The sequence below is a fragment of the Crenothrix polyspora genome (assembly GCF_900163755.1).
GTDB classification, from domain to species: Bacteria; Pseudomonadota; Gammaproteobacteria; order Methylococcales; family Methylomonadaceae; genus Crenothrix; species Crenothrix polyspora.
Genome location: NZ_FUKI01000120.1, coordinates 1 through 57,671 on the forward strand (window position 1 = coordinate 1; position 57,671 = coordinate 57,671).

Below are 57,671 nucleotides of genomic sequence, written 5' to 3' on the forward strand. Positions count from 1 at the left end.
AAAAGCGGCGAGACTGGCCGTACCGCCCTTGCCGTCACTGACGCTGATTACAATCGCGGAGGTAGTACCTACGTCGCTGGCCGTTGGTGTCCCCGTTAAAGCACCGGTGCCGGTACTGAAGCTTGCCCAAGCGGGTTTATTGCCTATGCTGAACGTCAAGCTGTCGCCATCAGGATCGCTGGCCACAGGCGCAAAATTGTATGCAGCACCGGCATTGACGCTGGTTGCTGAACTGCCGGTGATGGTGGGTGGCTGATTAGTTATTTTTGCCACAACTGATAAATTGAACGCTGGCAGGCTCTTATTACCGCCATACCCGTCATTGACGCTAATCACAATGCCGTTTGTCGTCCCTATGTTTGCCGTTCTCGGTGTTCCACTTAATACCCCTGTTAATACATTAAATACCGCCCATGCTGGCTTATTAGCAATGCTGAACTTTAGTTTGTCCTTATCAGGGTCGGCTGCAATGGGCGTAAATTTGTAAGCAACACCTGCTTGTGCGATAGCCTGGGGTGTGCCACTGATAGTTGGGGGCTGATTAAGCCGAAGCACTTGCAACTTAAATGTCAATCGTGCACTACGCCCCTTATTGTCCTTCACGGTGATGGTAATGATTCTGGCTGGAGCCACATGGGCTCTAGCTGGCGTTCCCGTTAAGATACCCGTTTGGGGATCAAAAGTGAGCCAAGCCGGTTTATTACTGATACTAAAAGTTAATGGGTCATTGTCAGGATCGCTAGCCGTAGGCGTGAAAATGTAGGCTGTGCCTTCAACTGCTTGAGTCGATGGTGGTCCGCTAATCACAGGTGGGCGATTAATCGCCGCGTAACTATTGACTTGATAAAATCCTAAAAAAATCGATAAGGCCGCTGCAAGTTTGTGCCTTACAATGGGCAGGTCATCATTATTTTTCATGAGGGCATTTCCTAGAGATAATGGGGTTGGCTTGGATATTGTAAAATGTTACTGATGTGGACATTGGCATAGCCCGTTATACCAGCTATTCCAAAGCAGGTATAACACAATGATTTTTATGTAAAAGAAATTATAACCATGTGTGTTAAAGCCTGTTGCTTTAAATTATAAATTAATTCCATAGTGTAAATCAATTTGACAGTGCTAAAAATGGCGGGAGTAGTTGCCTTTATCCTAAAAAAATCAGTTGGACATGCAGAAAACCGTTCGTACCCTATAGGGACACTGCTATTAAGTTAAGCAAAAAAGCACCCTCTCCTGCTGGAGAGGGGGTGAGGAAGATAAAATCAAGCATTTAAATTTCCCCTCATCCCAACCTTCTTATTTATGCCCTGTGGGTACCCTGGGCAGGGCAAGCGCATATAATTTTTACGCTGCACATAAATTTTTTCTCTAAAAAAGTCATCTAATCCCGCCAAAAAGCGTTTTCTTTTGATGCCTAACGCCAGTTTTTCATGACACCCTGACCCAAGCTTCCCAATACCAGACGACCAGATTGCGCACCATACGCAATGCTAGAGATATTGTTATAGCTTAAACCCTTATTTAACTGTTCCCATTTACCGTTCAGATTAAAGCGCAATACGCCCATTGATTGCGGACTGTAACCTCCAGAGGTATAAGCCATTGATGAGGTTGCCACCCATTCATTTTTAACAAAGGGCGACACAGCCACTGAGCGCATATAAGGATTTGCGTATAATTGTTGCCAATTATTACCTTCGGTTGCCGCCCAGAGGCCGCCTTTGCCCCCTGCGCTGCGTGTGTCAACCACTGCCATATAAGCACGGCTAGGTGTAAAAGGGTCTGCCACAATACGGCTAATAAAATAGCGCTCCAGATAAGCGTTGAAGGTGTCTGTCAGACTTTCAGGTTTTATCATGTGCGTGCTTTCTGTCCAATCCCAGCTATCACCACCATCTTTAGAGACAAAGAGCCCCGCACTGCCAGCGGCGTAAACCAGTTTGCTGTTAAAATAATCAACCGCTGTTGTGGTGCAATAATTGAGATTGGCGGTTTTGTCTCGGCAGCTTAAGACCTTGAGCCAATTTACGCCGTCATCAACACTGCGATAGACCTCTCCGTTAGCGGTTAAAAATACAGTGCGCTGTGTAACAGGGCTATTAGGGTCAACCGTGATGCCATAAATGAGTTTTTGATCTTCTACTGCAATGCCGTTGTTGGCATCTTGCCAAGAATCAAACTTGCCAGAATTGGTGCTGCGTAATAACGTCATGTGTTGATTAATATCATCCCCCATCGCTGCCCACACTTTACCTACATTGGCCTGGTCAATCGCAAAACTCGTTGCATTACCACCTGCGCCACGCCAACCGCCACCTGCTGCCAAAGCAGTCTCAAAGGGGGCGCGGTACATATTAAGGTTAAGTCGGCCATGATAAGGCCGTGGCAGAATCAATGGACTGGCGCTAGCCAGGCGTACTGGTTTAGTAGCTGATGCTGGCATGGCTTTGAAATCTCGCATTGAAGGAGTGGCCGCTATTGGCGGACTGGTAACCAGTTGCGTAGGGTTGCAGCTTTCCCAGCTCACTCCATTGTCAAGGCTACGCCAGCACCCCATATCAGCATAGCCGCCAAAAATGACGTTTTTGACGTTTTTGCCGGTTTTCCAGCGGCTTGCTGCGACATCCAGCGTGTTTATATTTTCAATACCACGAGACCGCCAGCCGCCGGTAGCACTGGCTTTGGTGAAATATTGTTTGAAGCTTATACCACCGTCTGTGGTGTTAAATAACCATTGTGCATTAACAAACAGCATGCGGTTGGCATTGCGTGGATCTATGGCCATAGTACGCAAACTTTCGCCAGTGTAGTAGAAGTTGCTCAGCAAATCAGTATTTTGTAAACTGGAAAAATGCCAATAATCGGGTATTTCCCAACCTGATTTACGCCCCCCTAGTGCGGTGTTATTATTAATAAAACGCCAGGTGAAATCACTGCCCTTTTTAGTGGCTGCCCAAATACCCCAACGGGCTGTTTCCCAAACCGACAAAGCGTTACTGACCAGTCGTAAGCTATTGGTATTTTTAGCATCGAGCCACACGCTGTAACCGACATTATTGCCAAAATAATCAAACTCCTGTGCTTGTCCAGTGGTAGACCACGTTGTACCTGCATCGGCTGAATAATACACGCCTGTGGTTGTTGATAAGTACATGTCATTTGGATTACTGGGAGAGAGGGCAAAATCAAAGGCATCGCCCAGTGTTGTACCAATAGCAGACCAGGTTTGGCCACTGTCTGTACTTTTATATACCGCACGTAGCGCCAATGACACAAAGCGATCCGGCGAAGAAACCGCATACAGTTCGTTAGAGCGTTTGGGGTGGATAACCAGCTTTTGTATGCGTGCGTTGGAAAGGCCTGTGGCTGCTTGTGATGTCCAGGAAAGCCCGCTGTTAGTGCTTAAATAAATAGTGGGGCTGGCGCTATTGTAAGCCGTATGACCCGCCGCATAATACGTTGCCGGTGTGCCAGGAGAAAACTGGATGCTGGTAATGTAGCGATCCGCTTGCGTTAGGGTGAATTTTCTACCTTGATTAGCGCTTCGGTAAATACCGTCATCACTGCCTAGCAAGATAATCTGAGGGTTAGTTTTATGGAAACCTATTGAAGAAATATGCGTCGATAATAAACCTTGTGGTGCGCCAATTGCCAACCAGCTGATGCCATTGGTCGTACTGAGATAAGCGCCACTGAGATCGCTGGCGGCAATAATTGTGCCAGTAGGGCCAATGCCGACGGCTTCAAACCACCCTCCTGCACCGGGCGTGATAGATTGCCAGGGTTGAGATGCCAGGGAAGTCGCCGCATGAGCATGGGCTAAAAAAACACTGCTGCTTAAAAAAAAAGGCAGTGCCATTACTTTAAAACTAAAAGTAGACTGTTTCATAGATGGGCTTGTAAATGTAATTTTATGAGTGTGATTTCTGAGTCCATTAACACACGGTGAATGCTGTATTTTTTCTGTTATTTAAGTTTAGTAATTGTAAGAAAAAAATACAACGATTACCATAATAATACAATAATACTATTTTAGTAATTGAAATTTAATAATTATTTAATTCATCGCAGATGAAGAAAGCTCTGAGTATTATTTACACTCAGACAGGGTGGTTTGCTGTGCGTCTCCCTACGTTAAGCTTGAGGAAACCTGATTGGACTTGTCTCTTCGGGACGATTTTTGAAATCTAGCCATAATTTTTAGGTGATTTTCAAAAAATAACAGGGAAACCTGAGGTTTGTCTATGTCTTGCGTTTTTTGAGTTTAAATTGTTCGCTACTTTTGTAAGAAATTGTAGAATAGTTTCGCGAAGAAAATCACCACAATCAAAATGACCAATGTTAAATATTTTGGATATTTTGCAAACAGTTGTGTATTGTTTGGCTTTGATTGCGTATTGGACACGGTGGTTTACTGCGCGAAACCGCCTGGCATATTTAGACCTGTCCGGCTCAATCGATTAAGAGAGTAATCACGGAATAATGGCCTATAGGTGAAAACAGATAACATCCCTGCAAGCGATATTATCTGCATAATACTAGACAGAATGCGTATTGCTGTACCTTATCAAGGCAATTTTGTCACTTCCGAGAGCTTGTTAAAGTCAACCCCAACACTAACAATAAGACTGGTTACTTCTTCAATATCCATCTTGGATTGTTTAACTTTTGACTTATCAACAATCACAGTAAAGCCAGACGTTGGATTGGGTGAGGTAGGAATAAACAAAACATATTTGTTTTCATAACGATTGGTCACATAAGCCATCATCCACATATTGTCCTTGGGGTATTCAACATAGACAATTTCTTTAGCAATGGTTTGGTCATGTGAAGAAAACATACCAATCACTTTTTTAAGCACGCGATAAATGGTATTTAAAAACGGGATACGCTCAATAATTTTGTCAAAAAGAGTAATGATCCACGGCTTGCCTTTTTCGACAATCGTACGCCCGATGGACACTAAGATGGTAAAACTAAGAATAAAAAACAACATTGTGTAAAGATAGCTATCTGCATAGCCATACACCGAGCTGAACAAATCAGATACCAATTCTTTGATAAAAATAATAATTTTAAGAATGATAACAATCGGGATAACGGCAAAAATACCAATCAAAAAATAATTCATCAGCGTTTTAGTGAATGCGTTCATCTCTTCCTCATATTTTTATTAGTTTTATTGTGCGCCACAAGACGTAGTGGGAATAATACGCCTACTTTACAGCCTCTTAATCTTTATGCATAGCGAGTAGTTACAGCGTTTTCACAGTTCAATAGTTACAGCGTAACCGTTCGCACTGAGCTTGTCGAAGTGTGCCGTTCATGCTTCGACAAGCTCAGCACGAACGGTGGCTGTAACTGTCCTAAGTTGAAAACGCTGTATGTCTTAAATATAAAAAATAATCAATCGTTTACCTGGCTAAGTGATTGCATTATTTTATCAAAATTAGTCTCATCATAATCAGCACTCATCGGCAGACTCATCACATGTTGGGCAAGTTGTTTGGCAATAGGTGTGCAATCCGCGCAACATAAATCCTGATAAGCGGGTTGTTGATTTAACGGTACAGGGTAATGCACCGCTGTTGGAATACCGTTTTGCTTGAGTACATCCTCAACTTTTGCGCGATCATCAACCACTATTGTGTATTGTGCAAACACACTACTGCGATCTTGTCGTTGCTGTATTCGTGTTATGCCAGCAGCATCCATTAAGTGGTTATAGTGTTTACCCACAGCTAATCGCTGCGTTACTTCCCAATCAAAACGCTCCAGTTTAGCTAATATAATAGCGCATTGCAGGGTATCCATACGTCCGCCGACACCGATACGGGTATGATAATAACGTCGACTTTGACCGTGTACACGAATTTCACGGCTAGCTTTTGCAAGGGCATCATCGTTAGTGAATATTGCACCGCCATCGCCATAACACCCCAGTGGTTTACTGGGGAAAAATGATGTACAGCCGATTGTGGAAAGATTACAGCTCTTATTGCCCTTGTATTCGGCACCAAAACTTTGCGCGGCATCTTCAATCACAGGCAGATTGTATTTTGCCGCAATCGCATTAATGTCGTCCATGTCGGCAACTTGTCCGTACAAACTCACCGGCATAATCGCTTTGGTGCGTGGCGTAATTTTGGCTTCAATCAGGCTGGCATTAATGTTACAGGTGTCGGGCTCAATATCTACAAACACTGGTTTTGCGCCCAACAAAACAATTACTTCCGCCGTCGCCACAAAAGTAAATGGCGTAGTGATGATTTCATCGCCAGGCTGAATACCCAAGGCCATTAAGCTAATCAGCAGCGCTTCTGTGCCACTTGCTACCGTAATGCAATGTTTTGCACCCGTATACGTCGCTAGCTTTTCTTCCAACTGAATGACTTCAGGCCCCATGATGTATTGGCCGTGATGCAGCACCTGATGAATATTATGTTCCAATTGTGGACGAATTGCGTCTTGTTGGGTTTTTAAATCAATAAAGTCTACCGGCTTGACGTGCATGCTCTGCGCCAGATACGCTATCGGCGATAGAATACGTGAATCATTCATTGCTAACAGGCTGTCATCACGGGTTAATAATGCTATTTCATTCACTTTGAAACGATTTAACGCTCTGATCAGTTGCTCATTTTCTGGATTTTGCGTATTGAAAACATCGCCTTCGCTGGCTAATGCCGCTAGCCAATGTTTATTAGCTGAAAACGCCTGTAATTCTAATAAGGCAATTTGCATGGCGGCTCTGGCAGAAACACCAGGACGCACACGCGTAATTTCGCTGCTCAGATTATAGGTAAGCGCCTGCACTGATCCCGCGTATAACCACACGCGCCCACCGGCCATTGCACAGCGCTCTATCGCTTGTTGCGCTTGTTGTTGCCATTCCATTTTAGGCGCACACATATCAACAACGATATTTACATCCAAAAGTAAATCCATGCTTATTAATCCTCTTGTAATGTAAAAGCAGTAATGTGTTGACGTTGTTTTGAACTCAATTCGGGTAAGTCTTCCTCTGCTAAAGACAGTACTTGATTTTCAATATCTTTCATTTGCTTTAGCCACGTATCGCCCGGATGTGCCTCAAGTAATAAATCGAGCTGTGATTGTTGATAGACAGCACTGGATTTATTGGATATTGAAAATTCATCCGCTATCTCCAGCCGTCCATTATGATGCGCCGCGTCAATTTGCATGCCGTTATTCTCCAGAGGTAACATGACCCGTTTTTAAAATATACACTTTGCCCGTGTGTGGACACGTTGCCGTTGCAGCGCCGGTCAGCGGCAAATCCAGCTTTTCACCGTACTCACTCATCCAGCCAATTTGCTTTGCAGGTACGCCAACCATTAACGCATAGTCAGGTACATCTTTATTAATGACTGCGCCCGCGCCAATAAAAGCATACTCGCCAATAGTAACGCCGCACACAATCGTGCAATTAGCCCCTAATGTTGTACCGCGCTTTACCAACGTATTGCGATATTCGTCTTTACGCGATACCGCTGAGCGTGGATTATACACATTGGTAAATACCATACTAGGCCCACAAAACACATCGTCTTCTAAGGTAACATTATCATAGATTGATACGTTGTTTTGTACCTTAACATTATTGCCGATCAGTACCTTATTGCCGACAAATACATTTTGTCCAAACGAGCAATTGCGACCAATTTTTGCGCCGCTACAAATGTGCGCCCAATGCCAAACTCTGGAGCCGTCACCCAGTTGAGCGCCTTCATCAACAATAGCGGTATCATGCTTTGTGTATGCCATATTTAATATTCCAGCGGCAAATTAACAGTTTTGCCATCTCGTGCCGATAGATATGCCGCAATTAAAACTTCAAGTGATTTTAAGCCTTCGCGGCCATCAGTATCCGGCTCTGCATCACCACGTAACACATCAATTACATTTTTGTAATACAACGGATGTCCAAAGCCATATACCGAAGTTGTTTCGTAATTGGCCTCTTTAATATTTTTATCGTAATCTTGCTCATCTGCAAAATGCCAATCTTGAATATCATTGACGGCAACGCCGCCGACTCTTACAGTGCCTTTGTCACCCAGTATAGTGATTGAACCTTCATAGTTTTTAGGATAGGCTAGCATGGTAACGCTCATTGATCCCAACGCGCCATTGCGCCAACGAATATTCAATACCCCCGTATCTTCAACTTCAATATCGCGTTTCAAGGTTGACATCATGGCTTGTACACTGGCAACAGGGCCAATCAGCCATTCAATTAAATCAACATAATGGCTGGCTTGATTCATAAACGCACCGCCATCAAGCTCCCATGTACCACGCCATTTTGCCTGATCGTAATAATCTTGTGGTCTGGACCAAAATACATTGATATGCACCATGTTAATACGGCCAAAACGCTTTTCTTTTACTGCGCGTTTTAATAACTGAAGCGTTGCGTTGCTTCTGTTTTGTTTAACCACAAATAAGCGCACGCCAGCAGTATCACATGCTCGCACCATCGCTAAGCCGTCATTCCAACGCGTTGCCATAGGCTTTTCGGTAATAACATGCACACCTGCGTGCGCCACGGTAATGGCCTGTTGTGAATGCGTGCCACTGGGCGTACACAACGACACCACATCCAGTTGTTCATTCTCCAGCATTTCCTCTAATCGAGAATAGCCTTTAACGGCATAACGTGCTGTATGCTCTTTCAGTATGTGCAGATTAGTGTCGCATACCGCAACTAATTCAAAATCATCGGCATGCGCTTCAACTGAACCAAAATGATTTTTTGAAACTCTGCCGCAGCCGACAATAGCTATCCGTATTTTTCTTTGCTTTACTGTTGAGAACATGGTGACCCTCTCCTAATGTCTATTTTTAACATTCCAATGTAGCATTCTATCGCAAGTCGTTACGCTAACAGGCTAACGACCTTGCTGTTAAATGAACCGTGACGCAATATAGTGCGTCATCAGTGGCTTAAAAAAACTGACAGAAGCCGCTAAAATCAGTATAAGTTTAACAAAAAACGCGCCGCTGCGCTTGTGAGACCGCTATTGAATAGGTTTATTTACTTAAAGATAAAACAAAATGTAAGGGGACTGGCTAAGATTGTTTTGCTGTCTGGTTTTACGAGTAAGCGTATCTTGGGGCGTTATAGTTTTTCTCTAAACATAAAATACACCGCTCCACATAAGCAAAAACCGGCCCATAAATAATCTAGTTTTAATGGTTCACGTAAATAGTAAATCGAAAAAGGCACAAAAATACTCAGGGTAATTACTTCTTGAATAATTTTCAGTTGCCCAACGCTGAGCGCAGTATAGCCAATACGATTAGCCGGAACTTGTAATAAGTATTCAAATAAGGCAATGCCCCAACTGATTAACGCTGCGATAATCCAAGGCTTATGGCTTAGTTCTTTTAAGTGCGCGTACCAGGCAAAGGTCATAAACACGTTACTGCACAATAGTAAACTAATGCTGGTTAAAACAGGATAATTCATGAAGTTTTGGGTTGTTGTGTGTACGCCAAACAAACAGTGGATTAATGAGTAACGCGATATTCATGCGTTGCGGGTGATTTTTTGTGGTAATTGCTTATTTTTAGGCAATAAAAAACCCGTTAAGTTAGATAACTTAACGGGTTTTAGTATTTATTCATTGGTACCGAGAGCCGGAATCGAACCGGCACGATGTCACCATCACCGGATTTTGAATCCGGCGCGTCTACCAGTTCCGCCATCCCGGCAAATGAATTACAGGCATTATAAAGGGAGTTATTTAATAACACCAGCTTTTTTAAAAAAATTGTATGCTGAGCGCTGCAAAATAGCGTAAATAGATTTTTATCTTTATGATGGTCGGCCTATTTTATTCACTTGCAGAGCACTAAACGGCTACTGCAACGCATTATTTTGACGATTTATTTTTAATGATACCATGAAAAAAAGTGATTTTTCCTACGACTTACCCGATGCTTTAATTGCACAAACACCGCTGATAGACAGAACCGCAAGTCGGTTATTGGTGATGAACAAAAAAACCGGACACTGTGAAGACACGCAATTTAATACATTTATTGACTTACTCAAGACGGATGATTTACTGGTTTTTAACAATACCAAGGTTATTCCTGCCCGACTGTTTGGTAAAAAACCAACGGGTGGACACGTTGAAATATTAATTGAGCGGGTGACCGGCAGCCACCAAGCGCTTGCACATATAAGAGCGAGTAAATCACCTAAAGTGGGTACCTGTATTGATTTGGCAGAAGGCCATAGCTGCAATGTATTGGCGCGGCACGATGATTTATTTGAGCTACAATTTTTTGGGCTACCTTTATTGACACTATTAGAAAAAATAGGCCATATACCTTTGCCACCCTATATTAAACGCGCTGATGATGCGGTTGATTTAATTCGTTATCAAACCGTTTTTGCGCAAGAAGCGGGTGCGGTTGCAGCGCCTACCGCAGGCTTGCATTTTGATGTGGCTTTGCTGGATAAAATAAAGCAAAAAGCGATACAAACAGCCTATGTTACCTTGCATGTCGGCAGCGGTACGTTTCAGCCAGTGAGAGTGGATAATTTAGCAGAGCACATTATGCACAAAGAGTATTTTGCGGTAACGCAGGCAACAGTTGACGCTGTTTTGCAAACAAGAGCACGCGGTGGACGGGTGATTGCTATTGGTACAACGGCTGTGCGTGCTTTAGAGTCAGCCAGTAAGTCGGGTACGTTGAGCGCTGGATTTGGCGATACCGATTTGTTTATTACACCGGGCTATCAATTTAAAGCAGTTGATGCTTTATTAACCAATTTTCATTTATCAGAATCAACCTTATTGATGCTGGTATCGGCATTTGCCGATTATGAGCCAGTTATGTGTGCTTATCGCCATGCGATTGCGGCATCGTATCGGTTTTTTAGTTACGGAGATGCTATGTTTATAGCAGACTAACCATTAAACAACAGTGCTGCATGGCTTAAAATCCATGCGGCACTGTGTAGCGGTTAATTAGGTGGATTTAGTTAAAATAGCTTTGTGAGTTATAGCCGCGTGGCAGTGGCTATTAGAGCGGCTAAGGTCTTTTGTTCTTCTTTGGAGGGTTTATAGGATTACATAAGCTTACGAGTTAAGCAATATGTATAACTACCTATTTAATAAGTTAAAAAAAATTGTTATGCTGTATTTTATGAATGGGTTAATCAACAAGATTACGTTAAATTTTGCTAAATAAGCTCAACTTGAACGTTAAGAATAAAAAATCAACATAATCAGTAGTTTTTATACAAATTAAGGAATGATGAATGAAGTCCAATCAATTAATAACATCAGCAGTCATTTTATGGGCAAGCTTAACCGTATCCTCGGTAAGTTATGCTCAGCCATCGGTGTTGACATCTGATCAAGATGGTTTGTTTGCTGTCGATAAGCAAGCTAATATTTGGGGAACCAATCAAGTAGAGGGTAAGTACGCACAGCAAGTGGTGAAATTTTCTGGTAAGCGTACGCAGTTTTCTCGCAAGGCGTATACGGGGTCGCTTATTAGAGCTCTTAAACCCAAAAACAGTAATGTTGTTCATAATACAGAGGGTACTGTTGAGCAAGTATGGCCATTACCCGATGGCACGGTTTTGTTTATGGCGGGTGTTAAGGGTAAAAACTATTTATACAAATTAAACCCTAAAACCAATACGGTTGGTAATAATAATTTAGGTAATTACAATAATAAACAGGCTGTTATGAATGTTGGTGAGAGTTACGACAGCCGCTTGAAAAAAAATGTGCATTATGAGGATATTCGTGGATTGCATCAACGATCTTTGCTGGTAGCAAAAGTGGCCGGTAAAACGGTGCTGTTTTTCGGCGATTATAATGTTAATCGTAATCGGGTTAAAGGCGGTGCGGGTGATGCAGTGGGCTTGTGGCAATCTACTGACATGGGCAATACCTGGCGTAGTGTTGTCAAATGGAACACTAATGGCCTTCATGCGGTAGATCATATCCATGGACTTAGACAAAATCCATATAACGGCTGGATATATATATTATTCGGTGACGATAAAGATGAGCCGGGCATTGTGGCTTGGAATGGTGTGTCCAGAGCTATCCCTAATAATACGCCTTTAGCTAATATTGGTCTTAAAAATAGATATTCAGGCTGGAGAGCGCTTTCGGGTACGCAAAATGTACGTGCTGGTGATATTGTATTCACTAAGGATAAATGTGTTTGGCTACCTGATCGTGACTTTATTAAGCCCGGTTCAACATTGTTCGGTCAACGGGCTAATCATGATTTAACGGGCTTGCAGTCAACTAATCCTTTTTATTTTGGTAATGGTGTTTCCCCGATTCTTGCAGAAATAGATGCCAAAGGTACTATTTATTGGGCATCATTCAGATCACAATTTAATCCTTTAGCGCCAACCAACGAGACAGAAAAGAAACTATATTTATGGACCTCAACCGATTCAGGATTTACCTGGTCGCTGCCTGTTAAAATAGACGTTTATAACAATTGGACATCTGTGCCACAAAATTTATTTATTTCTTCTTGGGGTGAGCTTGTGTTGGGTGGTCGGGGTGTTATTTTTGATGATGCAGCTAAGGGCGATGCCAGCGGCTCTTCGGTTTATTTGCGGCGATAATACGTAGCCTATTAAATGTCGCTGAGTAAAATAACCGTGTGTTTTTAACCCAGAGTACGGAATTTTCTGAGCATATTTTTTGCCTTGATGAACTAAGCATAAGGTTTTTTAACAAAATAAGTGGGTGTTTTTTTAGCCCTTGTTTTTTTAGTGGCCAAGGCATTAAAAAAAATGGTATCGTTACTGGGTTTGGCATAAATTACAGACCCATTACATACTAGGAGACAATATACAATGTCAGTAGAAAACGTATTAAATATGATAAAAGAAAACGACATCAAGTATGTCGATTTCCGTTTTTGCGATACCCGTGGTAAAGAACAGCACGTTACCTTTCCTGCACACAGCATTGATGAAGGTACTTTTGAAGACGGCAATATGTTTGATGGCTCTTCTATTGCCGGTTGGAAACATATTAACGAATCAGACATGATTCTTATGCCTGATCCAAGCACAGCGGTTATCGATCCTTTTTACGATGATAACACTTTGATTTTGCGTTGCGATATTATTGAACCTAAAAACATGCAAGGTTACGAACGTGATCCACGTTCATTGGCTAAACGTGCTGAAGCGTATTTACAATCTACTGGTCTTGCTGACGCAGCGTATTTTGGTCCTGAAAACGAATTCTTCATTTTTGATGATATTCGTTGGGGTGTTGAAATGAGCGGCTCTTTCTTCAAAATTGATTCTGAAGAAGCGGGCTGGAATTCAGAAAAATCTTATGCTGACGGCAATACTGGCCATCGTCCTGGGGTTAAAGGTGGCTATTTCCCTGTGCCGCCCGTTGATTCATTCCAAGACATGCGTTCTTCTATGTGTTCTACCTTAGAAGAAATGGGCATGATTACCGAAGTGCATCATCATGAAGTTGCAACAGCGGGTCAATGTGAAATCGGCGTTAAATTTAATACCTTGGTTAAAAAAGCTGACGAAGTATTAGGTCTTAAATATGTTGTTGCTAATATTGCCCACGCTTATGGCAAAACAGCAACCTTTATGCCTAAACCTATGGTGGGCGATAACGGCAGCGGTATGCACGTTCATCAATCATTATTTAAAGACGGCAAAAACCTGTTTACCGGTGATTTGTACGGTGGTTTGTCAGAAACTGCGTTGTATTACATTGGCGGTATCATCAAGCACGCGAAAGCCCTTAATGCTTTCACCAACGCGTCAACTAACAGTTACAAACGTTTGGTACCAGGTTTTGAAGCGCCCGTTATGTTGGCTTATTCAGCGCGTAACCGTTCTGCGTCTATTCGTATTCCTTTTGTTAAAAATCCAAAAGGCCGTCGTATTGAAGTACGCTTCCCTGACTCCACTGCAAACCCTTATTTAGCTTTTGCCGCGATGATGATGGCTGGCTTAGATGGTATTCAAAATAAAATCCATCCTGGCGATGCGATGGACAAAGATTTGTATGATTTACCTGCTGAAGAAGCTAAAGCCATTCCACAAGTATGTCATTCATTTGACCAAGCCTTGGATGCGCTGGATAACGACCGTGAGTTCTTAACGCGCGGTGGTGTATTCACTGATGACGTAATCGACGGTTACATTGAGCTGAAAATGCAAGAAGTCACTCGTTTACGCATGAGTACACATCCGGTTGAGTATGACATGTATTACAGCTTGTAAATTTTCGGGCTGTTTCGTATAGTCCCACGCAGTATCAGAACCCCGCAAGTTACCTGACTTAGCGGGGTTTTTTATGTTAAAACGTTCCTAATCAAAACCACAGAAACCAAGGCTAACGGTTACATGCCAGAACCGCCGCCGTATAACCACGGGTACTAGCTAACCACACAAGCCACTGTAACAGGTGGCTTTTTTATTTAAACGTATCTACAATAACCGCATGGCTAAAAAATATACGTGGCATGAAATAAAGCGCGAGGCAAACATAAACAAGCATAAACTCGATTTTATTGATGCTTGTTTGGTACTTGAAAGCCCGTTTCGGATGGATATGAGTACCGAGCGTAACGGGGAAAACAGACAGCAATCATTTGCTTATGTATTTGATGTACTTATGGTGTTAACAGTAGTCTATTTACCTTTAGAAACCCCCCACATCATCAGTTTTAGACCTGCTAAACGAAGCGAACGAGAGGCTTACCATGACTGGCTTGAAAATGACTACGATAACAACGGATGAAATGCACGCAGCGCGTGACTGTGGCGAATCTAAAACAGATTGGGCGGTGTTGCGACAAAACCAGCGTGATGGCATTGAACCCAGTGACGATGAAGATTCACCAGACGCGGCTTTATTAATGCGAGAGATTATTACTAAACGGCGTGGTGGCCGTTCTGTTGGCAGTGGCAATAAAGAACAAGTGGCTATCAGATTTGATAAAGACATTCTGGAATACTTTCGATCTACCGGCACAGGCTGGCAAACGCGCATCAATGATGTTCTAAAAGAATGGGTTAAAGATCACGCGGCTTAGCTATATCGATAGCATCGACATATCAAAATTATATGTCGATATTTTTGCATTTTGGCGAGTGTGAATTTAAAAAACCGTTCGTGGTGAGCTTGTCGAACCATGAACCACAAGTCCTTCGACAAGCTCAGGACGAACGGGGTATTTTATAGTACTCGACAAAGTAAAAATGACTAAGTACTACCTGTTCCTTAAAAATTTTTGAACATCCAGCAATTACACCTCAACTGCCGCTACTCACACTGTCAAAAAATATTACACTGCTATTTTTTTGGTTGTTTTGTCAAAAATTTGCATATTTTTTATTTAGAAACAATTGTGCTTAAGTAAAAAATACAGCTTTGTAAGCTTTTATCAAAATGCGTAAGCCACAGCTGATTTTAGCAGCCAATATCAATTTATTTATTTTCTTAAGGCTTTGGTTTTTTTCTATTTTATGTCAGTAAAAATTACAATAACTTTTAATTAGGCTGAAATACCTGGCTTTATAGTATTGAATACATTGTAAAAAATAACTACATTTAATCGGCTTATTTCTTGCTTATTTTTCTGGCAGTGTGCGTTGTATTTGTAAGTGAGTGAGTGTAGTCGCATTACCTAAGCCGTAGTTACGTTACTTTTTAATTTTTTATGGAAACCAAGCCCATGTCTAATCGTATTGTATTTATTGATCCCCGTGTTTCTGATTATCAATCTTTGATTGCTGATTTACCTGCTGGTACTGAAGTTGTTGTGTTGGATGCCAATCGTGATGGTGTAGAACAAATAGCGCAGGCTTTGCAAGGTAAGTCCAATTTGGATGCGATAGATATTGTGTCTCATGGTGCGTCGGGGGCGGTTTATTTAGGGTCTAGCATTTTAGATAGTTACAGTATTGCGGGTTATGCAAATCAATTGGCGGATGTGGGTAGTCATTTGGGTGCAGACGGCGATATTTTATTGTATGGCTGTAATGTGGCGGCGGGTGATGTGGGGCAGGCGTTTATCAACCAATTGGCGCAAGCAACGGGCGCGGATGTAACAGCATCAACCAATTTAACGGGCCACAGCGCGTTGGGTGGCGATTGGCTGTTGGAATCCAGCACGGGGGCGATTGACGCGCAAAGTATACAGGCGGCTGGCTTTGTTGGGGTTTTGGCCACAACCCCAACAGATGGCGATGATACGATAACAGGAACAGTTAACAACGAGACTATTTATGCGTTAGCGGGTAACGATAACGTTGATGGTGGAGCAGGAGATGATTTTATTTATGGTGATGCAGGTGCAGATACCCTGAAAGGCAACTTTGGTAACGATACTCTATATGGCGGTATTGGTAACGATACTCTGGATGGCGGTGCTGGTAACGATACTCTAGATGGCGGTGTTGACGATGATATTCTGAAGGACTATGAGGGAGGCAGTAACACATTGTCGGGTGGCGCTGGCAATGACAACATAAGCGTAAATGGGGACGGTGGTGGCACTAATAACACACTTAACGGTAATGAAGATAATGACACTATATATGCTCAATTCTGGAGCAATAATAACACAGTTGCACTCAATGGTGGCACAGGTAATGATTTAATTAGTCTTGCTTTTCATGGTAATAGCAATAATGCGGAAATAGACGCTGGTGCAGGTGATGATGTTATCGTTGTTACACCATCTATCGCAGGTTCAATTAAAATCACTACTGGATCAGGCACTGATCAGATTGGTCTTGAAAGTGCATTCAGAGCTTCGCCTATCATTATTACTGATTTTTCTGTTACAAATACCGGCAATGGTATCGATAAAATTAATTTAGGTAATACAGCAAATACCAATACCAATACCGGAATACTCACTGCATTAGAGAACTGGGATGGCCAAGATCCTTTTGCAGGTGGTTTTTTACGCTTAGTACAAAATGGCGTTGATACCTTACTGCAAGGGGATATAGACGGTAAAGGCACATATAACACTTGGGAAACTTTAGTAACACTTCAAAACACAACAGCATCTGATTTTACCGCAGCTAATTTTAGCCCAAGCTATACACCTATTACAGTGGTAATAAACCATGCGGCTACAGATATCACATTATCTGCGAACAGTGTTATTGAAAATACAGCAGTTGGCACAGGTATTTTAGTTGGAACCATCAACATTACCGACCTTGATGCCAGTGGCAATAGCAACGTATTAACGCTGACCGGAACCGATGCTAGCTTGTTTGAAATTCGTAATGGCGTCGAATTGTTTTACACGGGTAGTAGCCCAGATTTTGAAGATCGCGACAGCTACAATATTACAGCGACATCAACCGATGGTACATTAACTTATAGCCAAAATTTAACAGTAAATGTAACGGATGTTGCTGATGATGCACCTAATACATGGATAGGCACAGAAGGTAATGATAATAAAGTGGGAACAACAGACAATGACACGCTGTATGGGCGTAGCGGTAATGATGTTTTAGATGGCGGCGCAGGTGTAGACAAGCTTATTGGTGGGTTTGGTAACGATACCTTAAAAGGTAATTTTGGTGACGACAAATTATATGGGGGAGCTGGCAACGATAACCTGCAAGGTGGGACAGGTATTGATGAATTGCATGGTGGTGATGAAAATCCCAACAATGATATTTACGCCAAAGAGTTGGAGTGGTTTCATAATGCGGGTGACAGATTAGATGGCGGTTTTGGCGATGACACACTTTATGGCGATAAAGGCCAGGATTATTTACGCGGCGGTGCGGGAAAAGACGTTTTATACGGTGGTGAGGATGGCGATTATTTAAATGGCGATGCAGGTGATGACGCGCTATTTGGTGATGCAGGTGATGACTTCATAACCGACAACGATGGCAGTAATGCTTTTTATGGTGGCGATGGTAATGACGTTATCGGTGGAACGGGTGATCAAAATGGTGGAGAAGGTAATGACTCATTATCAGGGATTGGCAATGGCTTTACCTTAGATGGTGGTGACGGCGACGATATTTTGTTCTCTGACGCGACTAATTCAACGCTAATAGGCGGTGCGGGTAACGACCGTATTAATCTGTATCTACAAGATACACTAGATGCTACTACGAATGATATTATCGCCACACTGACCACAGCTGACGCCGGTGTGGGTGATGATGTCATTAATATTAATATTAGCCGCAACTATTCTCAAGGAATCTCACAAGCCAAAATCACTACCGGCGCGGGTGCAGATACTATTGAGTTATCTAATATGACCGATAGCGCCAATAAACTAGGCATTATTACGGTGAGTGACTTTACAGTGGGTTCGGTTGTTGACCACGATAAAATCAATTTAGATGTGACTGATACGGGTGTGTTATCGGCTTTAGTGGGGTGGGATGGCAGTGCCAATCCATTTGATGCGGGTTTTTTACGATTGGTACAAAACGGTGCCGATACCCAGCTACAATGGGATAAAGATGGCAGCGCGAGTAGTAATAATTGGACAACCTTAATTACGTTTGAAGGCAAGGTCGCCAGCAGTTTTAACGCAGATAATTTTTTACCTGCGTATGCACCACGCGTTGTGACTAATACTGCACCGACAGCGGTCAGCTTAACGAATGCCATCATCGCAATTAATGAAAACAGCGATACCAGTGTGCCTGTTAAAGTCGCAGATATTCAGCTAACTGACGATGGTGCTGGTACAAATACCATAACACTCAGTGGTGCCGATGCCGCTAAATTTGAAGCGATAAGTGACGCACTGTATTTAAAAGCTGGTGTCACGCTGGATTACGAAACTCAAACTGCCTACAACGTAAATGTTTCAGTCACCGATAAAGCGGTGCTGGGTAGCACACCTGTAACGACTGCTTACGCATTAGCGGTTAACAATGTTAGCGACCCGGCTAATCATGTTATTAACGGCACATCGGGCGCTAATACGACTCTAAACGGTACGGCTGGCGATGAAACAATTAATGGCTTAGGTAATAACGATATTATTAATGCAGGTGCTGGCGATGATATTGTTGATGGAGGAACAGGTAACGATACCGTGCATGGTGGTTTAGGCAATGACAGCTTGATTGATTGGTCAGGTATCAATACATTGTATGGTGATGAAGGGAATGACAATATCTCCGGTATAGGTAATTTATATGGTGGAACGGGCAGTGACACGGTAAGCCCAGGTGCATCAACCACCATAACGCTGGGTGAAGGCGGCACTGATTTAAGTGTGGATGTGCTAAGTTTATTTACTTACCTTGGCAATGCCTTTGGTACTACGCAATCAGCCCAAGCATCTGGTATTATCGTCACTGACTTTAAACCAGGTATCGGTGGCGATAAAGTAGAACTTAATAACCAGTTTGATGATTTATCACTTTATTTATACGGCTGGGATGGCGTAAAAAATCCTTTTGATGACGGCTATTTCCGCTTAATGCAAAATGGTGCCGATACCGAATTACAACTCAATTGGGACGGAGCGGCGGGGGGCTTTGGTTGGCAAACGCTGGCTATTTTGAAAAACACCACGGCAACGCACTTTACGGGAGCCAATTTTAGCGCTGGTTACACACCTGTGGTAGCAAGCAATCATGAGCCTGTTGCCACTCCGTTAAGTAATCAGGCTTTACTGGCAAATACTTCTTTAAACTACACACTGCCAAGTAATGCCTTTGTTGACCCAGAGGGCGATGCACTCATTTACACGGCAACTCTCAGCGATGGTACTGCTTTACCCAGTTGGCTAAGTTTTGACAAGGCTACCCATACATTCAGCGGTATACCGGCTAATAGCAACGCGGGCACGCTCAACTTGTCAATAACTGCCAGTGATACCCACGGCGCTTCTACCAGCTCGCCGTTGAGTATTAAGGTGTCAGGCGTGGTTAATGGGGTGGTGCAAGATGGTTATGTGGCAGGTGCTGATTTGTATGTGGATACTAACAACAACGGTAAAGCCGACCCCTCTGAAAAAACAGGGACAAAAACTGACGCAAATGGTAATTTCGCTTTTTCCAGCGATTTACATGGCACTATAATTGCCGTAGGTGGTACGAATACAGACACTAACTTACCTAATAATTTGGTGATAAAAGGGGCTGAAGGTTCAAGCGTTATCAATCCTATTACGACCTTGGTACAAAGTTATATTGAACAACATGTCGGTGGTACTGTTCAAGCTGCCGAAACGGCGGTAAAAGCGGCACTGGGGATTAACGCAGGCATTGATTTAATGCACTTTGATCCTTTAGCACCGAAAAACGCGGCTAATCCACAGGCGATTGAGTTGCAAAAAATAGTGGCTCAAGTGGTGGTGCTGGCTGATTTATCTACTAACAGCAGCACCAGCATTAATAATTTAGCCAACGTCATTGCTACATCGCAAATACCGATTGACTTAACAAAAATTGATGTCGTTACTCAGATTTTAGGTACTACTAAGCCAAATGATACGGTTATTAATCAAATTGTTAATACAAATACAGCCATAACGCATGTTACTTCTATTAATCAAATCAGCCAAACTCAGGAAGATGCCCTGAATAATGTCAATGATGCGCCGCTAGCATCAAATAATAAACTGAGTACACCTGAAAATACAGCGATTGAAAGCAAGCTTAACGCAATCGATGTTGATAGCAATATACTTACTTATACGATTGTACAAAACCCTACACACGGCGTAGTAAGTTTAAATACCAGCGGCAATTTTATTTATACGCCTGCTAAAGATTATGTCGGTGCCGATGTGTTTAGTTTTAAGGCTAATGATGGGCAGTTGGATTCTAATACTGGAACCATTAACTTAACTATAGACAACACGAATAGCGCCCCCGTTTTTACAGCCACTGCAAATACATTAACGGTGGTCAGCAACTCAGCCATTAACACAGTTGCAACTAATAAAGGTGTCACCTTTACCGAAGCGGCATTAACACATTATTTTACAGATACTGACAGTGCCAGCTTAGGTATTAAGCCGTTATTGTTAGATACTAGCCTTAAAGCAACCAGCAATAACAGCCTACCAGCTGATACTAATGCCACCGGGCTTATCACCTTGGTGGATGATAAAGTGTTGGGAGGTAAATTCCAAATGTCGGCAACAGATGGTGTGGCCGTATCTAGCAACGTCAATGTAACTTATGTGGATAAAGTATCCAGCTTACTCACCGCTGCAACAGTAGGTGATTCCATTATTGTTAACGCGAAAACTACTGCCGTCAAATTAATGGGGGGTAACGGCAACGATTACTTAATTGGCAACAACGGCAACGATACATTAGTAGGAGGCGCAGGTAACGACGTATTAATTGGAGGTGCGGGCAAAGACACTTTCATTTTCAATACCGCCTTGTCTACAACCAATGTCGATACGTTGACTGACTTTACGTCAGGTATTGATAAAATTCAATTATCGCATACCATTTTTAAAGGCTTCGCCATCAATAAAGGCGTGGGAGCTATTGATGTTGGCCTAAATAGTGGAAATAATAAGTTTATTTACGAAGCCGCTACACATACGCTGTATTACGATGCCGATGGTGGGGCACATAACAATGCTGTAACAATCGCTATTTTGGGTGGCTCATCCGTACCTGTCACCACCGATTTTAAAATAATTTAACCATTGCTTAGCAATGAACGTAAATTCGTAAAATAGATCAATCATATGGTGGTTTTGCGCCAGCAAATCACCATACTGAAACTATTTCCAACTCGATAAATTACTGAGAAAATACCGCCAACCACACGAGTATAAACTCACCGCAACGCCTTAATTTCCACTTCAGTTAGCCCTGTTTTGTGGGCAATCGTGGCATCATCTAACACATCCAACAAATTACGCGCAATTTCCAAAGCTTTTTCTGTTGCACCTTCAACTCGGCCTTCAGTCCGACCTTTCAGTAACCCATCGTGCAATGCTTTTTCAATAGAGCCGCGCTGCAAGCGAATAAAATCATGGCGTTTTTCCTGAGCCTCCAGTTCTGCCTTAGTTAATCCGGCTTCATTAGCAATATCAAAAGCTTCGTTAATGCTGGCTTCCACCATTAACGCATCGGGAATATAATCAAGCTTGCCCGCATTTTTGACAAAATAAATCCATTTATCATGAATGTTGTTCAAATCGTCAAGGCTTAACGTGAACTTGGGCAATTCGATAAAAATAAGTTCAATGTCATCGCTGTAATGGGTCAGTGTTTGGGTTTCCAATAATTTATAACGACTTAAGGTTTCCCTTTGTTCAGGGAACATAATGAAATCGACAAAGGTTAAGGCAATCACGGGGTTTAGCAAGCTGTATTGCTCGCCTTTATCGAGTTGAGCAGCGTAGGTTTTGGCGGCGTTGTACAGCACCCGCTTCTCAAAACCTTCCACGTTCAACACTTGCATTTCAATGATAACGGTGCTGCCGTTCGCTAAAACAGCTTTAACATCAACAAAGGTATCTTTCATGCCTTTAATAGCTGGGGCTTGATAGGGATCGATGATGGTCAAATCGGTAATCGCGTATTCGCCGGTGTAGTCCAAAATGGCATTCAGGAAGTTAATTAACAGCGGTTTGCTGCGTTCGCTACCGAATACTTTTTTAAAAGCGAAATCGGTTTTAACATCTAAAAAACGCATGGTGAGAAATCTCTTGAATTGGAAATGGAATAACTATAGCTGACTGTAATGGTGTTGATGATTTTCAATCTATGATTTGTTATGGGAGCGAATAATTTCCTTCGCTCCCACAAAAACATCTTATTTCTTCTTAAGCGTTGCCGTGATTTTTTTAGCCGCCGTCATCGTTACCTTGCATGTCACGGCTACTCCACTACACCCACCACTCCAGCTTCAAAAAGTGGGTCAACTGGCTTTAAAGTAAAGGTGGTAGTAACGGATTTGGCTGCATCCATTGTTACGGTACAACTACCAATACCGGAACAACCACCGCCACTCCAACCAGCAAAAATGGAGTTAACATCCGGTGCAGCGGCAAGGTTTATTTGGCTACCTTGTACATAATTTTCCGAACAATCTGCGCCGCAGCTAATACCCGATGGAGCACTGGTGATAACACCATTGCCGTTACCGGATTTTTCTGTTGTTAATGTAGTAGCAGCCGCAAAATTTGCCATAACTTTTTTCGCCTTACTCATTGATATAGTACAGGTATCGATTCCTGTACAATCACCGTCCCAATCGACAAGGTGAAAAGCCATTATTTGCTATCATCACACAGAGGACGAAAAGTCGAAGATTAGAAGTGATATTTTTCATTAAGAACCCTGTGATTTTATTTATTGAACAGATGTTCTGTCGTATGTTGCAAAAACCTACGAGGTTTTTAAAACCTCGTAGGTTTTTCGATTTATCCGACAGAATAAATGTGACTGAGTACTCGGTGTAGCTCAGTTATAGATGATATATGTTAACAGTAGCCGTGCATCCAGCAAGAGACTTTTGAATTATATTCAAGTACAAATTGTGTGTGCTTATTTGCCTGGCTTTAACGCGTTAGTGCATTCAATAAATGTGTCTTCCATTTCGCAGGTTCAATGCAGTCACCCGGCCTATTGATTGCCCGAATGTAAATGCCAAACCCTATTTGTTGGTTACATTCACCACCGGATGCAAAATCCCAATACGACCAACTAAATCCACGTTTTTCAGCCTCTTGGCGCATAGTTTTTGCCCAGTTTGCCCGCGCCTTGCCAGCACTCGCGCCGACTCCTTCGCTTTTTTCGTAAGTACCGAATTCACCAATATGAACAGGTCTGTTGTTAAGCTTGGCCCACGCAGTTACATAATCAAAGGCAGTCTGTATCTGAGCTAATTCTGTAGCCACCAACGGCAACCTACCCAATGGACCAGTGAGAGCCATATCTTGTAAGTTCACACCGGTTACGGGTTGATCGGAATAATTCGCAATTCTTAGGAGGCGCAAAACATCTGAGCCGGCGCAATCTTTAAAGTTTACGGTATAAGTTCGCAAACCTTTTAGGGTTGTGATCGTATAATAATCTTCGGTAGGCGTTGTATCGGGATCGTTGCAAAGTACACCAAGACGCAGCCCCGCTTTATTGGTTTTAAAGCTTAATGCGTTAAATCCCACCAAGTTAATGTAGGGGGAAAAATACAATCCGCCCCACGCGGTAAAATTGAGTGCCAGGGTATTACTCGGTTTTAATGACCATTTTGTTTGTTCATGCCAGACACCAAATGTCATACCGGGTACCAGTCGAAGCGTAGTACCTGTCCAGGTAACACCTGTCGGCAAAGGTGGATTTACCCACGACGCGCCTTGGTGGGTAAACGAAAAGGGGTCATAAAAATGGAAAGTGGCGATCAAATTCGGATCATTTTTCGGAAGCTGTAAATTCGGTAATGTCCATGCGCTATTAGCACTCACCCCACCTACAATAATGGGACGATTAGGATTAGTCTGCCGAATAACCTGCAACGTTTTATTTAACAGGGCATTCCAAAGGATTGGATCCTGCCCGAGCACACTAGTTGGCTCATTGAGTAGTTCAAAATATACGCTATTGGGCTGATTTTTGTAATGTTCAGCAATTTGTTGCCAGATCGACAGAAACCGTTCTTCTTCTGCGACAGGATCTTTATGTATGGGATCATCTGGGTTGTGATTGTCAATAATGATTGCCAAGCCATTTTTCAAAGCTTGTTGTACTGCCCAATCTACCCGTGCGAACAGTTCAGAACTGATGGTGTAGGGGGCAACGGTAAGAGTGCTGTACCGCATACTGGGTGGCTTGTTCATAGACCAACTGATCGGTAGGCGCACATGTTGAAAACCGGCTTTTTTAATGGTCGCAAAATAGTCCGCTTTTAACGGATACCCCCAGGTATAACTATTTGCATCATCGCCGACTAGGCCACCTTCTATACCGCCTTCAAAGGCTTCCATAGTGCCACCAAAATTAAGCCCACGCCCTAACTTGTTTTTAGGTGCAACGATTGCTGCTGCGGTGTTAAAGCCGTTATTTGTGTTTATTGTGGGATTGGCCAATAGTATTGGGCTGACAGTTAAAGCACAGCATAAACTGAGGTATAGTGCGGGTAGTTGTAATGCGCTACGCTTTGTATATTTGATGTTGGTAAAAAAATTAGTGATGGGATATTTCATCAGTTCTCTCCAATAATTTAAGACGCATGGTTTATTGTGGGAGTAAAAATGCTTTCACTCCCACAAATTAAATGTTGCTGTCCTTTTTTTGGCTACTGTCATCGTAACTTTACATGCTGCTTTGCCAGTACAACCAACACTCCAACCCGTAAAAGTAGCTGTGGTATTGGGTGTGGCTGTCAATGTCACTATTGTTTTATTGAGATAAGACTCGGTACAATCTGCATTACAGTCAATGCCTACCTGACTGTTAACTACTGTACCTGTACTCGTTCCTGCTTTAACAACGGTCAAAAGATACGACGGTATTTTTTTGAAGGTTGCCAATGATTGGAATTTTTATAAATATTCCCCAAAAATAATGAAATTGTTCGTGTAGATATCCCTATCTGAAAGTCAAATGGGAAAAGCGAATAGTTGTAACTTTCCCAGATAATAAAAGCTTGTGAAATAACGGTGCAGCGCGTAAAAAAGCTGCGGGAACAATTCTACGCCAATTTATTTACAATTCTACAAAATTGTAAAATAAACCTTACAATATTAAGCAGAGGAAATCCGTTATTTTTACAGCGTATTTAAATTATTTGATGAATAATAAGTGTGTAAAAATAATACATATCTGTAGATACAATAACGTTACTTAACTGAAAGCTGGTGGTTTTTTATTGATCAAATAATACGCTTTTAAGTAACGCAAACTCACCGCAACGCCTTAATCTCCGCTTCAGTGAGCCCTGTTTTACGGGCAATCGTGGCATCATCTAACACATCCAACAAATTACGCGCAATTTCCAAAGCTTTTTCTGTTGCGCCTTCTGCTCTACCCGCTACCAATCCTTCAGTTCGACCTTTCAGTAACCCATCGTGCAATGCTTTTTCAATAGAGCCGCGCTGCAAACGAATAAAATCATGGCGTTTTTCCTGTGCCTCCAGTTCTGCCTTCGTTAATCCGGCTTCATTAGCAATACCAAAAGCTTCGTTAATACTGGCTTCCACCATTAACGCATCGGGAATATAATCAAGCTTGCCCGCATTTTTGACAAAATAAATCCATTTATCATGAATATTGTTCAAATCGTCAAGGCTTAACGTGAACTTGGGCAATTCGATAAAAATAAGTTCAATGTCATCGCTGTAATGGGTCAGTGTTTGGGTTTCCAATAATTTATAACGACTTAAGGTTTCCCTTTGTTCAGGGAACATAATGAAATCGACAAAGGTTAAGGCAATCACGGGGTTTAGCAAGCTGTATTGCTCGCCTTTATCGAGTTGAGCCGCGTAGGTTTTGGCGGCGTTGTACAACACCCGTTTCTCAAAACCTTCTACGTTTAGCACCTGCATTTCAATAATAACGGTGCTGCCGTTCGCTAAAATAGCTTTAACATCAACAAAAGTATCTTTCATGCCTTTAATAGCTGGGGCTTGATAGGGATCGATGATGGTCAAATCGGTAATCGCGTATTCGCCGGTGTAGTCTAAAATGGCATTCAGGAAGTTAATTAACAGCGGTTTACTGCGTTCGCTACCGAATACTTTTTTAAAAGCGAAATCGGTTTTAACATCTAAAAAACGCATGGTGAGAAATCCCTTGAATTGGAAATATTTTTATTGTAACGCGATAAAAGACACTAAATATAAGATGCCTTTGACGTAAGCATATTTATTTAAAAAATCTCCCCCCTTAGCTAGCGGGAACTGAGCGCATGCTGTTTTTTATCCAGAACTCGAATTAATATCCGGTTTTTTAACCGGTGTTACACGTAAAAATACAGCTGAAATCAGATTTTTAATGTCGTCTAAATAGGTATAGGCTACCGGAATAACCAGCAAGCTGAGCAGTGTTGACGTTACCAAGCCGCCAATAACTGCAACTGCCATCGGGCTACGAAAAGACGTATCTGCCGAGCCAAGACCTATTGCAACCGGCATCATACCCGCGCCCATAGCCAAAGTGGTCATCACAATAGGACGGGCGCGTTTGTGACAGGCATCCAGTAGCGCCTCAACGCGGTTCATACCGTGGTCACGTCTGGCCACAATCGCGTATTCAATCAATAAAATAGAGTTTTTAGTGGCGATCCCCATTAGCATAATCAGCCCAATTAACGATGGCATAGAAAAGCTTTTCTGTGCTAAAAGCAGCGCAACAAAGCCGCCACCAAACGATAACGGTAAGGCTGTCAAAATGGTGATGGGTTGTAGAAAATCTTTAAATAACAACACTAACACAATAAAAATACACAGCACACCGATGAGCATCGCCAGGCCAAAGCTAGCGAACAATTCGCCCATCATTTCGGCATCGCCAATATTAATTTGTTTTACGCCCGCAGGCAGTGTTTGCATACTGGGTAAGTTTTGTACGGCTTGGGTAACATCGCCCAGTGGCAGACTTGCCAGTTCAATTTCAAAATTGATGTTACGAGAGCGGTCGTAACGGTCAATAATGGCGGGGCCGCTGGATAAGCTCAGATCAGCGACTTGATTAATCATCACAGGACCAATACCCGTTTTACTCGACGGCACGGCAAGTCGATCTAATACGGCAAGATCACTGCGCCCTGCGGAGGTAAGCCTGACCATAATGGGTACTTGGCGCTGGGAGAGATTGAATTTAGGCAAGGAGATATCGTAATCGCCGACCGTGGCGATACGCAGGGTTTCTGCAATGGCGGCGGAGGTAACCCCTAAGTCGGCGGCACGGGCAAAATCCGGTTTGACGGCAATTTCAGGTCTTACCAATGCGGCACTGGAGGCGATATTACCTAGCCCGCTGATGGTGCGTAAATCTTTTTCAACCGCACGGGCGGCGCTGTATAAGGTTTGTGGTTCATCGCCACTGAGAACCAAAACATACTTTTCTCCCGAACCGCCCAGGCCGACTTTGGTACGTACTCCGGGTAGATTCTGCAAGGCGACGCGAATGTCTTGCTCAATCACTTGCTTGCGTACCGGCCTGTCTTGGCGATTGGCTAAGATGACGGTTAAGCTGGCTTTACGTACCTCGCTACCAGCATGGGTAGCGGCCATCGGGTCAGTGCCCACCGAGCCGCTGCCAATGGTGGTATAAATGCTTTTTACGTAGGCAACGCGGGCGACTAATTGGCGTGCAGTTTCTGCTGAGGCGCGGGTTTGTGCCAGCGTAGCCCCAGGGGCTAATTCTATATAAACTTGGGTTTGTGGGTTGTCATCAGGTGGAATAAAGCCTTTGGGCAACAGCGGAATTAAAAACAGCGAGCCGATAAAAAAAGCCACTGCGCCGGTAATAGTTATTACCCTATGCTTAAGACACCAGGCTGCCAAGTGTAAGTAGTTGCGCATGATTCGGCCATCCGGTGGTTCTGGGTGATGGGTATTTTTCAGCAGATATGCGGACATCATTGGGGTGAGCATACGTGCTACTAGCAGTGATGCCAAAATGGCTAGCGCGGCTGTCCAGCCGAATTGCTTGAAGAAGCGTCCGGCAATGCCGCTCATAAAGGCGGTGGGTAAAAATACCGCCACCAAAGAAAATGTGGTGGCAACTACCGCCAGGCCGATTTCATCCGCCGCTTCCATAGCCGCTTGAAAAGAGTTTTTACCCATGCGTTGGTGGCGAACGATATTTTCCACCTCAACGATGGCATCATCGACCAAAATGCCGATAACCAGTGACAAAGCCAACAAAGTGACGACATTGAGTGAGAAGCCCAGATAATCCATACCAATAAATGCGGGTATCACTGATAAAGGCAAGGCCACCGCAGATACAAAAGTCGCCCGCCAGTCTCGTAAAAATAACCAGACCACCAAAACCGCCAGTAAGCCGCCTTCGTATAATAAAGACATAGAACCTTGAAATTCTTCTTCTACAGGGATGACGAAATTGAACGCTTCGGTGAACTCCACATCAGGGTGGCTGAGACGAAATTCGGCTAATACTTTTTTAACACCCGCGCCAACTTCCACTTCGCTTGCGCCTTTGCTACGGGTAATTTCAAATCCGACTACCGGCTTGCCGTTTAATAAAGCCAGCGCACGCGGTTCAGCGACGGTATCGCTGACGGTCGCGAGTTGATCGAGGCGGATACGCCGGCCATCATTCAAGGATAATTGCAGTGCGCTCAGTTCTTGTACTGAGGCCACATTAGCCAAGGTGCGTACCGGTTGCTCGCCGTTACCTAAATCGGTACGCCCGCCTGAGCTTTCTTGTTGTACTTGGCGCAATTGATGGGAAATATCGGTAGCGGTAGCCCCTAACGCTTGCAGCTTAATAGGATCAAGGGCAATGCTCACTTCGCGGTTAACCCCGCCGACACGCTTTATATCACCGATCCCGCGCACCGATAATAGGCGTTTAGCAATAGTATCATCAACCAGCCAAGACAGCGCTTCATCATCGCGTCCAGAAGAAGCAATCGCATACGCCAGTATCGGTGTACTGGCAATATCCAGTTTACTGATAATGGGGTCACGGACATCGGCGGGTAAATCGGCACGTACTTTAGAGACCGCAGAGCGGACATCATCCATTGCTTCTTGTACCGGTTTTTCTAAGCGAAATTCGGCGGTAACATTGACGCTGCCGTCTTGCACGCGGGTTGTAAGGTGTTTTAAGCCTTGTAGTGTCGCCAATGAATTTTCTATTTTGCGGGCGACATCGGTTTCTAATTGCGACGGTGATGCGCCTGGCAGACTGGCGGATACGGTAATGGTCGGTAAGTCTAAATCAGGGAAGTTTTGAATTTTCATGGCTTTAAAGGCCATCATACCGCTGAAGCTCAGTATAACGAACAGCATTAAAGCCGGAATAGGGTTGCGGATACACCACGCTGAAACGTTCATGGCTGCACCACGCGCACGCTATCACCGTCGGCCAGAAATGCCGCACCGCTGGCCACCAGTTCATCTTCTGGTTGAATGCCCGAGATGATCTCCAGATAATCGCCCATGCGTCGACCAAGCTGTACTTTAAGCTGAGTCACTTGCGCTTGATCGGTGCTGTGTTTGCTGATTTTGAACACATAACTAAAGCCTTCACGCAGCGATAAGCTTTGTTGCGGTAAGGTTAGTGCTGGCTCACTACCCAGATGAAACTCGCCTTGGGCAAACATGCCAGCACGTAAACCGTGGGCAGCAGCGTTGGGTAAGTCAACATAGATCAGGCCGTTACGGCTTTGTGCATCCAACGTAGGCGCTAAAGATCGCACCGTGCCATTCACTGTTGCGACATTAGGAATAACGACCGAAACAGTGAGTCCCGGTTTTAAGCGTACCATTTCTGCTGCGGTTACTTCGGCTCGCCATTCCAGGCGATTTTGCCGCAGTAAGCGAAATAGTTCTTGTCCCGGTGTGGCTACCGCTCCAAGCGTGGCGCTACGTGAGGAAATAATGCCGTCATCGCTGGCGATAACACGGGTGTGGCGGTGTCGTAACAATTGGCTGTTTAAACGGGCTTTCGCGGCATCGGTTTTGGCTTTCGCGGTTTTTTCGCCGGTCAGGTATTGGTCGATTTGTTGTCTGCTCAATGCCCCGGATGAAGCGACTTGTTGGGCACGACCAGCATTCATACGGGCTTCGGTAAAATTAGCTTCGGCTTCGGCCAGCGTGGCTTTGTCTTGTGCAATATCGGTCAACACGCTGTCGTCTGCAAAAACCGCCAATACTTGGCCTTTACGCACGCTATCGCCCACTTGCACGCGCACTTCTTTTAAGCGTAGATCGCTGACTTCCGCGCCAACAATGGCTTCTTGCCAGGCCGCAATAGAACCATTGGCAGGCAATATTAAGGGTATATCACGCAGCACAGGTTGAATAGCTGTGACATTCAGAGCGGGTCTGCTAACCGGGTTAATTGCCTTGGGAGCGGGCGTTTCGGTGCTGTGTACTAAAGCGACGCTGCCGCCGATGAGGAAGGCTGCACCGGCTAATACGCTGGCTGACTTTATGTTGCTCATGGATGGTGTCTCGATAAAGTGCTGGGTTGTTTTGATAGTTTCTGCGTGTTATTGGTCTGGCTTTTGTCGGCGCTTAATTGGTCTTGCCAACTGCCTCCCACTGAACGGTACAGCGCAATCCAGGCGCTGATTTTTTCGTATTCTAGGGCTTGTGTCGCTGATTCTGAGTTAACCAGATTGCGGCGTGCGTTTTCAACATCCAGCAGATTACCCAAGCCTGTTTGATAGAGTTTTTCGGTAGCTGAAAAATGGCTTTGGTAATCATTGCTGACAGAATGGGCGAGGGGTAAACGCTCTTCAACACTGGTTAAACGTAGCATGGCTTCTTCGACTTCTTTAACCGCTGTTCGCACGGCGGCACGATATTGTGCCACCGCCGCGTCATATTGGGCTTTGGCGACGTGTACGTTAGCCGCTCTTTTACCATTATCAAACAGTGGTAAACTCAGTGTTGGGCCAATAGACCAGGTATTTGCCAACGCAAAAGCCGAGCCATTAATGTTTTGTAAGAGGGGGGTAATATTGCCAGTGAGATTTAATTTAGGGTAACGGTTAGCTTGTTCAACACCAATTTTAGCGCTGGCTTCGGCCATGTCTCGTTCCGCAGCGGCAATATCAGGTCGTTGCCGAATAACCGTGGCCGGTACTGCATTGACTTGAAACAGCGGCGGTGTCGGTAATTTCGCCGTGCGTTCGGCGGTATCGGTTAATAAACCGCGAACGTGGTTTTCTGGTAAACCGGTTAAGGCCACCAAACCTTTAATGGAGCGCTCGCACTGGGTTTTTTGTTGTAATACGCGTGTATTGGCCTCGTTAGTACTGGCATTAGCCAGTGCGATATCTGCTGGGCTTTTAAAGCCTGCGTTACTGGCAAGGCCTAATAATTCTGCTGATGCTTGCCGAGAATCGCTGTCAGCCTGTGCGAGTTGCACTTGTATTTCGCAATAGCGATACAGTAAATAGGCATTGGCCAATTCTACGGCGACCGCTACGCGAGCACCGTGCCAGCTGGCATGACGGGATTGTAATTGACTGCGATCGGCTTGCTGTTGTCTGGCTAAGCCACCAAATAAATCAATTTCCCAATTGGACTGGAGTTGAAACTGGTGTTGGGTACGTAAAAAAGGCGCTTCGCCAAAAGAAAACGACGAGCGCGAACTGCCCATGCTGGCATCTAAGTTGGGTAAAACTGATCCGGTTGAACCAATTAGATTAGAGCGTGCTTGTTCGATACGTACTTTGGCAGCTGAGATTGAGGCATTTTCTTGTTGAGCCGCGCTGAGTAAGCGATTAAGCACGGGGTCATTGAAACCTTGCCACCATTTTGTCAGTATCAAGACACTGCCTTGGTGGGCAATAAAGCTGTCATTATCTGTAGACCAGTGGCTAGGTGTCGGTGGGGCAGGGCTGTGATAATTGGGGCCTACGGTGGTTAACCAACCCCCTTTTAATCCACAAGCAGACAGCAGTAGACTTAAAGCGGCCAGACTTAGTTGACAAGGTTTAGTTTTTTTCATGGTTGGATTCTGACAGTCGGCGATTAGCATCCGCTTCGATCATGGCAGCGGCATACCCTGCCAAGCGCTCAGCTAAGGTATCAATGGCTTTGGGGCTATTTAACAATTGCGGGCAAATAGCGGAGACTACTTCATGGCCAACATAATAATGTACCGCCATACCAATAATCGCAAAAGCGAGTCGGTGTGCGTCAATATCAACACGCGTGAGCACTAAATGCTGGGTTAATAACGCAACTATAGCTTCGTGTTGCGGTTTAATTTCGGCATCAATTTCTTGTTGCCATGCGCCGGTTGGCTCAATCATTTCCCGAAAATGCAGCTTCATAACCAAACGGAATTCTTCGCCGCGTTTGAGAGGATCGAGAAAATCTCTGAAAAATAGCTTTAAGGCATCGGGTAAGGCTAAGGTGGTATAGGCGGTAGTATTGCGACGGCACGGTGCATCACACATAGGTTCGGTAAATGCCGCGCGGTAAAGTCCCGCTTTATCACCGAAATAATAGCGAATGGCTGAAATATTAGCCTCTGCCATTTCACAGATTTCTCGTGTAGATGCACCTTCGAAACCTTTTTCAGCAAAGATATGTAATGCGGCAAGTACCAATCTGCTGCGCGCGCTGGTGTTTTTTGCTGCGTTATCCTGGATTTTAGGCATACTTCTCTGTTTAAGGGCTATGAAATACGGTGATGAAATAAAATCAAACGATTGATGTATATTGACATAATAATCAATCAATCGATTGATTGTCAAACTCAAAGTATGAATGTAAGGAATGTGCATGAAATAAGTTGAACAACTTAAACTCCATTTCTGTTCGTGCTGAGCTTGTCGAAGTGTGCCGTTCATGCTTCGACAAGCTCAGCACGAACGGTGGCTGTAACTGTCCTAAGTTGAAAACGCTGTAAGTTGGCTATGGATGAGCTATGTTGTTTTGTATGCGTTCACTTTCCCCTTTGAAAAAGGGGGATTGAACGGTTACTGAAAAAGTATCCAAAATGAAACGTCATTTGTACAGCAAAGGTATGAAAAGTTGACTGAGGTATCGTAATAGCTAATGCTAACTGAAAACTATTGGTGTAATGTGTACGCAGTCGTGGCTGTATGAGATTCCCTGTGCTTTTTATCACAGCCGAATGTCCGTGGACATTAGAATACATAACCGATGCACCCGATTAACAATCATAATAACGGCTGTGTAGCTAGCTTTTGCCTTTTGTTTTAAACAATACCATCGTGTATCATGCTATTTATCTTTAGGTAGCAGCGTCCCACAGTTGATATGAAAAATACATACGTCCAACAGTTATGAGAATTCTTAATATCTATTTTAAAAATATCAACTCACTGGAAGGCGAAAGTCGCATTAACTTTGAGCAACCGCCGTTTTCCGATAGCGGTGTTTTTGCCATAACCGGGCCTAATGGTTCTGGGAAATCCAGCATATTAGATGCCATCACTTTGGCTTTATATGGCGAAACGTTTCGGTTTAATCGCCCTGCCGAACACGTTATGACGCAAAATACCAACGACTGTTTTTCGGTACTGGAATTTTCTTTAGGCAGTGAAAAATACCAAGCCAGTTGGCATGCACAGCGTACAGCGGCAAACCAAGACGCGTCGATTAGCGCTGCCATGAGGTTAGTACGCATCAACACCGGCGAAGAACTGGCTAATACGGCACAAAACGTTTGTTTGTGTATCCGCGACATCACCGGTATGAATTTTCGTAACTTCACCCGTTCCGTACTATTGGCACAAGGTGATTTTACTGCGTTTTTAAATGCGTTGGACAATGAGCGCATGGATATTCTGGAAAAAATTATCAGTACTGATATTTATGCGGATCACAAAAATGCCATCTTTGAAAAAGTTGCTAAGGCGCAGCAACGTTTGCAACACTTAAAACAAGATTTAAACGCCGTCGCATTGCTAGAACCCGCTAAACAAGAAGCGCTGACGCATGATCTGATCGACTTTAACGAACAACAAACCGAGTTACAGCAACAACACAACGTCTTTTTACAGCAACAGCAAGCACTGATAAAAATCACCGACCTGCAAAATAACATTACTCAGCAAAAAAAGGCACTGCAAGCATTAAATGCACAAGCAGAGGCCGTGCAGAAAAAAATTACTGAACTTAACAAAGCACACGACGCTTTATTGCTAAAAGACGACATTGCAGCATTAACACAAAAACAGCAAAACTTACACGACAGCAAGGTAAAGCTCAACACCTACCAAGCCGAGTTAAAGCTTCTGCAAAAAGAATTACATTCTGCAAAGACACTGCAACAGGACACTACAGCACCCGCAAGCGATAAATCATTTGCTGAGCAGCTTCAGGCAATAGATCAACTCAGGGCACAAATTGCTTTGCTCGGCGCTAATAAATTATCCGAAACTGACTTATCGAAATCGCTGGAAACGCAAATTACTGATAAACAAGCCGCTTTGGTCACGGTCACTGCTTGGCTGGAGCAACAAGTCGTTGATGCCAGTTTACTGGTGCAATTTCCAGATCTTGCCACTTTAAAAAATCTAAGAATCCAGTTAGCTGAGCTGGAAGAAAAACAAAAAGCCCACGCACTCTGGTTAAAAAAAGCCGCGTCATCGTTAAAAACCAACAGCACAATCCATCAAAAAGATCATAAAACCGTTGCCGAACTAAAAGACAAACTGAGCGCCGCCGAACAAAAATTACACGATTTAGCAGAAGGTCGTACGCTGGCAGAAATTGAAGATCTTCTCAAAGATCAGCAAGATCGGGTGAGAACGTATCAGGCGTTTACCAATCTAGGTTTGGATCATCAAAAAATAAATACACCGCAACGCGCTGGATTTTTTAGCCTGTTTAAAAAAGCCAAGCCAGACATCAATCACGATATTGACGTTCTTCAGCAACAACTGGATGCTTATAGAAAAGACATTAAGCTGGAAGAAAATATTAAACTGGCGTTGGAAGAAGCGGTATTTCAAAACAGTCTGTTGAAAAAAATGGCGGCTGACAGACAACATCTTGTTGATGGCAAACCTTGCCCGTTGTGTGGGTCAAATAACCATCCTTATGCCGCGCGGCCACCGGTCGTTGCTAATACTGAACGTGCGTTGCTTGATCAAAAAGAGAAGATGAAAAATCTGGCAGCCGCTATTACGCAACAAGAACAGTTGCTTGGCAACGCACAAAAAACCGCCGAGAAAAATCGCATTAGAGCTACCCAAACACAAAAAATACACACACAATGGCTTACGCTGGGTAATCGTCTTAACAGTGCCAGTGATGGCATGGAGATCAGCAATGTCAGTTTAATGAAGCAACTGCTCAACGATGAAAGCCAACAATTAAAAAATATTACCACGCTGGCTAATACATACCGTAGCACGCAACAAACCATCGACAAACTCCAAGCGTTGATCAGTAAAATACACGCTAATCTGGAAAATGTACAAACCAACAGCCAAGCCTTGGACACTGATCAACAACAACGCAGTAAAGAACGCAGTGAGTTAGATAACGCCTACGCCAAATGCCAGCACGATGAGAAAATTTTAGCTGACACAATCAGTGCGCAATTAATGGCGCTAGGTGACAAGCTACCCAGTGCGGGTAAAGAAGATGATTTACTGAATTCAGTAAACAGTCGTCGCCAGAATTACCAAAATAACCTTTTGCGCCAAAAAAGCATAAGTGACGATATTGCGTTATTAGCCAGTAAGCAAGCGACCTGTAAGATTGAGTCGGATAATTACGATCTGCAGATTGAAAATTTAAACAAACAACTGCACAGCGAAGAAAGTATCGGCTTGCATTTGGCACTGGTTGAAAAACAAAAGCTCATTGCCGATATGGAGCAGCGCCTTACCGAGCAAGATGCTGATACACAATTTGTGCAGCAATCTTTGAAAGAGAAAATGCAAGCCACGGTATTTAGCACTGTACACGATGTGAACGTGGTGTTACAACTGGTTGACCAGCAGCCTGTCATAGAACAACAACACGCACAATTAACCCAGCAAATTATCGAAAAAACGGCGGAACTGGCGAAAAATCAAGCACAATGGGCCATTGAAAACGCTACTGTTGAATCCGCACTGAGTCTGGAAGAATTAAAAATACAGTTACGCACTAACGCAGAAAAACTGCAAATTGCTAGCCTGGAAGCGCAGCGCGTAGAAAGTCTATTAGCCGACCAAGTTCAGTTACAGAAAAAATACGCTGCGATTTTGGCACAATTGCAAAGTCAGCAAGATGTTGAGCAACAGGCATTGGCTGAAAAAGCGCAAATTGACGCTGAAAATGGCATGACTTTCCGCAAACGCGTGCAAAAGCAAATCACCGATCAATTGTTGTCGCAAACCAATGCGGTTTTAGAAAAAGTCAGTGGTCGGTATTATTTGCGCCAAAAACTCAGTGACCAAGGTTTGGCACTGGAAATTGAAGATACTTATCAAGCCAACATGCGCCGCTTACCTAAAACTTTATCTGGTGGCGAAAGCTTTATTGTCAGTTTGGCGCTGGCGTTGGGGCTTTCGGAATTAGCCAATAATGGTAAGGCCGTGGATTCTTTATTTATTGACGAGGGCTTTGGCAATCTGGATGCAGAAACCTTGTACACGGTTATCAGTACGCTGGAAAGCCTACAAGCACACGGTAAAACCGTTGGTGTGATTTCTCATGTGGAAAGTGTGCAAAAACGCTTTAAAGCACAGCTGCAAATTGTTAAAAAACCCAATGGCATGGGGATGCTGAAAAAAGCATCATAAATAGGCCAGCATCAATTTAATTAAACTTTCGTAGTCAGTTACGCAGTGTTTCTGTGTAACATCACACTTATAAGCCATTATGACAACACAGCTATACACACCGATTAACCTGGGTGCATTACAGTTACCCAACCGTATTATCATGGCACCGCTCACCCGTATGCGTGCGCCCAATAGCATACCAACTGAGATCATGGCTACTTATTACAGTCAACGGGCTTCTGCGGGTTTAATCATTTCTGAAGCCACGCCGATTTCACCGCAAGGTGTGGGTTATCCTGCAACACCGGGTATTTGGAATCAAGCACACATAGATGCTTGGCAAAAAACAACCACTGCGGTACATGAGAAAAAAGGCCGCATGGTATTACAACTTTGGCATGTTGGGCGTATTTCTCATCCTGATTTTCATGATGGCGCATTGCCGGTAGCGCCTTCAGCTATTGCCGCCAAAGGCCAGGCTGTTACCCCCACGGGTATGCAATCGTTTGTAACACCGCGCGCTTTGGCTACCGATGAAATCCCTGGCATTGTTGAAGATTACCGGCAAGCTGCTAAAAATGCCTTGGCCGCAGGCTTTGATGGGGTTGAAATACACGGCGCTAATGGCTATTTACTGGATCAATTCTTACGTGATGGCACGAATCAGCGTACTGACATCTACGGCGGTTCGTTGGAAAATCGTGCTCGATTGTTAATGGAGGTGACTAAAGCTGTGATTGCGGTATGCGGTGCAGACCGGGTAGGGATTCGCCTGTCACCCAGTGGTACGTTTAATGATATAGCAGATTCTAATCCCGAAGCGATTTTTACTTATGTGTTAGCCGAACTCAATCATTTTAATTTGGCTTATTTACACATTGTTGATGCACTGGAAGGTGATATTCGTCACGGTGCTAAGGTGATTACACTGAGTGTACTACGTAAAGTCTATCAGGGTAATTTAATAGTGTGTGGTGGCTATGATCAGCTACGCGCCGAGGCAGTACTTGCAGAAGGTATGGCAGATGCGGTGGCATTTGGCCAGTTATATATTGCCAATCCCGATTTAGTAGCGCGTTTTCAGCAACACGCAGCGCTTAATTCGGCTGATTCGGCTACATTTTATGGTGGTGATGAGAGAGGCTATATTGACTACCCCAGTCTTTAGCCGAGGCCGTTGTCAATAGTCAGCAAAACTGGGTTATTTTTTGATCATTACTAAGCGTATTTTTGTTGAAATTATCAGGACGGCTAACACTTACAGCGTAACCGTTCGCACTGAGCTTGTCGAAGTGTGTCGTTCATGCTTCGACAAGCTCAACACGAACGGTGGCTGTAACTGTCCTAAGTTGAAAACGCTGTAACGCTGCTTAATTTTCCAGCTCTGATAAAATCATGCCATCATTATTGCCAAGTCCTGACAGATTGCTGCTCATTTTAATCATTAAGCGCACTTCGTTTCTTGAATCTGCCGAATCCAGCGCATCTTGGTAGCCTATTTTTCCTGCGCTATACAAATCAAAAAGTGCTTGATCGAAGGTTTGCATGCCATGTTCACGGGAATTTTTCATGAGTTCTTTCAGTTTGTGTATTTCGCCTTTACGAATATAATCTTTTGCTAATGGCGTATTAATCATAATTTCAATCGCTGGATAACGGCCTTTGCCATCCGAACGCTTAATGAGCTGCTGGGCAACAATACCACGCAGATTCATAGACAGATCCATATGCAATTGATCGTGCATTTCATCAGGAAAAAAATGCATAATGCGGTCTATTGCCTGGTTAGCATTGTTGGCGTGTAAGGTACACAAACATAAATGACCTGTTTCTGCAAAGGTAATCGCATTTTGCATGGTTTCGCGGGTTCTTACCTCACCAATCAAAATAACATCGGGGGCTTGGCGCAACGTATTTTTTAACGCCACTTCGTATGATTCACTGTCTACCCCCACTTCACGCTGGGTAATAATACAGCCCAAATGTGGGTGGTGAAATTCAATCGGATCCTCTATGGTAATAATATGGCCGCTGCTATTTATGTTGCGATGCCTAATTAACGAAGCCAATGAGGTTGATTTACCGGTGCCGGTGCCGCCAACAAAAATAATTAGCCCGCGCTTTTCCATAATCAGGCTTTTTAAAATAGGCGGTAAATTCAGCGTATCGGCATCGGGTATTTCACTTTCTATACGCCGTAACACCATGCCAGCAGCATCGCGCTGCGTGAAAGCACTCACCCGAAATCGACCTAAATCGGGTAGCGTAATAGCAAACTGACATTCTTTGGTGTTTTCAAACTCAGTGCGTTGGCGTGGATTCATAATGCTTAGCACAACCTTCATGGCTTGCTCTGCTGTTAACGCTGATTTAGACACTTCAATCAAGCTACCGTCCACCTTCATAGTAGGGGCTCGTTCAGCAGTAATAAAAAAATCGGATGCTTTTTTTTGCACCATTAAGGCCAGCAACGCTTTAAAATCCACGGGTATAATCCTTTATTTGAACATGTCTTTGTTAACCGCTTTCGCCATAGCCATTTTTGCAGTAATCGCGCCTTTATCTACTAATTCCTTTAGATTTTGATCCAGTGTTTGCATACCGTCTTTACGCCCCGTTTGAATAGCCGAATACATTTGCGCTACTTTTGCTTCGCGGATCAAGTTTCTAATAGCCGATGTACCCAACATGATTTCGTGTGCAGCGATGCGACCACCACCGATTTTTTTAAGCAATATTTGCGAAATAACCGCTTGTAATGATTCTGATAGCATTGAACGTATCATGTCTTTTTCGGCGGCGGGAAATACATCTATAATACGGTCTATGGTTTTAGCCGCCGAGGTGGTATGCAGCGTACCAAACACTAAATGACCGGTTTCGGCGGCGGTTAGTGCAAGCCGAATGGTTTCTAAGTCTCGCATTTCACCGACCATAATCACATCGGGGTCTTCGCGTAATGCCGAGCGTAATGCTTCGTTAAATCCGTGCGTATCTCTGTGTACTTCGCGTTGGTTAATCAGGCATTTTTGACTTTCATGGACAAATTCTATCGGATCTTCAACGGTTAAAATATGTTGGTAATCGTTATAATTGATATGGTTAATCATGGCCGCCAAGGTGGTTGATTTGCCAGAACCGGTAGGGCCTGTCACTAAAATCAAACCACGGGATTTACGGGTAATTTCCTGAAAAAATTTAGGCGCTTGCAAATCTTCAAGGCTTAAAACTTTGGACGGAATGGTTCTAAACACCGCCGCTGCACCACGGCCTTGATTAAACGCATTAACACGAAATCGCGCGACATTAGGTAAATCGAACGAAAAATCGGTTTCTAAAAATTCTTCGTAGTCACGACGTTGTTTATCGTTCATGATGTCATAAATCAGTGCATGCACTTCTTTATGATTTAAAGACGGGATGTTAATACGTCTAATATCGCCATCAACGCGTATCATTGGTGGCAAACCTGCCGATAAATGTAAATCTGACGCATTGTTTTTAACTGAAAAAGCCAGTAATTCGGTAATATCCATCATATCCTCTGAAGCGGTATAAAACGTAAAACACAATACTATCCTTATACAATAGTTCAAGTCTTTGCTTTTTTGAAGGCAAACACTCAAATAAACCGTAACATTATGTTAGGTGATACCTTTTATGAATACTATTAGTCAACGCCTTTACGCTATACGCACTGAGATTAATACGCTAGAGACAGCCGCAGATCGTCCCCAAAATACGGTGTTATTGCTGGCGGTCAGCAAAACCAAGCCTGCAAGCGATATAGCCCTAGCCTATCAGGCAGGGCAGCGGCATTTTGGTGAAAATTATTGTCAAGAAGCCTTAAAAAAACAGCAGCACTTGGGGGCTTTTAATATTAGCTGGCATTTTATTGGGCCGATTCAATCCAATAAAACCAAGGATATTGCTGCGCATTTTAATTGGGTACACAGTGTTGATAATTTAAAAATAGCACAACGCTTAAACGATCAGAGACCCGATAATCTGCCGCCGCTCAATGTGTGTGTGCAGGTGAATATCAGTAATGAAGAAACGAAATCGGGGCTTGCTTTGGCGGCATTGCCAGATATATGTGCGGCAATAGCTTTGTTGCCGCGTTTAAAATTACGCGGCGTTATGGCTATTCCTGCACCACAGGAATATTTTGAAGATCAGCGCCAACCTTATCAGCAACTTCGTGTAGCGGTTGCTAAGCTGAATGGTTTAGCACTCGATACCTTTTCATTTGGCATGAGTGGCGATTTAAAAGCCGCTATTTTTGAAGGTGCAACTATTGTAAGACTGGGCTCGGCATTATTTGGCAGCCGTGGTTAAGCGTATATCAGTAAACTTGCTGGGCAATAACGCCGCCCGCTTCTTCGCAATCTATACAATCTTTGCCAACCTTAATAATATAATCAGCTAACGCTACAATGGCTAGCCAATGGCTGGGATTATTAATAAAGTTAAGTGCGATTAAAAACAACTCGGCAATTTTACTGAGTTGTTCGGTTTTTTCAGTAAAAAAACATTCTAAATATTCACGAACAGTTTGTAAATCTGCGGTTTCATCGCCGTCTTGCAAGGGATGTAAGCTTGTTAGCGTTGGCTTGATCGGCGTATGATCACGCAGAGATATGTATTTTGCTTCTGCCAGTGGCCCCACCAACAAATTAACAATATCGGCTTCAAAAGCAAGCTGGTAGGCTTGTTTTTGGGTGTCGGTAAAATCTCTGGTGGCTTCTGCAATTGATGACGGCAGCGTATGAATCAAGCGACCACCGTCAATTTTGGCAACCCATGCCTGATTTATTTTATTCATATCATGGGTAATGGAGATTTGGAAAAAAATGGGCGGTAGTTGACGTTTTTTATTACCTAAATAAATAGCCGTTGCATGAGCGGCTTCGTAAATAGCGGTTTCACGGTTGATGTTATTGCGACTAAACTGACTCAGGGTATGGGTTGTATGATGAGTGTTCATTACATTAAGACTCCTATCCTAGAAGATGTGCGACGTGCGAGGTTAATATAACAAACGCATATTACGGCAGTCTTAAAAAAGCAAGAGTTCTAGCATTTTTTTTATATTTTTTCATATTTTGTTTTTTAATTTACATAATTATATAAAACTGTAACTATTCGCTTGTAAAATAGAATGTGGATAACACGGATTTACCGGTTGTACATGGATTAACGCAGATAAAATTCAGTGTATGTTTGGCGTATCAGTGTTATTTGTATTCTATTTATTTGCTCTGTTGATCAATTAAGTCGCTTATTTCTTCGTAAGCTATCGTGTTTTTAACTGATTTTTGAATGTAATCCGCCAAAGTCATAATTGTTTGCCAAATGGAGCGATTATCAATAAAGCGGTACGCCAACAAAAACAATTCTGTCATTTTATCGCTACGTTCGTGTTTTTCGACACAGTTAAGGTATTTACCAATGAGCATAAGATCCGATGCGCCTCCGTAATAGTGCAAAGCTTGCACAGTTACTAAATACTGATTAATCGGCTCATTATCGCGCAGTGCCACGTATTTGGCTTCAGCCAGTGATCCTACCAGCAGGTTTATGATATCGGCTTCAAATGCCCGTCGATAAGCGAATGTTTGTGCAGCGGAAAGCCCTTGGGTAATCTCATCAATTGAGGTTGGCAGGCTATGAATCAAGCGCCCGCCTTCTATTTTGGCAATCCAGTCATGCTGTATTCCGTCGTTATTAGATAACAAAATGTTATGCGGTAGCGCTTGACGGTTAATAATAATTTGGAAAAAAGTTGCAGGCAGTTGCTTTTGTTTATTGCCCAGATAAATAGCGACGGCATGGCTCGCTTCATGGACAGCGGTTTCTCGATTTAGTAGGTAATCATGGGGTTGATTAGTGCGTGTTACAGCATTGCGGTTCATAATAATGACCCCAGATTAAAAAAAAATGCGAACCGATTGCCAGTTCGCATTACAGAGAGGAAGGATGATAACTGCTGTATATAAGGCTTATACACAAGAGTTAGGCACAGTGTAGCGATTTAAAAAATTAATGGAATGTGACATATTGCCGCGCGACAATATGCCGCCACCATTGGCACATCAATTGCTTTGTATAGTTATTTTGTCTATCGAAAAAGCTTAAAAGCCGCTGCTATTAATAGGTTTTATGCACACAGGTGTAGCATTTTAAGCCATATGACTCAGCCAATTATGGTATATGCCACAATAGTTAAGTAAGAGTTCAGTAAGTGCTTATAAATATTGATTTAAAAACCCATTGACAACACAAGACAACCGGTCATATTATTAGCCATGATTATTCTCACACAAAAACAGCTTAATAAAGAAAATCTTTTAAATCAAGGTGTTTTACTGTTAATGCAGCAAGGCTATCATGGCACAGGATTAAAAGAAATTTTAGATGCAGTGAATATTCCCAAAGGATCTTTCTATAATTATTTTGGCAGCAAAGAAAATTTTGCTGTCGAAGTCATCCAGCATTACATCAATCCTTACATCGAGCAATTAGATAATCATTTACAAAATCCGTATATTGATGCCCACACGGCATTACGGCGCTACTTTAATGGCGCTATTGCAGAGCTTGAAAAAACCAATTTTAAAGGTGGCTGTTTATTGGGTAATTTAATGGGCGAGTTGGGTGACAGCAATGAGCCCTGTCGAATCGCTTTGCAAGCGACGTTAAACCGGTATCGAAACTTGCTGGCTACAGGGCTTGCCAGAGCCCAGGAAGAAGGCTCAGTAAGAATTGATCGCACTGCCACCGAATTAGCTGATTTATTATTAAACACCTGGCAAGGTGCATTGCTGCGGATGAAAATTGAAAAATCCGCCGCACCGTTACGGCAATGTTGCGATAATTTACTAAATGCTTTTTTTAAAGTGTAATACCGTATTGCGCTTTAAACAAAACATCACCCACAGTCGTTAAACAGGAGATTAAAGTATGCCAAAATATATTATCGAACGTGATATTCCCGGTGCAGGCGCGTTAACAGCCGCTGATTTACAGGGTATTTCACAAAAATCATGCGGTGTTTTGGCAAGCATGAGCCCCAAAATACAATGGCTTGAAAGCTATGTAACTGACGATAAAGTCTACTGTGTGTATATTGCACCTGATGAAGCCACGGTGAAATCCCATGCCGAGCAAGGTGGTTTTCCGGCTAATCGTGTTTCACAAATCAGAACTATAATTGACCCGACGACTGCGGAAGCTTAAGTGTGTACGCAGTAATGCCAGATAAAATATAACAATAATGCGTGTCAGCGGTACAAAGACACGCAACATCGTTACCTACAGGTGACACAGAGAGGAAACACTAATGATAAGTAATTTCAAAAAGCCGAATCAATTGTTAGCAACGTGTATTATGGCGGTATCGGTATTAACCGCAGTTGAATTAGTGATAAGCCCCGCGCTGGCTGATGAAACATGTGTATCACCGTATATGCCTAAAATTACTGGACAAGAAGATTTTGTTTATGTGTGGACTTTAGGCGCAGAAGGCGTGGGCGATGAGCAAGATAAATTGGTAACAGTTGACAGCAACCCTAAATCAAAAACCTATGGCAAAGTAGTCAGCACCGTCTCTGTTGGCGGTCGTAATGAGGCGCATCACGCCGGCTTTACCGATGATCGTCAGTATCTGTGGGCAAGTGGGCTAGATACTAGCAAAATTTTTATTTTTGATGTGCATACTAATCCCCAAAAGCCGGTATTAACGAAAACCATTACTGATTTTGTGGCTAAAAGTGGCGGTGTGGTAGGTCCACACAGCATTTATGCGTTGCCTGGTGTCATGATGATGACGGGGCTTTCTAATAATAAAGATCATGGTGGACGTACCGGTTTGGTGGAATACACCAATGCAGGTGACTACGTTGCTACACATTGGACACCGGTGGATGGCGCTTTGCAAGGCGCAGAAAAAACCGGTAGTTTTGCTGATGGCTACGGTTATGATGTACGTGCGTTACCCAGGCGCAATTTAATGCTGACATCATCATTTACCGGTTGGTCTAATTACATGATGGATTTTGGCAAAATGCTCAAAGATCCCGAAGCCATGAAGCGTTTTGGCAGTACTGTGGTGGAATGGAATCTACATACCAAACAACCTAAAAAAGTATTTGACGTGCCTGGCGCACCGCTGGAAATCCGTTGCGCTTTAGAAAGTAACCATAATTACTGTTTTACTAGCACGGCGTTAACGTCAAAAATATGGCTGATTTACGCTGATAAAAAAGGCCAGTGGCAAGCCAAAGACGTTGCTGATATTGGTGTACCCAGTCAAATACCGTTGCCGGTAGATATATCCATACAAAGTGATGATAAATTGCTGTGGGTAAACACCTTTATGGATGGCAAAACCCGCGCCTTTGACATCAGTGATCCGTTTAAACCTAAGCAGGTGTTTGAGCAAAAAATCGGCGCACAAGTTAATATGGTGTCATCGAGTTGGGATGGTAAGCGCTTGTATTTCACTTCGTCATTATTGGCGAATTGGGATAAAAAAGGTGTGGATAACGAACAGTTCCTAAAAGCTTATAACTGGGATGGCGCGGCACTTAAAGAGCAGTTTTCTATTGATTTTACTAAAGAAAAATTAGGCCGGGCGCATCAGATGTTATTTGGCGCGTATGCACTGTATGGCGCTAACAAGCCGGTGGAATTACCTAAAGAACAGATTAAAAAATAAGGCTACCAACTATGATGGGACATCCGTTCGTCCTGAGCTTGTCGAAGAACGTGTGGTTTATGATTCGATAAGCTCACCACGAACGGTTTTATTTAGACTTGTCCCGTTTTAAGTTGTTAGCGCAAAACAACACGCAAGATTATCGTTGTTGTTAGGTTCCGCGCACTGTCCACACTTAAGGCAACTCACCGTGTGGGCAGCTTCATTGCTCATCGTTTTCGTGCCTCATTCGTTGCTTTTTGTACGCCAAACAGAAAGCCCAAAAACTGATACGTTTAATGTACGACATAGTAAAATAATTTTACAAGTCCATAATTTATAACATTAAACCTCTTAATGATTTGAGGCTGAATGTAAATAAAAAATGATATCATTTTTTTTAAAAAAGCAACAAATATTTTTTATGCTGCTGATTCTTAATAAATTAATTTTATGTAACAAAAATCACTGTATTAAATATTATTTTTACAGAAGCATTTACAAGACTATGCCAATGTGATGTAATCATGCAACGTAAATAAGAAATTAGGCTTTGCTTTTATTACGCATCCATCATCATTATAAAAAATAAACGCATTCATAGCGTTTTAATATACCTCGTCAATCAGCACGTTACCGCCTCATTAACACAGGGGTCTTAAATGTAAATTAAAAATCATTGTGCAGTGTGCTCATAAAAAGCTGCGGCGATTTTTAGTTTAGATTTTAATTTACATTTAAGGATGAATAAATCGAAACCCGTTATGCTGTGCAGCTAAACGACAGCAGCACTGTATCGACTGCAATACCAAGACCACATAACAGTGCAAAACAGCACTCAAAAGAATTAACATTTTTTATAATCATACAAACTCAAAGGTAATACCCATGTCTACATTTAAAGGCACAGCAGCAGGCCAAATAATTAATGGCGATAATAAAAGTCTTCCTAAAATTCAACCTGGCATTTTTAAGCTGGATAATAACGGCGTATTCAATGACACCATCAGTGGTCTGGGTGGTAATGATGTCCTTAATGGTCTTACAGGTAACGATACGCTCAATGGAGGTGATGATAATGACACACTCAATGGTGGTACAGGCGATGACAAACTCAATGGCGATGCGGGCAACGACACCTTAAACGGTGGCGATGGCAAAGACACATTGAATGGTGGCGCAGACAATGACACACTCAATGGTGGTACAGGCGATGACAAACTCAATGGCGATGCGGGCAACGACACCTTAAACGGTGGCGATGACAAAGACACATTGAATGGTGGTGTTGGCAATGATGCCTTAAATGGGGATGCTGGCGATGACACTTTAAATGGGGATGCTGGCGATGATAGTCTCAATGGCGGTGTAGGTGATGACACGCTTAATGGCGGTACAGGCATTGACACCTTAAATGGTGGCGATGGCAAAGACAAATTAAATGGTGGTGCAGGTATTGACACCTTAAATGGTGGTGATAGCAAAGACATATTAAATGGTGGCGCAGACGCTGACACCTTAAATGGGGATGCTGGCAATGACACCTTAAGTGGGGATGCTGGCAATGACAATCTCAATGGTGGTGTAGGTGATGACAGCTTAAATGGTGGCGCAGACAATGACATCCTTACCGGTGGCCTAGGTGTAGATACAATGAGCGGTGGCACGGGCGCTGATAGATTTAACATTGGTTTTGGAGACAGCCCCGCTACGTCTACGGGTGCAGGAACTAACGACAAAATCAGTGATTTTAATGCCGGACAAGGCGATACCATTCATTTTGTTAACTCGAATGGCGGTACTGCTGCGGTTGCGCCCAACCAAACTCACGCCGACTTTACCATTACTAACGGCATACTTAAAATCACCGGCGTTGCCACTCCATCTGCACTGGCAGCTAAAGTTTTCGCGTATAATCATGCAGCGGTTTTACCTAATGACGTGGTTATTGGTATTCAAATAGCAGGAAACAAGTTTATACTGGTAGATGATTACAGTGTGGCCGGTGGTGCATACGTTGAGCTTACTGGTAATACTGGCATAGCGGGACACGTAGGCGGCCTGAACGGTCTTATTGTTTAAACCCCAAGCAAAAAATATACATTAGGTAATACTTATGGCTACAATAAAAGGCACAAGCAAAAACGAAACCCTTAAAGGCACAAGCAAACCAGATAATATTGATGGCAAAGCAGGTAACGATATTATTAATGGCTTAGCGGGCGCGGATACTATCAGTGGCGGAGATGGTAAAGACACTCTTATCGGCGGTTTAGGCGGCGATACAATGACGGGTGGTAAAGGCGCTGATAAATTCGTCATTAACTTTAACGATAGTTTTTCTAAACTGCCAATCAAATCGAATTTTGACAAAATCACTGATTTTAGTAAAAGTCAGGGCGATACCATCCACATCACCAACCAAAATGGTGCTACTGCGGATATAGCGCACACAACAATTACCAGCACTAATAAAACGGGGTTTGTTGACACTGCGAATTTCAAAGAAGGCAAACTTCTTATCAGCGGTTTTAGTATTGATAAGGGCGGCATGCTTCACCTTTACACTGACAAAAGCGACAAAGGAAATATTAGTCACCCAGAAATAAAAAATGCAACTCAGAATCAAGCATTGAACTACGCACAAGCTAATTCAGCTGCTTTACCGCATGACGAAGTGCTGGGCGTATCGGCCGGTAGCCACACTTACCTTGTAGACAACCACTCTATCCCTGGTTACACAATGGTTGATGTGACTGGTTCAATATCCTCTTTAGTAGGCATTATTGTTTAAGATTACACAAAACACCCTGTATTAAGTAATACATGCTAGACAAGCTTTGTCTTGTCTAGCATTTTTATGCGCTCTACGCAGTTAAGCGCACCAACAACTGGCTAACAAAGTCAAACTTCTGTTCAGTCGTTTCCAACGGTTTTATAAAGCGCAATTTATCCGCGCCATCAAACTTATATATTTGCGCCTGCGTCTGTATCAAGGTAATTAACTGCTCGGCGTTAATTTTAGGTTCGGCAGAAAATATTAATCGACCACCGGTTGCATTGGCTTCTATTTTTTTCAGCCCCATTTTATCGGCCTGCTGTTTTAATTCCGCGATACCAAACAGCGTTTTCACTGGTTCTGGTAATAAGCCAAAACGGTCGATCATTTCTACCTGTAATTCGCGCAACTCACTGGTGTTATCGGCACTGGAGATGCGTTTGTACAACACCAAACGGTCGTGGATATCGGGCAAATAATCTTCAGGAATCAACGCTGATGTCTGTAAATCCACTTCTGGGCCTCGGTCCATTGGTGACTCCAACTCCGGCTGTTTACCGGATTTTAACGCGGTAACCGCCCGTTCCAGCAATTCTGCATACAAAGTAAAACCAATCTCCTGAATTTGCCCACTTTGGCCATCACCCAGCAATTCCCCTGCGCCACGTATTTCCATATCGTGCGATGACAGCATAAAACCTGCCCCCAAATCGCCCGACGTTTCCACGGCTTCCAGGCGTTTGATAGCATCTTTACTTAACAAAGATTTGGGCGGCACTATCATATACGCATAAGCGCGGTGGTGCGACCGCCCGACCCGGCCACGTAACTGGTGTAATTGCGCTAAGCCCAGCTTGTCGGCGCGATTGATAATAATCGTATTGGCGCTGGGAATATCGATACCACTTTCGATAATCGTCGAACACAGCAATAAATTAAAACGCTGGTGGTAAAAATCCAGCATCACCCGCTCCAGTTCGCGCTCCGGCATTTGCCCGTGGGCAATTTCAATACGCGCCTCCGGTACTAAAGCGGCCAAATCTCTGGCCATTTTTTCCATGCTCTTCACATCATTGTGCAAAAAAAACACCTGGCCACCGCGCTTGATCTCCCGCAAACAGGCTTCCTTGATTTGCGAATCTATCCACTGGCTGATAAAAGTCTTGATAGCGTGGCGATTAGGCGGTGGACTGGCAATAATGGAAATATCCCGCAGACCCGACATAGCCATGTTGAGCGTACGTGGAATTGGTGTGGCTGTTAGTGTCAAAATGTCCAACTCGTTACGCAATTTTTTAAAATGCTCTTTTTGGGTGACACCAAAGCGGTGTTCTTCATCAATAATCACCAAGCCCAAGGCTTGGTATTTAATCTCTTTAGATAGCAATTTGTGCGTGCCAATAACAATATCCACCTTGCCATCAGCTAAATCATCGGCAATTTCTTTTTGCTGTTTGGGTGTTATAAAACGCGACAATACCTCCACCCGTATCGGCCAATCAGCAAAACGGTCGGAAAAATTCTGGTAATGCTGCTGCGCCAACAAGGTGGTCGGCACCAACACCGCAACCTGTTTGCCGCTTTGCACGGCAATAAACGCCGCCCGCATCGCCACTTCGGTTTTACCAAAGCCAACATCGCCGCAGATCACTCTGTCCATCGGCTGGGTGCTGGCCATATCATCCAGGATGGTTTCGATGGCGGATTGCTGATCGGGGGTTTCTTCAAACGGAAACGCATCGGCAAAAGTTTGGTATTCTGCGTCATCAATCACAAAAGCATGGCCTTGCTTAATGGCGCGGTTGGCATGGATTTCCAGTAATTCCGCCGCCACATCCCGAATACGCGCGATGGCTTTTTTCTTGGCTTTGCTCCATTGATCACCGCCCAGCTTATGCAGCGGCGCTTCTTCAGGATTCATGCCAGTATAACGGCCTATTACATGCAAAGACGACACCGGCACGTAGAGCTTATCTTCGTTGGCATATTCCAACGCCAAAAATTCGGCGGGAATGCCACTGATATTCAAAGTGAACAAGCCCAAATAACGTCCGACACCGTGCTCTTGATGTACAACCGGCGAACCGATGGTCAATTCATTGAGGTTGTTGACCATGTTTTCCAGCTCACGCACACCGGACTTACGCCGTCTGCGACGTTGCTGGGCTTTTTCGCCGGACAACAGGCTTTCGGTAATGATCGCTATTGCAGGCTTATCTAACCATAAACCGTGGTCAATCGGCGCGACCAAAATACACGGCGACAGTTCATACTTTAAGAAGCTCTGCCAGCTGTCCACCAGTTTGACACTGATTTTAAACTGCCGCAATTTGTCGATTAACGCTTCGCGGCGGCCAGCGGATTCGGCTATAAATAAAATTTTGCCCGCGTAATCGTTAACAAACTGCACTAAAGCCTGCGCCACATCTGGCACTTTGGCATCCAGGGTTAAATTGGGTAAGCGATGGCAATTAAACTGTACACTACCGACAGGCGAGGACTGAAACTCCGTCGATACCGAATCCAGGGTGATGCGGGCAAAAGGCGCTACGCGTTGCTGTAATTCTTCTGCCGACAAAAACAGCACACTGGGTGCTAATAAGGGGCGGTCAATATCGTATTTCCGTTGTTCAAAGCGTTCTTCAGCTTCCCCGTAAAACGCCTGTGCATTATGCAAAAATGCAACGCCAGTCACTACCAGCGCGGATTTTGGCAGGTAATCAAATAAGGTGGCGGTTTGCTCGACAAACAGCGGCAGATAATATTCAATGCCATTGGGGGTGATGCCTTTGGTGACATCCTGATACAAATGGTTTTTCTCGGAGGTCTTTGGAAAAGTTTTTCTAAAGGCTTGACGGAACTGCTTGATGGAGTCGTCGGTAAACGGAAATTCACGGGCGGGGAACAGCTGTATCTTGTCGATCTTCTCCAGCGAGCGTTGGGTTTCTGGATCAAAGGTACGAATGGATTCCACCTCGTCATCAAACAGTTCAATGCGATACGGTACTTTGCTGCCCATCGGGAACAAATCAACAATTGCGCCGCGCACCGCAAACTCAGCATGTTGATGCACTTGTCCAACGCATTGATAACCCACGCTTTCCAGCTTAAGCCGGCTCAGCTCCATATTAAATTTATCGCCGACGTTAATGGCAAAGCTGTGCGCTAATACATGCTGGCGCGGGGCTAATCTGTGCATTAAAGTGGTTACAGAGACGATTAACGCGCCGCGCTTGACTTCTGGTAACAACGCCAGGGTTTTCAAGCGCTCGGAGGTAATTTCCGGTAACGGTGAAAACACATCGTAGGGCAAGGTTTCCCAATCAGGAAAATGCAGAATGGGGTGTTCGCCTTGCAGGAAGAAAGTCAATTCATGCTCAAAACGCAAGGCAGTTTGGTTGTCTGGCGTGATAATGACAAACAAGCGTTTTTCATTGCTAATGGCATTAGCCAGTGCCAAGGAATCGCCGCAACCGGTTAAGCCGGTCCAAATTAGGGGGGTATTGTTAGTTTTGGGGATATGGGGGGTGAGTATCATAAGCGCGTGGAACTCTGTCAATTACCGTGTGAAATAGTCTGGCTGCACCCAGAATAATAACCAGCTCTGTTAATCTAAAAATGCACTGATCCCAGCAATACCTTGAGCGCCTAGTTTACGTGCATGGGGCAAATCCGCTTTGGACAAGCCACCCAAGGCATAAACTGGCATTTTAGCGTGTGCCACCAACTGTTCAAAATCAGACCAACCCAGCGGCGTAACAGTAGCGTGAGTTTGCGTGGCCAACACCGGAGCAATCACCGCAAAATCTACCCCGATATTTTCAGCGTGTTGCAATTCAACCAGATTATGGCAGGATGCGCCGACCCATGTTTGATTGGCAGGGCGCTGCGTTATTTGCATTAAATGCCTTGAAGTCAGATGAAGGCCGTCAGCAGCACTGCGGCTAGCTTCCATATCAGAATTAATCAACACCAGTGCGCCGTATTGCTTGCATAGCGGGTATGCCTGCATAACAACATGCGCCGCCGCTTCAGCCGACAAGCGTTTTAATCTGAACTGAATTAATTGGACACCCTGTACCAGCATTTTTTCCAGATTGGCCAAGATTAAGGATTCATCTGCATCGTCCAAAATAGCATAATACACCGGCAATAAAATAGCCGTGACAATCGGCTTATTGGCATCGGGAAACCTGTAGTGGCTCAGTTTTTCCTGCGCTACCCACTGTACAGGCTGATTATCACTGTGCTTAACATTGCCTACAAACTGCGTTACCACACACACATTCAGTTGCACATGGCGGTCGCCGTAATCGTGTTTAATGGTGATTAACGGCTCAATGCCTTGTGCATCAATACCCAGCTCTTCTTTAAGCTCACGCCGCAAGGCTTGCTCAACTGATTCGTCCGCTTCCACTTTACCGCCAGGAAATTCCCACAAGCCACCTTGGTGTAAATCAGGGTGTCGCAACGAAATTAATATCTCACCTGCCGAATTTTTGATGACACCGACCGCCACCTGCACCATTGTCATAGCCAACTAGGTACGGTATTCGGCATTGATACGCACGTAATCGTAGGAAAAATCGCAGGTCAATACTTCCTGGCTAGCAGTGCCACGACCCAATTTCACCGTAATGGTGATCTCTTCCCGATCCATCACCGCTTGCCCGGCTTCCTCGGTGTAATCCCCAGCGCGTTGGCCGTTGTTGACAATACACACGTCATCCAGAAAAATTTGCACATCTTCCAGTACCATGTTTTCCACACCAGCACGGCCTACAGCGGCCAATATGCGCCCCCAATTAGGATCACTGGCAAAAAATGCGGTCTTTACCAGTGGCGAATGGGCAATAGTCTTGCCTACCCGCACGGCTTCTTCATCACTCAAAGCCTGTTCTACCTGGATACGAATCAGCTTGGTGGCACCTTCGCCGTCACGAACAATGGCTTCTGCTAATTGCTTGCAGACGCGCACCAGCGCATTGGCAAAAATTTGTAAGGCTGGAGTATCTGCCACAATTTCTGGTACACGCGAACAACCGCTGGCCATCACCACACAGGCATCGTTGGTGGAGGTGTCGCCGTCTACGGTAATGCGATTAAAGGATTGCTCTACCGCTGCCGATAAACAATGTTGCAACAACGGTTGGCTGATAGTCGCATCGGTAGCAATGAAACCCAGCATGGTGGCCATATTGGGTTGGATCATACCCGCGCCCTTGGATATGCCGTTAATAGTGATGGCCTCACCGTCAACAGTAATGACTTCTGACACGCCTTTGGGGAAAGTGTCGGTAGTCATAATGGCTTTGGCGGCTTTATCCCAATTAGACAAGCGCAGATTGGCGTAAGCGGCGGGCAAGGCGCTGATAATCTTCTGCACAGGCAATGGCTGACCAATTACGCCAGTAGAAAACGGCAGCACTTGATTGGCCTGAGCTTTCACTACGTCAGCGACACCCGCACACGATGCCAAAGCATCGTCCATACCTTGCTTGCCCGTACCCGCATTGGCATTGCCAGAATTTATGAGTAACCAGCGTGGCTGGTGTACCAAATTGGCTTTCGCCACATGCACGGGCGCGGCACAAAAGGCATTCTGGGTAAATACCGCAGCACACGTTGAGCCTTCTGCCATTTGAAATAGCACAATGTCATCGCGAAGCGTTTGTTTGATACCGGCATTGGTCGTGCCTAACGCGATGCCAGCCACATCTGGCATGGTGGGAAAATAATACTGACCATCAGCCCCTTTGGGGTATACCGCCATAGTTTAATCCTTAACACTTTAAATATAAAAATAGACTGTATATGTCTCAGTAGTTATAAAAAACTTTTGATTTTGATGCGCTCCACTTGGTGTTTCCAAAGTGGCTTTATGGCATCATGGTCGAAGTTCTAAAAAAACTCAGCGAGCTAAAAAATTCCTCAGCAAATCATGCCCATGTTCTGTCAATATCGACTCAGGATGAAACTGCACCCCCTCAATATCCAATGTTTTGTGCCTAACACCCATAATCTCATCCATGCTGCCATTGTCATCCAGTGTCCACGCCGTCACTTCCAGACAATCCGGTAGACTGGTCTGTTCAATCACCAAAGAATGATAGCGCGTGGCGGTAAAGGGATTATTCAAGCCTTTAAACACACCTGCATTTTTATGATAAACCTGCGATGTCTTGCCGTGCATAATGCTTTTGGCATGGATAATATTACCACCGAAAGCATAGCCAATACTCTGATGCCCCAAACACACACCTAAAATCGGGTAAACTCCAGCAAACTTTGTGATGGTTTCAACCGATACACCGGCTTCTTTAGGCGTACACGGCCCTGGCGATATAACAATTTTATCCGGTGCTAGGGCCGCTATCTCGTCCACAGTAATTTGGTCATTACGCACCACGGTGACATCCGCACCTAACTCACCAAAATACTGCACCAGGTTATAGGTAAACGAGTCGTAATTGTCGATCATCACTACTTTAACAGCGCTCATAGCAGACCTCCTTGTTGTTCGCAGTGCTGGTCGCCATCAATACCGGCTTCCGCCATGCTGACGGCACGGAAAATAGCACGGCCTTTGTTCATGGTTTCATCCCATTCGCTTTGCGGAAGAGAGTCATAGACGATACCTGCTCCTGCTTGAATATGTAAAAGACCATCTTTAATGACGGCGGTGCGGATGGCAATCGCGGTATCCAGATTACCTGACCAGGCAATATAGCCCACCGCACCCGAATAAATGCCGCGTTTAACCGGCTCCAGTTCGTTGATAATTTCCATCGCGCGTATTTTAGGCGCACCGCTGACCGTCCCCGCAGGGAAGGTCGCTGCCAGTACATCAAAGGCATTCTTGCCCGCTTGTAATTGGCCTGTGACATTGGACACGATGTGCATGACATGGGAATAGCGTTCGACGATCATTTTGTCGGTCAACTGCACTGTGCCAATTTCTGCCACACGACCGGTATCGTTACGGCCTAAGTCAATCAGCATTAAATGTTCGGCCAGTTCTTTGGGGTCAGCCAATAAGTCTTGTTCCAGTTCCAGATCATGTTCGGGTGTCGTACCACGTCGCCTTGTGCCGGCTATTGGGCGCACGGTGACTTGGTTGTCTTCCAACCTGACCAATATTTCCGGCGATGAACCGACAATATGGAAATCATCCAGGTTGAGATAAAACATGTATGGCGATGGGTTTAAACACCGTAATGCACGGTATAAATTTAATGGTGCGGCGGTGTAAGGAATCGTCATGCGTTGTGATAGCACCACCTGCATAATGTCGCCATCGGTGATGTAGTCCTTGGCTTTAAGAACGGCATCTTTAAAGCCTTGTTCGGTAAAGCCAGAGATGAAATCGGATTCTTGTACGTGTATCGGATTGCAGTGTTTGGTGGGTTCGGCTTTCAGTTCACGCAGTTGTTTGGCCAGATTGTTTAGGCGGTCTATGGCGTTATCATAAGCGTTGTCTTCTGCGGGATTGGCATGGGTAAGCAACAGCATTTTGCCGGACAGGTTGTCGAACACCAGGATTTCTTCCGACACCATCAGCAATATATCAGGACAGCCGAGTTGGTCGGGCTTGTCGGTGGCACGTAAACGCGGTTCGATATAGGCGATAGTCTCATAACCAAAATAACCGACCAAACCACCGTTAAAACGCGGCAGTTCTTCAATATCCGGTACGTTATAGCGGGATTTAAAGGCCTCTATCCAAACCAGCGGATTGTCGTGACTGAGTGTTTCCACCAGTTCGCCGTCTTGCTCCAGGCGGATTGTGTTGCCGGTGATTTTCACCAATGTTTTGCATGGCAAACCGATAATTGAATAACGGCCCCATTGTTCGCCGCCGTGGACAGATTCAAACAAATAGGAATACGCGCCATCGGCGAGTTTTAAGTACGCGCTGAGCGGCGTATCCAAATCGGCCAGTACTTCTCGGCTAATCGGGATGCGGTTATAGCCTTGTTCGGCGTATTGCTTGAATTGTTCTGGGCTCATGGTGTTATTCTAATAATTATGACAATAACTGGATTTAATAAACGTAAATATCCAACTTTTCTACTGGCTGACATTACAAATCGTTTTCTGACATGTCGGCAATCTTCATAAAATGTTTAAGCAGGCCAAGCTTTAAATCTTGATTGCCATGAATAGGGATTGAGATACGTGATGGTTTTTCAGGTTTCATATAGACATGATGGCTATCCGATATCCGAACCAAATGCCAGCCTTGGCTTTCTAAAATGCATGCAAAATATTTTCCTGAAATCGATTTCACACTGCCAATTCCAGTACCTTATCATGTTCGGAAATTTCAACGTGTGCCAAATCGACAGAAAGACAGGCTTCCACTGCCTCATGCAAATTATCCAATAACTCTTCCATTGTATCGCCTTGGGTAGCACAGCCTTGTATGGCGGGCACTTCTGCCCAAAAACCGCCTTCTTCCGCTGGATGTATGATGACTTTTATTTTCATGTCGTTAGCTTTTTGAACTCGAATTAAGAAATTAGTTTCTCATAATCAGTATGGATACCTATCCAAACCCAAAGATACCCGCCTACTATTTGGGTTGCTATAGCACGATAATGCAGCCCTACACGAGCTGACCAAACTTTGCCTACCTTTTTAAATTGCAAAGAAGGATGGTTTGGGTCTGATTCAAGTAACAAGAAATTTTTATCAGCGAGTTCACGAATTTCCAGCGGTAGCCTTTCGTAACAATGCCAAAAGCTTGAAGCTGCTTTATGTATCAAAGATCCCTCGTTTT

The 57,671-nt window shown here is 44.0% G+C and carries 44 protein-coding genes and 1 tRNA gene (1 of these 45 running past the window's edge); 14 read left to right on the plus strand and 31 right to left on the minus strand.

Annotated elements, in window-relative coordinates; all coding sequences use genetic code 11:
- The 9 genes from CRENPOLYSF2_RS10355 to CRENPOLYSF2_RS10395 all read right to left on the minus strand — a co-directional run.
- The coding region (locus CRENPOLYSF2_RS10355; protein WP_176371098.1) for a putative Ig domain-containing protein at positions 1–918 on the minus strand (918 nt) is incomplete at its 3' end.
- Positions 919–1,417: 499 nt separating this feature from the next.
- Positions 1,418–3,892: a sialidase family protein gene (locus CRENPOLYSF2_RS10360; RefSeq protein ID WP_087143879.1), complete on the minus strand. Its 2,475-nt coding sequence runs from the start codon at positions 3,890–3,892 to the stop codon at positions 1,418–1,420.
- A gap of 678 nt (positions 3,893–4,570) precedes the next feature.
- A complete protein-coding gene (locus CRENPOLYSF2_RS10365) occupies positions 4,571–5,161 on the minus strand; it encodes a DUF502 domain-containing protein (RefSeq protein WP_087143880.1) in 591 nt (196 codons plus the stop codon).
- 251 nt (positions 5,162–5,412) lie between these two features.
- Positions 5,413–6,954 (minus strand): DegT/DnrJ/EryC1/StrS family aminotransferase, encoded by a 1,542-nt coding sequence (locus CRENPOLYSF2_RS10370; protein ID WP_087143881.1) that lies wholly within the window; start codon positions 6,952–6,954, stop codon positions 5,413–5,415.
- 5 nt (positions 6,955–6,959) lie between these two features.
- On the minus strand, positions 6,960–7,211 hold the full coding sequence (locus tag CRENPOLYSF2_RS10375) for a hypothetical protein (protein WP_087143882.1): 252 nt from the start codon (positions 7,209–7,211) through the stop codon (positions 6,960–6,962).
- A gap of 4 nt (positions 7,212–7,215) precedes the next feature.
- Positions 7,216–7,794 carry an acyltransferase gene (locus CRENPOLYSF2_RS10380; protein ID WP_087143883.1) on the minus strand — a complete coding sequence of 193 codons (579 nt, stop codon included), beginning with the start codon at positions 7,792–7,794 and terminating at the stop codon, positions 7,216–7,218.
- 2 nt (positions 7,795–7,796) lie between these two features.
- Positions 7,797–8,849, minus strand: coding sequence for a Gfo/Idh/MocA family protein (locus CRENPOLYSF2_RS10385; RefSeq protein WP_087143884.1), 1,053 nt, complete (start codon positions 8,847–8,849; stop codon positions 7,797–7,799).
- A gap of 302 nt (positions 8,850–9,151) precedes the next feature.
- A complete protein-coding gene (locus CRENPOLYSF2_RS10390; RefSeq protein ID WP_087143885.1) occupies positions 9,152–9,502 on the minus strand; it encodes a DMT family protein in 351 nt (116 codons plus the stop codon).
- Between the two features lie 158 nt (positions 9,503–9,660).
- Positions 9,661–9,747, minus strand: a tRNA-Leu gene (locus tag CRENPOLYSF2_RS10395).
- A 191-nt stretch (positions 9,748–9,938) separates the two neighbouring features.
- Here CRENPOLYSF2_RS10395 and queA point away from each other — a divergent pair.
- The 6 genes from queA to CRENPOLYSF2_RS18555 all read left to right on the plus strand — a co-directional run bounded on the left by queA (position 9,939) and on the right by CRENPOLYSF2_RS18555 (position 21,699).
- The gene (gene queA / locus CRENPOLYSF2_RS10400) at positions 9,939–10,958 is read left to right on the plus strand and encodes a tRNA preQ1(34) S-adenosylmethionine ribosyltransferase-isomerase QueA (RefSeq protein WP_087143886.1); all 1,020 of its coding nucleotides are present in this window, start codon (positions 9,939–9,941) and stop codon (positions 10,956–10,958) included.
- Positions 10,959–11,308: 350 nt separating this feature from the next.
- Complete coding sequence (locus CRENPOLYSF2_RS10405) at positions 11,309–12,649, plus strand: hypothetical protein (RefSeq protein ID WP_087143887.1); 1,341 nt, start codon at positions 11,309–11,311, stop codon at positions 12,647–12,649.
- 234 nt (positions 12,650–12,883) lie between these two features.
- The gene (gene glnA / locus CRENPOLYSF2_RS10410; RefSeq protein WP_087143888.1) at positions 12,884–14,293 is read left to right on the plus strand and encodes a glutamate--ammonia ligase; all 1,410 of its coding nucleotides are present in this window, start codon (positions 12,884–12,886) and stop codon (positions 14,291–14,293) included.
- Between the two features lie 220 nt (positions 14,294–14,513).
- On the plus strand, positions 14,514–14,813 hold the full coding sequence (locus CRENPOLYSF2_RS10415; protein ID WP_087143929.1) for a BrnT family toxin: 300 nt from the start codon (positions 14,514–14,516) through the stop codon (positions 14,811–14,813).
- On the plus strand, positions 14,791–15,108 hold the full coding sequence (locus CRENPOLYSF2_RS10420; RefSeq protein WP_245807974.1) for a BrnA antitoxin family protein: 318 nt from the start codon (positions 14,791–14,793) through the stop codon (positions 15,106–15,108). Before CRENPOLYSF2_RS10415 ends, CRENPOLYSF2_RS10420 begins: the two co-directional genes overlap by 23 nt.
- 642 nt (positions 15,109–15,750) lie before the next feature.
- Positions 15,751–21,699: a DUF4347 domain-containing protein gene (locus CRENPOLYSF2_RS18555; RefSeq protein ID WP_176371099.1), complete on the plus strand. Its 5,949-nt coding sequence runs from the start codon at positions 15,751–15,753 to the stop codon at positions 21,697–21,699.
- A 137-nt stretch (positions 21,700–21,836) separates the two neighbouring features.
- Here CRENPOLYSF2_RS18555 and CRENPOLYSF2_RS10450 read toward each other — a convergent pair whose 3' ends face one another.
- The 9 genes from CRENPOLYSF2_RS10450 to CRENPOLYSF2_RS10485 form a co-directional block, all read right to left on the minus strand.
- Positions 21,837–22,700 (minus strand): Rpn family recombination-promoting nuclease/putative transposase, encoded by an 864-nt coding sequence (locus CRENPOLYSF2_RS10450; RefSeq protein ID WP_087143890.1) that lies wholly within the window; start codon positions 22,698–22,700, stop codon positions 21,837–21,839.
- 185 nt (positions 22,701–22,885) lie between these two features.
- A complete protein-coding gene (locus CRENPOLYSF2_RS10455) occupies positions 22,886–23,197 on the minus strand; it encodes an InlB B-repeat-containing protein (RefSeq protein ID WP_087143891.1) in 312 nt (103 codons plus the stop codon).
- A gap of 371 nt (positions 23,198–23,568) precedes the next feature.
- Positions 23,569–25,209, minus strand: a complete 1,641-nt coding sequence (locus tag CRENPOLYSF2_RS10460; protein ID WP_087143892.1) for a glycoside hydrolase family 5 protein — start codon at positions 25,207–25,209, stop codon at positions 23,569–23,571.
- Between the two features lie 54 nt (positions 25,210–25,263).
- Positions 25,264–25,536: an InlB B-repeat-containing protein gene (locus CRENPOLYSF2_RS19495; protein ID WP_419185555.1), complete on the minus strand. Its 273-nt coding sequence runs from the start codon at positions 25,534–25,536 to the stop codon at positions 25,264–25,266.
- 372 nt (positions 25,537–25,908) lie between these two features.
- Complete coding sequence (locus CRENPOLYSF2_RS10465) at positions 25,909–26,784, minus strand: Rpn family recombination-promoting nuclease/putative transposase (RefSeq protein WP_087143893.1); 876 nt, start codon at positions 26,782–26,784, stop codon at positions 25,909–25,911.
- A gap of 138 nt (positions 26,785–26,922) precedes the next feature.
- Complete coding sequence (locus CRENPOLYSF2_RS10470) at positions 26,923–30,033, minus strand: efflux RND transporter permease subunit (RefSeq protein ID WP_087143894.1); 3,111 nt, start codon at positions 30,031–30,033, stop codon at positions 26,923–26,925.
- Entirely contained in the window at positions 30,030–31,145 is a 1,116-nt protein-coding gene (locus tag CRENPOLYSF2_RS10475; RefSeq protein ID WP_087143895.1) for an efflux RND transporter periplasmic adaptor subunit, read from the minus strand. Before CRENPOLYSF2_RS10475 ends, CRENPOLYSF2_RS10470 begins: the two co-directional genes overlap by 4 nt.
- Positions 31,142–32,662, minus strand: coding sequence for an efflux transporter outer membrane subunit (locus CRENPOLYSF2_RS10480; protein WP_087143896.1), 1,521 nt, complete (start codon positions 32,660–32,662; stop codon positions 31,142–31,144). The genes CRENPOLYSF2_RS10475 and CRENPOLYSF2_RS10480 overlap by 4 nt, the downstream gene beginning before the upstream one ends.
- Entirely contained in the window at positions 32,649–33,320 is a 672-nt protein-coding gene (locus CRENPOLYSF2_RS10485; protein WP_087143897.1) for a CerR family C-terminal domain-containing protein, read from the minus strand. The genes CRENPOLYSF2_RS10480 and CRENPOLYSF2_RS10485 overlap by 14 nt, the downstream gene beginning before the upstream one ends.
- Positions 33,321–33,971: 651 nt before the next feature.
- Between CRENPOLYSF2_RS10485 and CRENPOLYSF2_RS10490 the strand changes: the two genes are divergently transcribed.
- Both CRENPOLYSF2_RS10490 and CRENPOLYSF2_RS10495 read left to right on the plus strand, forming a co-directional pair.
- A complete protein-coding gene (locus CRENPOLYSF2_RS10490) occupies positions 33,972–37,430 on the plus strand; it encodes an AAA family ATPase (RefSeq protein WP_087143898.1) in 3,459 nt (1,152 codons plus the stop codon).
- A gap of 79 nt (positions 37,431–37,509) precedes the next feature.
- Positions 37,510–38,580, plus strand: a complete 1,071-nt coding sequence (locus tag CRENPOLYSF2_RS10495; RefSeq protein ID WP_087143899.1) for an alkene reductase — start codon at positions 37,510–37,512, stop codon at positions 38,578–38,580.
- A gap of 202 nt (positions 38,581–38,782) precedes the next feature.
- Here CRENPOLYSF2_RS10495 and CRENPOLYSF2_RS10500 read toward each other — a convergent pair whose 3' ends face one another.
- Positions 38,783–39,898 carry a PilT/PilU family type 4a pilus ATPase gene (locus CRENPOLYSF2_RS10500; protein WP_087143900.1) on the minus strand — a complete coding sequence of 372 codons (1,116 nt, stop codon included), beginning with the start codon at positions 39,896–39,898 and terminating at the stop codon, positions 38,783–38,785.
- 12 nt (positions 39,899–39,910) lie between these two features.
- Positions 39,911–40,948, minus strand: coding sequence for a type IV pilus twitching motility protein PilT (locus tag CRENPOLYSF2_RS10505; protein WP_087143901.1), 1,038 nt, complete (start codon positions 40,946–40,948; stop codon positions 39,911–39,913).
- A 124-nt stretch (positions 40,949–41,072) separates the two neighbouring features.
- On the opposite strand from CRENPOLYSF2_RS10505, the gene CRENPOLYSF2_RS10510 reads away from it, so the two are divergent.
- Positions 41,073–41,750 (plus strand): YggS family pyridoxal phosphate-dependent enzyme, encoded by a 678-nt coding sequence (locus tag CRENPOLYSF2_RS10510; protein WP_087143902.1) that lies wholly within the window; start codon positions 41,073–41,075, stop codon positions 41,748–41,750.
- Positions 41,751–41,757: 7 nt separating this feature from the next.
- Here the strand turns inward: CRENPOLYSF2_RS10510 and CRENPOLYSF2_RS10515 are convergent, their stop codons facing one another.
- Positions 41,758–42,399, minus strand: coding sequence for a hypothetical protein (locus CRENPOLYSF2_RS10515; RefSeq protein ID WP_087143903.1), 642 nt, complete (start codon positions 42,397–42,399; stop codon positions 41,758–41,760).
- A 265-nt stretch (positions 42,400–42,664) separates the two neighbouring features.
- Positions 42,665–43,327: a hypothetical protein gene (locus tag CRENPOLYSF2_RS10520; RefSeq protein WP_087143904.1), complete on the minus strand. Its 663-nt coding sequence runs from the start codon at positions 43,325–43,327 to the stop codon at positions 42,665–42,667.
- A gap of 393 nt (positions 43,328–43,720) precedes the next feature.
- Here CRENPOLYSF2_RS10520 and CRENPOLYSF2_RS10525 point away from each other — a divergent pair, with 393 nt between their 5' ends.
- The 5 genes from CRENPOLYSF2_RS10525 to CRENPOLYSF2_RS19360 all read left to right on the plus strand — a co-directional run bounded on the left by CRENPOLYSF2_RS10525 (position 43,721) and on the right by CRENPOLYSF2_RS19360 (position 48,904).
- On the plus strand, positions 43,721–44,317 hold the full coding sequence (locus tag CRENPOLYSF2_RS10525) for a TetR/AcrR family transcriptional regulator (protein WP_087143905.1): 597 nt from the start codon (positions 43,721–43,723) through the stop codon (positions 44,315–44,317).
- Positions 44,318–44,375: 58 nt separating this feature from the next.
- On the plus strand, positions 44,376–44,651 hold the full coding sequence (locus CRENPOLYSF2_RS10530; RefSeq protein WP_087143906.1) for a DUF4242 domain-containing protein: 276 nt from the start codon (positions 44,376–44,378) through the stop codon (positions 44,649–44,651).
- Between the two features lie 151 nt (positions 44,652–44,802).
- The gene (gene mtoX / locus CRENPOLYSF2_RS10535; RefSeq protein WP_176371101.1) at positions 44,803–46,131 is read left to right on the plus strand and encodes a methanethiol oxidase; all 1,329 of its coding nucleotides are present in this window, start codon (positions 44,803–44,805) and stop codon (positions 46,129–46,131) included.
- Positions 46,132–46,998: 867 nt separating this feature from the next.
- A complete protein-coding gene (locus CRENPOLYSF2_RS10540) occupies positions 46,999–48,192 on the plus strand; it encodes a calcium-binding protein (protein WP_087143908.1) in 1,194 nt (397 codons plus the stop codon).
- Positions 48,193–48,226: 34 nt separating this feature from the next.
- Complete coding sequence (locus CRENPOLYSF2_RS19360; protein WP_140396847.1) at positions 48,227–48,904, plus strand: calcium-binding protein; 678 nt, start codon at positions 48,227–48,229, stop codon at positions 48,902–48,904.
- 73 nt (positions 48,905–48,977) lie between these two features.
- Here the strand turns inward: CRENPOLYSF2_RS19360 and mfd are convergent, their stop codons facing one another.
- The 9 genes from mfd to CRENPOLYSF2_RS10595 form a co-directional block, all read right to left on the minus strand.
- On the minus strand, positions 48,978–52,427 hold the full coding sequence (mfd, locus tag CRENPOLYSF2_RS10555) for a transcription-repair coupling factor (protein ID WP_087143911.1): 3,450 nt from the start codon (positions 52,425–52,427) through the stop codon (positions 48,978–48,980).
- A gap of 69 nt (positions 52,428–52,496) precedes the next feature.
- Positions 52,497–53,423, minus strand: coding sequence for a Nudix family hydrolase (locus CRENPOLYSF2_RS10560; protein WP_087143912.1), 927 nt, complete (start codon positions 53,421–53,423; stop codon positions 52,497–52,499).
- A 6-nt stretch (positions 53,424–53,429) separates the two neighbouring features.
- Positions 53,430–54,662 (minus strand): bifunctional glutamate N-acetyltransferase/amino-acid acetyltransferase ArgJ, encoded by a 1,233-nt coding sequence (gene argJ, locus CRENPOLYSF2_RS10565; protein ID WP_245807975.1) that lies wholly within the window; start codon positions 54,660–54,662, stop codon positions 53,430–53,432.
- A gap of 138 nt (positions 54,663–54,800) precedes the next feature.
- Positions 54,801–55,391, minus strand: coding sequence for an anthranilate synthase component II (locus CRENPOLYSF2_RS10570; RefSeq protein WP_087143913.1), 591 nt, complete (start codon positions 55,389–55,391; stop codon positions 54,801–54,803).
- Positions 55,388–56,899: an anthranilate synthase component I gene (trpE, locus tag CRENPOLYSF2_RS10575; protein ID WP_087143914.1), complete on the minus strand. Its 1,512-nt coding sequence runs from the start codon at positions 56,897–56,899 to the stop codon at positions 55,388–55,390. Before trpE ends, CRENPOLYSF2_RS10570 begins: the two co-directional genes overlap by 4 nt.
- 73 nt (positions 56,900–56,972) lie before the next feature.
- A complete protein-coding gene (locus CRENPOLYSF2_RS10580; RefSeq protein WP_087143915.1) occupies positions 56,973–57,179 on the minus strand; it encodes a type II toxin-antitoxin system HicA family toxin in 207 nt (68 codons plus the stop codon).
- Positions 57,176–57,379, minus strand: a complete 204-nt coding sequence (locus tag CRENPOLYSF2_RS10585) for a type II toxin-antitoxin system HicB family antitoxin (RefSeq protein ID WP_087143916.1) — start codon at positions 57,377–57,379, stop codon at positions 57,176–57,178. The genes CRENPOLYSF2_RS10580 and CRENPOLYSF2_RS10585 overlap by 4 nt, the downstream gene beginning before the upstream one ends.
- A gap of 23 nt (positions 57,380–57,402) precedes the next feature.
- Positions 57,403–57,657, minus strand: coding sequence for a hypothetical protein (locus tag CRENPOLYSF2_RS10590; protein ID WP_087143917.1), 255 nt, complete (start codon positions 57,655–57,657; stop codon positions 57,403–57,405).
- Positions 57,654–57,671 carry the 3' portion of a Rossmann-fold NAD(P)-binding domain-containing protein gene (locus CRENPOLYSF2_RS10595; protein ID WP_087143918.1) on the minus strand. Its footprint extends 183 nt past the window's final position, so 18 of the gene's 201 nt are visible here — the last part of the coding sequence; its start codon lies off the right edge, out of view — the gene reads right to left on this strand; the stop codon is at positions 57,654–57,656. The genes CRENPOLYSF2_RS10590 and CRENPOLYSF2_RS10595 overlap by 4 nt, the downstream gene beginning before the upstream one ends.

What these genes read in the sequence shown, in the direction of transcription:
- CRENPOLYSF2_RS10360 (WP_087143879.1), bottom strand. Translation starts at nt 3,892, where the DNA reads ATGAAACAGTCTACTTTTAGTTTTAAAGTAATGGCACTGCCTTTTTTT.
- CRENPOLYSF2_RS10365 (WP_087143880.1), bottom strand. Translation starts at nt 5,161, where the DNA reads ATGAACGCATTCACTAAAACGCTGATGAATTATTTTTTGATTGGTATT.
- CRENPOLYSF2_RS10370 (WP_087143881.1), bottom strand. Translation starts at nt 6,954, where the DNA reads ATGGATTTACTTTTGGATGTAAATATCGTTGTTGATATGTGTGCGCCT.
- CRENPOLYSF2_RS10375 (WP_087143882.1), bottom strand. Translation starts at nt 7,211, where the DNA reads ATGCAAATTGACGCGGCGCATCATAATGGACGGCTGGAGATAGCGGAT.
- CRENPOLYSF2_RS10380 (WP_087143883.1), bottom strand. Translation starts at nt 7,794, where the DNA reads ATGGCATACACAAAGCATGATACCGCTATTGTTGATGAAGGCGCTCAA.
- CRENPOLYSF2_RS10385 (WP_087143884.1), bottom strand. Translation starts at nt 8,849, where the DNA reads ATGTTCTCAACAGTAAAGCAAAGAAAAATACGGATAGCTATTGTCGGC.
- CRENPOLYSF2_RS10390 (WP_087143885.1), bottom strand. Translation starts at nt 9,502, where the DNA reads ATGAATTATCCTGTTTTAACCAGCATTAGTTTACTATTGTGCAGTAAC.
- queA (WP_087143886.1), top strand. Translation starts at nt 9,939, where the DNA reads ATGAAAAAAAGTGATTTTTCCTACGACTTACCCGATGCTTTAATTGCA.
- CRENPOLYSF2_RS10405 (WP_087143887.1), top strand. Translation starts at nt 11,309, where the DNA reads ATGAAGTCCAATCAATTAATAACATCAGCAGTCATTTTATGGGCAAGC.
- glnA (WP_087143888.1), top strand. Translation starts at nt 12,884, where the DNA reads ATGTCAGTAGAAAACGTATTAAATATGATAAAAGAAAACGACATCAAG.
- CRENPOLYSF2_RS10415 (WP_087143929.1), top strand. Translation starts at nt 14,514, where the DNA reads ATGGCTAAAAAATATACGTGGCATGAAATAAAGCGCGAGGCAAACATA.
- CRENPOLYSF2_RS10420 (WP_245807974.1), top strand. Translation starts at nt 14,791, where the DNA reads ATGACTACGATAACAACGGATGAAATGCACGCAGCGCGTGACTGTGGC.
- CRENPOLYSF2_RS18555 (WP_176371099.1), top strand. Translation starts at nt 15,751, where the DNA reads ATGTCTAATCGTATTGTATTTATTGATCCCCGTGTTTCTGATTATCAA.
- CRENPOLYSF2_RS10450 (WP_087143890.1), bottom strand. Translation starts at nt 22,700, where the DNA reads ATGCGTTTTTTAGATGTTAAAACCGATTTCGCTTTTAAAAAAGTATTC.
- CRENPOLYSF2_RS10455 (WP_087143891.1), bottom strand. Translation starts at nt 23,197, where the DNA reads ATGGCAAATTTTGCGGCTGCTACTACATTAACAACAGAAAAATCCGGT.
- CRENPOLYSF2_RS10460 (WP_087143892.1), bottom strand. Translation starts at nt 25,209, where the DNA reads ATGAAATATCCCATCACTAATTTTTTTACCAACATCAAATATACAAAG.
- CRENPOLYSF2_RS10465 (WP_087143893.1), bottom strand. Translation starts at nt 26,784, where the DNA reads ATGCGTTTTTTAGATGTTAAAACCGATTTCGCTTTTAAAAAAGTATTC.
- CRENPOLYSF2_RS10470 (WP_087143894.1), bottom strand. Translation starts at nt 30,033, where the DNA reads ATGAACGTTTCAGCGTGGTGTATCCGCAACCCTATTCCGGCTTTAATG.
- CRENPOLYSF2_RS10475 (WP_087143895.1), bottom strand. Translation starts at nt 31,145, where the DNA reads ATGAGCAACATAAAGTCAGCCAGCGTATTAGCCGGTGCAGCCTTCCTC.
- CRENPOLYSF2_RS10480 (WP_087143896.1), bottom strand. Translation starts at nt 32,662, where the DNA reads ATGAAAAAAACTAAACCTTGTCAACTAAGTCTGGCCGCTTTAAGTCTA.
- CRENPOLYSF2_RS10485 (WP_087143897.1), bottom strand. Translation starts at nt 33,320, where the DNA reads ATGCCTAAAATCCAGGATAACGCAGCAAAAAACACCAGCGCGCGCAGC.
- CRENPOLYSF2_RS10490 (WP_087143898.1), top strand. Translation starts at nt 33,972, where the DNA reads ATGAGAATTCTTAATATCTATTTTAAAAATATCAACTCACTGGAAGGC.
- CRENPOLYSF2_RS10495 (WP_087143899.1), top strand. Translation starts at nt 37,510, where the DNA reads ATGACAACACAGCTATACACACCGATTAACCTGGGTGCATTACAGTTA.
- CRENPOLYSF2_RS10505 (WP_087143901.1), bottom strand. Translation starts at nt 40,948, where the DNA reads ATGGATATTACCGAATTACTGGCTTTTTCAGTTAAAAACAATGCGTCA.
- CRENPOLYSF2_RS10510 (WP_087143902.1), top strand. Translation starts at nt 41,073, where the DNA reads ATGAATACTATTAGTCAACGCCTTTACGCTATACGCACTGAGATTAAT.
- CRENPOLYSF2_RS10515 (WP_087143903.1), bottom strand. Translation starts at nt 42,399, where the DNA reads ATGAACACTCATCATACAACCCATACCCTGAGTCAGTTTAGTCGCAAT.
- CRENPOLYSF2_RS10520 (WP_087143904.1), bottom strand. Translation starts at nt 43,327, where the DNA reads ATGAACCGCAATGCTGTAACACGCACTAATCAACCCCATGATTACCTA.
- CRENPOLYSF2_RS10525 (WP_087143905.1), top strand. Translation starts at nt 43,721, where the DNA reads ATGATTATTCTCACACAAAAACAGCTTAATAAAGAAAATCTTTTAAAT.
- CRENPOLYSF2_RS10530 (WP_087143906.1), top strand. Translation starts at nt 44,376, where the DNA reads ATGCCAAAATATATTATCGAACGTGATATTCCCGGTGCAGGCGCGTTA.
- mtoX (WP_176371101.1), top strand. Translation starts at nt 44,803, where the DNA reads ATGGCGGTATCGGTATTAACCGCAGTTGAATTAGTGATAAGCCCCGCG.
- CRENPOLYSF2_RS10540 (WP_087143908.1), top strand. Translation starts at nt 46,999, where the DNA reads ATGTCTACATTTAAAGGCACAGCAGCAGGCCAAATAATTAATGGCGAT.
- CRENPOLYSF2_RS19360 (WP_140396847.1), top strand. Translation starts at nt 48,227, where the DNA reads ATGGCTACAATAAAAGGCACAAGCAAAAACGAAACCCTTAAAGGCACA.
- mfd (WP_087143911.1), bottom strand. Translation starts at nt 52,427, where the DNA reads ATGATACTCACCCCCCATATCCCCAAAACTAACAATACCCCCCTAATT.
- CRENPOLYSF2_RS10560 (WP_087143912.1), bottom strand. Translation starts at nt 53,423, where the DNA reads ATGACAATGGTGCAGGTGGCGGTCGGTGTCATCAAAAATTCGGCAGGT.
- argJ (WP_245807975.1), bottom strand. Translation starts at nt 54,662, where the DNA reads ATGGCGGTATACCCCAAAGGGGCTGATGGTCAGTATTATTTTCCCACC.
- CRENPOLYSF2_RS10570 (WP_087143913.1), bottom strand. Translation starts at nt 55,391, where the DNA reads ATGAGCGCTGTTAAAGTAGTGATGATCGACAATTACGACTCGTTTACC.
- trpE (WP_087143914.1), bottom strand. Translation starts at nt 56,899, where the DNA reads ATGAGCCCAGAACAATTCAAGCAATACGCCGAACAAGGCTATAACCGC.
- CRENPOLYSF2_RS10585 (WP_087143916.1), bottom strand. Translation starts at nt 57,379, where the DNA reads ATGAAAATAAAAGTCATCATACATCCAGCGGAAGAAGGCGGTTTTTGG.